Genomic DNA, 57,671 nt, shown 5'->3' with positions numbered 1-57,671 from the left:
AACTACATTGGGCAGCAAAGGGTATTTTCATCAAGTGCTATTAAAAACTTAAGGCGTATAAAGTATTGTGCAATCGTACTCAGCATTTTGATTATTATGGCAGGGCTATATATCAGATTATCCCACAATCTAGATGACGATCCTGCGGGTTTTCTTGCCATTTGTGCTTTAACTGTCTTTGTTGCTATTATTATCGCCACCACTGCGAATGTATTTGAAATGATCGTACAGCATGTCGTCGCTAAGAAAGCTGAAAATGACCTTTCTAACTGAAGACGAAACCCTGAACCGCAACAATCAACTCTTCTACGGTCTCAAAGCCATTTAATTTCACTGTTTTACCAACACCACTACATCATGCGTTGTTTCTACTAAGTAGCATAAATTAGGTAAAGCATGCCCAAATGTACTGGTATCGTTTTTTTGAAACTCATCTGTAATTAAGAATGCTAGATCCTAGCCTTTTACATTTAATATACGTAGTATAATCTCTTTAATTGGTAAATTTTCACTTAACCACAACCAATCTATACATCATTTATAGCATTTTACGGAAACCCGTAAGTATAGTTACACTACAAGTTGTAGGTTTATTCTTTAGTGGTAACTTAGGGGGTACGTTGTACGTGCTACATTGAGAAATAAACGTACCATGGTACGTTTATACGTACGTTAGGCAACATTAAAAAAAAATCTAAACCGAGCATCAAAATGAAAACGATTACTGCAATATTTATGATTTTTACCAGTCTAACATTATTTTCTCAAACCTATAACGCTGAATTTCAAAAAGGTAAATGGAAAATAGGTAAAGAAAAAGTAATCAAACAAAACCGAATAACAAGATTAGAAGGTAAAAACAATGGTTCAGCCATTACCAATATATATTATGAAACCTTAGAACAATCGATTGAAAACCTGAGAAGAACAGCAGGAAAAGAAATGTGGTTACAGGAAAAACTAGATAGACTAATAAATGCGAGTAAAGAAGTTGCGATTGGCGGGAATATCCACATACTTATTAAAAGACCTACTATAGATGCAGCAAACATGGAACATATCTCAATAATAATTAAAGACTCAGAAGATAAAGAAGAGTTATTCAGAAAAGATTTTGAAAGTGTAATACCAAGCATACCAGCAAGCAATAGCAAGTTATGGAGTAATTATGAAATACAGGTAATTAACAAAGATCTGGGAGATAGTTTTAATGTTTACATCATTGACAAGCTTGGATTTTATAGTACTGGCAAATACAAATTTTTAGTTCGAACTGGGATTTAATCATAGACTACTTAAAAAAGGCTTAACAATATTATCAAAATACATGAGAATTAACAAAGTTGACGCTGATGGACTTTACTCCAGCGCATAAGGGACTTGCAACCTCTAAATAAATCCTTATATTGCTATAAGGTAAAGATGCCCAGACTGGGCACACACACTGTATATGCGATAATTGCTTCCTATCGTCAGCAACTACGCATATACTAACCGTTACCTGTAATTCGGGAAATCGTGCAAATCATTAAACTTTGTTCTAAAAACGCCAACGCGCAAACAGCACATTCATTTTTTTTCAACCGCTTCTTCCACAGCTTAAAAAATAAAAGAGCTGTTTTTTTTGCCACCGCTTTATTGGTTTTACCAAAAATATAAATTAAATTTGTCAAAAAATGACAAGTCTTATGAAAACCACATTTGGAGAATACATCCGACTTTTACGAAACGAAAACGAATTGACTTTAACTCAACTTGCGGCCAAACTGAATTTAGACTCTGCAAACTTGAGTAAAATCGAGAACGGAAAACGAGACTTCGATGAAAAACGTTTACCAAAACTTGCCAAAATCTTCAAACTCAATCTTAAAGAATTACGAAATGAATATGTGACCGACCAAATAGGAAAACATATTTACGAAACAAATTGTACTAAACAACTTTTACAAGTTGCGGAAGAGAAAGCAGAGTATCGTAGAACACTTAATAAATCACTTCAAACACAATAAATATATGAATGTAGTATCATTTTTCGCTGGAGCTGGCGGATTGGATTTAGGATTTGAAAAAGCAGGATTCAATGTTGTTTGGGCAAACGAATATGACAAAGACATTTGGGAAACTTACGAGAAGAACCACAAAAACACAACTCTAGATAGAAGAAGTATTGTAGATATAAAATCTAACGAAGTTCCAGAATGTGATGGAATTATTGGGGGTCCACCTTGCCAGAGTTGGAGTGAGGCCGGTTCCTTGCGTGGAATAAATGACAAAAGAGGACAATTGTTTTATGACTTTATTCGCATATTAGAGTCGAAACAACCAAAGTTCTTTCTTGCAGAAAATGTTAGTGGAATGTTATTGGAAAGACATAGCGAGGCTTTAAAAAACATCAAAGAGATGTTTAAAAATGCGGGTTATAAATTATCCTTCAAATTATTAAACGCATCAGATTTTGATGTTCCACAAGACAGAAAAAGAGTCTTTTTTGTCGGTATAAGAGAAGACCTCGATTTTGAATTTGAATTTCCCCAATCATTAAAACAGAAAGTTACACTCGAACAAAAAATAGCAGCATAATGGAAACAATAAGTTTTAATGGAAAAGAATTTCCTTCAGTAATAATAAATATGCCTTTTGGCGAAAGAACAATCAGTACAGTTCAATTAAATGAAAGTTTATTGAATCTTGAAGGAAGTTATGTTTCTGAAGAAGCTAGATTAATTGATGAAAATATATTTTATTTTGTTGAAGAAAATGTATTATGCTTTCAAGAAAATGAAATAGTGAATAAAATTCTTTCTGAAATATGATTCGATACCAATTCTTTCCTCGTTCACACGGAATTACAGAAGACGTCAAAGCTGTAATTAATTGTTTCAAGACAGTTGATACGGATATAAGTTCAGACAATCTTAAATTGAACAGTAATGCAGTTCTTGAAAAATTAAGACCACATCTTGAAGCAATTGATTATTTTTTAGAAACTGGAAAATCTAAAAATGATAAAATTCACGTTCCTGTTCTCTTTGGATATGATAATGAAATAGATAAAAGTTTTAATGCTGATGCTTTAAGTAAGGATGGAAAGATTGTAATTGAAGTTGAAGCTGGAAGAGCTGTTGATAATAATCAGTTCCTTAAAGATATCTTTCAAGCCTGTATGATGTTTGAAGTTGAATATTTAGTGATTGCTGTAAGAAATGATTATCGTGGTTCTGATGATTTCAAAAAGATTTATACTTTTTTAGAAACACTTTATATATCAAGTAGATTACATCTTCCATTAAAAGGAATTTTATTAGTAGGTTACTAATGCGTTAGGGATAGAAGTGGAAAGCCCACAGCGAGGTACGAGCGAGGACTCGTAGCGGATAGCCCGACCCTTGTGGTAACGCCCAAAAAAACTATTAATGGTAAAGCTTTCGAGTATGCTTTAGTCTTTGAATTTCACGAACGTTTAAAAACATTCACTAGCGTTTCTATTACAAAAAACGAACCTTATAATACAGATAAAGGCTTTTTTGATAGTTTCAGCGAATCTGAACAAGAAACTTTTAGAATAACAGCAAGTGCCTCAATTAATTTCCTCATTGACATTGAACCTAGATTGTCAAATGGAATTAGCGAAGATGATATTTTAGTCTTGGAATTAGTAAGCGACCAAGCTGGACAAACTGGAGATGTATGAGACGTTTTAATGATTCGCTCATTACAAAAATGGGAGATTGGAATTTCTGCAAAAAATAATCATAGAGCAGTTAAACATTCAAGATTATCTAACAAAATCAACTTTGGAGAAAAGTGGTTAGGAGTTTCTTGTTCGGATAACTATTTTAAAGAAATCAATCCAATATTTGATATGCTCGCCGATTTGAGAGCTAAAGATAAATCAACGAAATGGACTTCAATCGATAATATGCACCAAGTTGTGTATTTACCAATTTTGGATGCTTTTAGAAAAGAACTACTTCGTTTGGACAAAGAAAATCCAAGTATTGTTGCAGAAAATTTAGTTCAATATTTGATTGGCAATCAAGATTTTTACAAAGTAATTAAAGGCAAAAAGAAAGTTGAGATTCAGGCATATAATTTATACGGAACTTTGAATTTACCTTTCGAGAAGATAAAACCAAAAGCGAAGATTCCTAAACTAAAATTACCGACAAGATTAATCGAAATTGTTTACCAAGAAAATTCGACAACAACATTATTGGTTTCATTAAACGAAGGTTGGCAAATATCTTTTAGAATTCATAACGCAAGTTCGAGGGTTGAGCCTTCTTTGAAGTTTGATATTAATTTAGTGAGTGCACCACATACTTTGTTTACAAATCACATATTTGTGAACGAATAAGCCAACACTAAAAGCCATACACATTTACAATTCACTTCAGCCAAAATACAAGCCAAAAATTGGAAAAGAGAATGTCTTGCCAACGCTAGCAAGTTTGCGTAAAGAAAAGCCAGCATCTAAAAATGTATAAAAAACACAGGGCGTTTGTGTTAAACTTAAAGGGCTGTGTGTATTTGGAAAGTCCGTTAAATGTAAAATTTGGCATTTACGAGAAAAATAAAAGCAAAATATTTACATTTAGCTAAGAGATAAACCGAAACGAAAGTGCTATTTAACTGCCATACGTTTCTTATGCAAACACGCTGTGCTTAATACTGAATAAAAACGAAATGACATTAGAAGACTTAGGATATAACCCAGATTTGGAGAAATTCCGAAAAAGTCAGCAACTCGAAAATTTTCAGGTTGGCAGAGTCATTTCCGAACACAAAGAAAGATATGGTGTTAGAACGACCGATAAAGAATACGACGCTGAAATTATTGGAAATTTAAGATTTTCAGCACACCAACGTGCCGACTTTCCTGCTGTGGGAGACTGGGTAGCGATTTCGGAATACGATCAAGACAAAGCATTAATACATAAGGTATTCCCAAGAAAAACAATCATTGAAAGGCAAGCGGTTGGAAAACTAGGGGAAAAACAAATCATCGCCTCAAATATTGACTATGCGTTCATAGTGCAGGCAGTTGATCGAGATTTTAATATCAATCGAATAGAAAGATACCTAACCATTTGTAACACATCGAATGTTAAACCTATCATCTTACTTAATAAAATTGACTTGATAGATAACGTTAAACTATCTAACTTAATCCGTCAAGTTAAAGAACGAATTCAAAAGATACCTGTCATAGCCATAAGTAACGAAACTAAAAATGGTATTGCAGCACTAAAAAACAAAATGGAAAAAGGAAAAACCTATTGTTTATTGGGTTCTTCTGGTGTTGGAAAATCGACGTTATTGAATACTCTTTCTGGCAAGGAAATAATGCAGACAAATGCCATAAGTACAAGCACAAAAAAAGGCAGACATATTACGAGCCACAGAGAATTGATCATCTTGGACAATGGAGCAATTCTAATTGATAATCCTGGAATGCGGGAAATTGGTATTACCGATGCTACAGCTGGAATTGAAAAGACATTTAAGCGAATTCTTGATCTCTCGAAAAGTTGCAAATTCAAAGATTGTACTCACACAACAGAAACGGGTTGTGCCATTTTGCAAGCTGTAGAACAAGGAGAGATTGACACGGATTCTTATGAAAACTACCAGAAAATGGAACGCGAAAAAGAACATTTCGAATCGACTGTAGCAGAAAAACGAAAAAAGGACAAGGATTTTGGAAAATTAATTAAACATTATAAAAAATCTAAAAAGCACTAAGCACAACATCGACTATAATTCAAAGTGCTATATATCTTATCTTCAAACTTAGAACCAAACATACGAGCATACGAGCCGAACACGTTAACGGTCATTGGGAACATAAAACAACTGAAATGAGCGAAATTGAAACATACTTTCTACAGTTTCCCGATGGTGTTCAGGAAATTATGAAAAACATAAGAAAGTTGATAAAAGATGTAGCACCCAATGCAGATGAACACTTTGCTTATGGTATGCCTGCTTACAAGTTGAACAAAAAACCGTTGGTTTATTTTGCAGCATTCAAAAATCATATTGGTTTTTACGCAACACCTTCTGGACATAGTGAGTTTAAAAACGAACTTTCAACGTATAAACAAGGAAAAGGCTCAGTTCAATTTCCACTAGACCAACCGATACCCTACAAACTTATTGAAAGAATTGTAAGGTTCAGAGTAACTGAAAACAACGAAAAAACTGTAAAAAAATAGAAAATTTAAACTAATGGAAAACAATTCTGTTACACTACATAGGGTTTTGACTGCTTCGCCCGAAAAAGTTTTCAAAGCCTTTTCTGACCCCAATGCGTATGCAAGCTGGATACCACCCTACGGATTTATTTGCACAGTACAACAAATGGAATTTAAAGAAGGTGGCAATTTTAAAATGACTTTCACCAATTTTTCGACCGGCAATGGACACTCTTTTGGCGGAAAATATCTAAAAATCGAACCAAACAAATTCATACAAAACACAGACAAATTTGACGACCCCAATCTTGAAGGTGAGATGATTACAAGTATATGGTTCTCAGAAGTTTCTTGCGGTACTGAAATCAAAATAGTGCAAGAGGGTATTCCGCCGCAAATACCAACAGAAATGTGTTATTTAGGATGGCAAGAGAGTTTGGATAAGTTAAAGCGGTTGGTGGAACCAAATATTCCAGACGCCTAAAACATAAATAGTACAAAATGGCACAAATAAACCCTTACTTACATTTTAACGGAAATGCAGAAGAAGCTTTTAAGTTTTACAAATCTGTTTTTGGCGGAGAATTCGCAATGATTTCACGTTTCAAAGATATGAAATTGGCAAAGCACCCAATCTCTGAAAAGGAAGCAAATAAAATAATGCATATTGCATTACCAATTGGCAAAAACAGTGTTTTAATGGGGAGCGACACACCAGAATTTATGGGTAAACATAACGAAAATGAAAATAGAAGTAAAATCTCTATTAGTGCAGAAAGCAAAGAAGAAGCTGACCATTTGTTTAATGGTCTTTCAGCTGGCGGACAAATAGAAATGCCAATTACGGACAGCCTTTGGGGTTCATATTTTGGAATGTTTAGAGACAAATTCGGATTTGAATGGATGGTGGACTTTGACCCAAAATACAATGGACAACCATAATGAGTACAGCTACTGCCAACATTGGCAACTGTTGCACAAGCCGTTCATTTTTGGAAAACCCAAGTCATTTTAACCGCTTTAAGGCTGTTTTCCTTTTTTTTCACCCAATTGTAATTGGTCTAAAAACCGGTGTCGTTAAAATGCATCTGAAGGTAATATTGAAGATAGTCTACCTTTTAAATCGCGAATTTTAAATAAACCAAGTATGAAGTATAAAATAGTCCCCAACTTTATTTCAGTAATCTTAGTTGTTCTTATTGGGGTGGCATTATTTAAACAAATCGACTTTCAAAATATGACCGTGGAAAAACCCTTTTTAGCCTTAGTATACCTCATCGGCTTTCTAATTTCTATCGGATTCATGATTAAGAAAACAACCATCAAATGAAAACAATAGTTACTTACTTAGCAATCGTATTTCTAGTTCTTACATCATGCAAAGAAAATAGGCCGTCAAAAGTAGAACGCGAGGGTGAACCTAACGTCTACAATGTAGAAAATGACGACGCCAAAATGAACGAAGCCATTGAAAGGGCCAATAATTCGATTCAAGAATTTACAACTGCGCTTGAAAGCGATAATCCCAATTTAAATTTTTTCGCCCTTAAACAAAAATTTGAAACTAACGATGGTGGTAGCGAACATATTTGGGTACAAGACATTCAGTTGATTGACTCCGATTTTATAGGTATTGTCGGTAACGAACCGGTGTATACCAATGCTATAGCATTAGGGGATACCATTACCGTCGACCGCGACAAAATTAGCGATTGGATGTATTATGAAAATAATTTGATTGTAGGCGGATATACGATTCGAGTGCTACGCGATGGCTTAACAGAGGAAGAAAAAGCACAATTTGACGCTGAAAATGGCCTTCTTTTTAAGTAAACCGATAGCTGCTTGCTAGATTACATTTGTAGATAACGGCATTCAAAAATACCTCAAAATAAACCCAGACCTAGTATATTTAAAACACTGGTATTTAGAAATTTACTTTACCTTGTAGGTGACAATCTAACGAAAACAACACTACAATGGAAACCGTAAAAAAAACCTCAAAAGGCGTACTATATACTTCGTATATTCTACAAGGCATCGTTGTATTACTATTCTTAATGGGAGCAGCAAACAATCTTTTACAAACCGAAATGGCCGTTGAAGGTGCCGTGGAATTTGGCTACCCTGAAAATGCCGTGATGTACCTAGGTATCATTTTATTGGTCTCCACTATTTTGTACGCTATTCCTAAAACTACTTTTATTGGCGGACTTCTAATAACCGCTTGGCTTGGTGGTGCAGTTGCAACGCACGTAATTCATAACGACCCTTTTACCAGTTCACTATTCCCCATAATTTTCGGGATACTCGTATGGGGTAGCATTTGGTTGAGAAGTGAGAAATTGCGCCCATTGTGTTAATATAAAGGTAAGATTTAGGTGTTTAGACCCAATGTATTTGAATACTATGAGAAGTATCATAATTTGATCCCGTAGTTCTTCTTACCCTTGTAAAAACATTTGTATGAACACGGCTTCTTTTAGTGAAAACCTAGATTTTAACGACAATAAAGTAACTATAAAAGTGCTTTTAGAAACTTCCTTCTCTAAAGAAATACGCATTCTATTTAAAAAAGGACAAGTGATGAAAGAGCACAAAGCACCCTTTCCTATTATTGTACATATCTTAGCGGGTGAAATCGCATTTGGCGTCGAAGGCAACGTACACGAGTTAAAACAAGGAGCGATACTTACCCTTGCGGGGAATATTCCGCATGATCTAACTGCCACCACAGCTAGTATTGTTCGGTTAACGCTTTCAAAACAAGATACCGCCGACCGTGTAAAAGACGTTGTAGAAATATCATAAAAGAATACTATGAACGATATCACCAATAGAGAAGATGTAGGCGTATTGGTACATACATTTTACGATAAAATACGAGAAAACGAAATGCTAGGCCCTATTTTTAATGGCCACATTACCGATGCACAATGGCCAGCCCACCTAAGTAAACTCACCGATTTTTGGGAATCTAACCTTTTTGGTGTCCGTACGTTTAGAGGGAGCCCTTCTGCGAAACATGTGAATGTCGACAAAAACCTTAACCATACCATATCGCAAAACCATTTTGCACAATGGTTACAATTATGGTTTGAAACGATTGATGAATTATACGAAGGCGAATTAGCCACTAGAGCAAAAGATATGGCCCGCAGAATGTCTACAGGGCAGTATATTCATATTTGGCAAAACCGCCCCGAGGAATATAGAAAGTAATAGTTGGCTGTTTCCAGTTGGCTGTTTCAGTATTCAGTGAATTAATAGTCGTTTTTCGCCAAAGGCAAAAAGAAAGAATGACTTGCAAAAGGCAAATGACGTGCTGTGTATAGGAAAAGCTTTCAACCAAAATTCATTATCTTAGTAATCGGCGCTTACCAAAACTGATATAATAAATCCCCCTATTTTCTTTACTTATGGATTATCTAGCACCTACCTATTTCTTTGATTACGAAACATTAGAAATTCAAAACCTAGTGACCAATATTAAATTAGACTCCATTTCAGAACAAGAAAAAGCCATACAGCTTTATTTAAAAGTCCGCGATTCATGGCGGTATAACCCTTACACCTTAAGTTTTACAAAAGAAAATTACAGGGCAAGTGAAATTGCCAAACGACCTAACGGGCATTGTATTGATAAATCGATTGTATTGATTGCCTGCCTACGCGCAGTTGGCATACCTGCTAGAATTCACTTAGCCAAAGTTAAAAACCATATTGGTGTAGAACGGTTAATAGAAAAATTCGGCTCTAGCGAACTTACCCCTCACGGTATGGTCGATGCATTTATCAATAACAAATGGCTTAAACTTTCTCCCACGTTCAACACCTCTTTATGTATTATGCTCAACGTAGCCCCTTTAGATTTCGATGGCAAAAACGATGCTGTGCTACAGGAATTTAATAAAGAAGGAAATTTATTTATGGAATATCTTGAGGATTATGGCCATTTTGAAGATGTGCCCGTTGAATTTATGGTTAAAAATGCACGTGAACATTACCCGCATATTTTTGATGCAAATCCTACCCAAACGGAATTTGAATTGTAGGTTTTGACACCCCTACATTGCTAAAAAAATTATAATCTATACAACGGAAATCTCAAATTTCGTAACTTGAGAATCGACAACTTAAAAAAACACTTTACATGGAACGCATTACCAATCCAGATTCTGGTAGTCATCGTAGAATAGGCAATAACTATAGTATCAACGAAAAAGAAATTGAGCAGTTTCATGAGCTCGGTTACATTGTATTGAACGATGTATTGACTGAAGAAGAGATGGAGTTTCTAGATCCGTGGTTCGACCATTTTGTTTTAGGCAAAGAAGCAGAACACATGAAGAAAGATTTCTGTGATATGTCGCAACCATACGGCACACCTATGGAAGATTTTCAATTGGTAAATGCCATGTTGCCCAGTACCTACCGCAAAGAATTAGAAAATAACATCTACCATAAAATTACCCAACATATAGCAGACCAATTATATCTAAGTGGAAAATCGACAATGGATTATGAGCAATTTTTAGCGAAAAAACCAAGTAAAAAAGGTGCTGAATTTGCCATGCACCAAGATTTAGGATACTGGCCTAAAACGGAAAACACATGGACAGCCACATTTTCTTTAGCACTTACAGATTCTGACCTAATAAACGGTTGTCTACAAGTTTTACCAGGTACCAACAAAGAGCCAGAATTGCGTAAGCATTTTCCAAAATCATATAGCAGTGATAAAAAGGACGGCGGAGTGTCGCGAGATGAAAGTCACACCTTGGTCATTGAAGAGCGACAAGATGATAAAATTGTATACCTACCCGTAAAGAGAGGAAGTATAACTGTGCATGATGAACGTATTGTACACGGCTCTGCAGGGAATGAATCTAAGGAATGGCGCAAAACGTATATTGCCGCCTATAGAGATGTCGAAACCATTGCAAAAGAACGTGCCATTGGCTTTACGCATTCACATAACGATGTAGTGAATTGGGATAATATTATCATTTAGGAATTTACTTTTTCTGTATTTTCGGCAAAAATTAAAAAGCTACATTCCTTGAAAAAATACACTTTGTTTTTATCTTTCTTTTGCGCTACGTTGTTCCTCTTCGGCCAAGAACCGATGGAATGGAATCCCAATTATGAGCTACAACTTAGCGACTACCAATCTCCAGAATCAGAGATTAATTCTTCACTTACCTCCTTTTCTATCTATTCGGGCTCTAAAATCGATTTCAGCTTTAATATGAACTCGGTGTCTTTTATGTTTACCAAAAATTTCAATAGCAAGGTTAAAGCCATTTTTCAAAAAAATCTAGCGGTTTTAATTGCTCCAGATTCGGTAACAGCAAATCAGCTATTACAATTTGGCAGGTATGATTTTGATTTGGTAGAGCTGTATGCCAGAAAAATACGAAAAAAGATTTATGAGGAGAAAGGTGCTTTTAGCGACTCCAAATTATTTCAGCCTATTTTCAACGAACTACAAGAGGAAATGAATACCGTTAGTGCACAAGTTTTTAAGGCCACCAATTTGGGTAAAGATGCCGAGATGCTGCAGAAAGAACACAATAAGGTAAAACAAGAGATAAATACGTTATCTGATTTTTGTCAGAATTGTAAACCTAAAAAATTAAAAGACTAAGAACTAGTCGTAAACTTCTATTGAATTAAGCCATTTTAGGTTTATTAGCCTTAGTAATGAAATTCAATTCCTTTTTAATTTTAGAATCTTTTGATTTGTACAAACGTGCTACTTCAGTTTTTGCTTCAAGGTTTAACTCGAAAGTTGTTTCAGTAACGATAGTCATTTCAAAAGTTTCAACTTTTACATCGGTATCAGCAGTTTGTGCTTGAGCAGTGATTCCTAAGAAGATGATAAAGATGATTGTTATTATTGTTTTCATGACTTGCGTTTGTTACACTTAAAGAACGCATCAGACCTTCTTTTACTAGGTTGTAAACCGTTCAAAAACGCTTTTTACTCGTTACATTGCACGAACCTAGATTAAGTGCAAAATCTTGTCGATAAACGACATAACACCTAAAAACAACTCAGCGACAAAAGGTGTCGTTAATCGATATAGACAACAAGCATACTTGTCATAACAGACCTTTTTAAAGATTATATGAGTAAAACAATTGGCTATTTGAATGAGTGTACGGCATATCCAAATTCCATTTCAGCTAGCAAAATCAACACTTCGGTTTTTTACATTTCAATGATGTACTATAAACTTACATCTTGAAATAAAAATTAACCAACAGACCATGGAGAACACTATAAAAATATTCATATACATACACGCCTTTTTTGGAGGATTAGGCCTTATTACAGGAATAGGAAGTATCGTAGTACGAAAGGGAAATCTAAACCACAAACGCTTTGGCAAATGGTTTTCCTGGTCTATGATCATCAGTTCGGCCATATCTTTGGTAGTAGCAAGAATGCCCAATCATATTAACAACTTTTTATTTTTAATCGGCATTTTCACCATCTACATGGTACTGGCAGGAAATAGAGCGCTCACTTTTAAATCGGCAAAAAAGACCGAAGCCAATGTACTAGATAAATTAGTGTCGGGCATTATGGCCGCAAGCGCATTATTGATGATGGGTTTTGGCATCAACGGACTCGTTCATGGTCATTCTCATAGCATACTGTTCCTTTTCTTCGGATGGATCGGTATGTTTTTACCTTATGGTGATTATAAGCTATTCAAGCATACTTTAAAACACAGAAAACTGTGGCTAATTAATCACCTTAGTAGAATGCTTGGTGCCTTAATTGCATCTATTACAGCATTCATAGTTGCCGGAATGAAATACGATACCCTTTGGGCATGGATGCTTCCGTCGGTAATCGGAACCGTCTACATTATCTATTGGATTAAAAAAATAAAAGGGAATTTGAAGCCTAAAAAAGCGTAATACGCCTATACTTATTCTTTAAGGTTTAAATTCTCTGCGAAGTAATCACAGAAATCTTTCATGGTGGCCGTCATTTTTTCGTCTTGTGTGGCCTTCAAAAAAGTATCGGATAAAGAAACCAATGTTTGATGGAAAAAAGTTTTCATTTCATCTACAGGCATATCCTTCGTCCACAGGTCAATCTTCAAAGATTCTTGATTCTTACTGTCCCATACAGATAAAAGCATAGCTTTTGCCTCCTGATTTTCTATACCACCGTCTTGAGCAGACCAGTTCAATGATTCAGGAATTCTATTATCATCCAATCCTACACGTAAGGTAATTTCTGAAGTATGTAAATCTGCCATTTAATTTCTCGGTTTGTAATTTGATTTCTTAAATATTTCTTCCTCAGGCATGGTCAATAATTGTTTTAGGTTCACAGAATTGTTTTCCATAAACGCCTTAACAATTTGCCAACCAACATATCGCCCAAGTCTTCCTGGTGATTCATTATCAAGCTCTAATCCGAATTTAGAAAACGGAGCAGGTTCTAAAAATCGTTGGTTCAATTTATTATCGGTACTATACAAGTATTCGTTTTCAATGAAATTTCGCCACATCGGCTCTTCATTTGCAATTGCCCAAGTTAAATCTTCTTCAGAATAGCCTATTCTTTTGCGCTCTTCCACATTAGGCATTAGCATATCTTTTAGGTATAATTCTTTTCCAAAATATATCATTCGGGCAAGAAAAGTTCGGTCTCTTGGTCGTGGCACTACCTGTTTGGCAAAAGCACTGGCAACATCACTTACCATATAACCTCGATCTAAAGATTGGGCTATATAACGCTGAAAACCCCCATAATACTTATGCTCAGGACCTAAGTAATTGTCAAGACTCACAAACAAAATACTATCAATCAATATAATTCTGTTATTGTAATCGACATCATTCGTTACGGTAATAATCTTTGGAACCGTATACTCCGGAAAATAGTATTTGATATGCTTAAATAGTTGCTCCAAACCTTCTTGCTCATCTTCAAAACTCTTAAATGCATTACCTACTTCTTGAAAAAGCTCTACCTGAAGTGAATCTTCCATTTTGGCAATCCAGACACTATCTGGTGCTGGAAATAGGTATGGGTACGTTTTGCGTAATGCCGGTAAACCTTCTTCACCTGCCGATGCAAACTCGCGATCAAATCTTGCTATTTTCAGGTCTATCGGTACAGCCTCTATTTCTTGCGCTACCTTATCACTATCATTACAGCTAAAAAGAATGAAAAAAACTGATAATAATATAAAAATAGGTTTGACCCTAGCAAGTATTTTACAATACATTTTATTATTCACGGTGTTCAACTTATTTTTAAGGCAAAGTTAATTGATTTTAATAAATAATTGGAACCGTATGCAGACTGAAAAGGTAATTGACCACATAGTACAATGGTTAAAGGATTATGCTACGAATGCAAAACAAAAAGGTTTTGTCATAGGTGTATCTGGAGGAATCGACTCTGCAGTCACTTCGACACTTTGTGCTAAAACAGGTTTAGACCTGTTATGTTTGGAAATGCCGATACACCAAGCAGCAAACCAATCTGACAGGGCATCAAGACATATTGAATGGTTGCAGAAAAATTTCAAGAACGTTAGTAGACGTGAAGTAAACCTTACTCCTGTATTCGATAGTCTTGTTGATGCATTTCCAACTGTTGAAAATGAAGAAGAGCGTTTTATGTCTTTAGCCAATACGCGCGCAAGACTTCGCATGACTAGCTTATATTATTTTGCTGCATTAGAGCGCTATTTAGTCGCAGGAACAGGAAATAAAGTAGAGGATTTTGGGGTAGGTTTCTACACAAAATATGGCGATGGTGGTGTTGATTTAAGTCCGATTGCCGATTTAATGAAGACCGAAGTATATAACATTGCCAAAGTTTTAGGCATTAATGAAGAAATTATTAAAGCTGCACCTACTGACGGACTATGGGGTGATGACAGAACTGATGAAGACCAAATCGGCGCCTCTTACCCTGAACTAGAATGGGCTATGAGCATGAAAGATGAAGGTAAGACAATCAATGATTTTGAGGGTAGAAAACAGGAGGTCTTTGCTATTTTCATGAGATTGAATACTTTGAACAAACATAAAATGTTACCAATACCCGTTTGTGAGATTCCAAAACACCTAAAATAACAACTCATCTAAGAATTAAGTAATTAAGTCGAATAAAAAGCGTTAAATTATTAGTTAACACCAAAATAGTGAATATTTGACTTCTAATTTAGAATTTTATGCCTTACATTGCGTGTTGTCTTTTCATACAACCGTAGTTGCATAAAATCTTTAAAAATTATTTAATGATCAAAGTTTTAATAGCGGACAACCACCCTATAATAAGAATGGGAGTTAGGACAGTTCTAGAAGCCGCTGAGGGTTTTGAATTGATTGATGAGGTGGCAACTACCGAAGAGCTTTTCGAAAAACTTAAAGACACAACCCCCGATGTTGTCATGCTAGAAATGGATATTCCTGAAATAAATGGAATCGCAGCATTACGAAAAATTAAAAAAAATTACGCTGACGTTAAAGTACTAATGTATAGTGGTCAGTCTGAAGATGTTTATGCTCTTAGCGCAATTAGAGCGGGTGCATTCGGTTATTTATCAAAATCATCTGGTATAGAATATATTACCGCAGCAGTAACGAAAGTAAGCGAAGGTAGCATGTTCATCACCAATGAATTGGCACAACGTCTCGCTTTTGATGAAGGCACTAAAAAACCTAGAAGGTTCTTTAGAAAACTTTCTACTAGAGAAATAGAAGTATTAAAACTTTTAGCTAGTGGTAAACGAAATAAAGAAGTTGCTTTAGGCTTAAACCTAAACGAAAAAACAGTTAGCACCTATAAAGCACGTTTAATGAAAAAATTAAATGTTGATAATATGGTGGATTTATTGCAGCAGGCAAAAGCACTTGAATTGTACTAAATTCTTACAACGGTCATAAAACAAAAAAAAGATCCACTTATGGTGGGTCTTTTTTTTTTGTTTATTTAGTTTTTATATTACGACAATACTCTATTTAGTTTCTGATTTAGAAGCTTGTTCAATTGAATATAGTTCATAATCTCTTCTAGAGCTTCACGATTATCTTCATTCGACTGTTCAGTTGTTTTCTGCAACGCGCCCATTCGTTTTTTAATAAGATAACAGCGTAACGTCAAAATAGTTTCACTTACCAACTGGGCTACACCAATTTCCTTTTTCTTTGGATAAATCTCTTTGCTCTCCCAATTATCCAATTTATAGCGCTCCTCTTCCATTAGAATAGAAGATATCTGATTTGCCATATCTTGATCAAGGCCATTTACAAAAGTAGTAATCGAAAATTCTTCTTCTTCATTCAATGCCTCGATGAGCTTGGTATACATTTTTCGAAAATCTTCATTTGCCAACTCAATTTCATCTTCTTGAAGGTCTAAATAAATTTTTTCGTACACCTTTATTTCCATTGATTCAGGTTCTAATATTAAATCACCCGACTCATTTTCTTTTAGCACCAAATCTTCAAATTCTTCTTTGAGGGTTCCATAAAGCATAAGCGACTCTATAATCTTTCGCTCTAATACATATTGAACATCTACCTTCTCACGCTTTTCTTCATTACGAACAACATCAAAAACTTTCTGCTCTTCTTTTTGTTGCTTTTGAACATCTGCGGTCTCTTTCTTACCTATTTGTGCCAAAGTATTGAACAGAACAGCTTCAGAGATATTCATGATCTGGGCACACTCTTGTATGTAGATTTCCTTTTGAATACGATCAGGAATTTTAGCAATACTATATACAATATCTCGTACTGTATCTGCACGCTTTATAGGGTCGTTATTTGCTTCCTTTACTAATAGCGATGCCTTAAACTGAATAAAATCTTTTGAATTCCCTTCTAAATACGCAGTAACTTCATCGAGTTCATTGTTCTTGGCAAAACTATCTGGATCTTCTCCTTCAGGAAATGTACAGACACGAACGTTCATACCTTGTTCTAAAATCAAATCGATTCCTCGTAATGAAGCTCTTAATCCTGCTGCATCACCATCGAACAATACCGTTATGTTTTTGGTCAATCTATTGATTAGCCGTATTTGCTCTGATGTTAAAGCCGTACCACTTGATGATACCACATTATGAATTCCTCTTTGTGCAAACTGAATAACATCGGTATACCCTTCTACCAAAAAGCAATTGTCTTCTTTTGCTATAGCCTGCTTTGCATAATAAATACCATATAAAACCTTACTCTTGTGGTAGATATCACTTTCGGGCGAATTGAGGTACTTAGCTGCCTTTTTATCATTCGTTAATATGCGACCACCAAAACCTAACACCCGGCCGCTCATGGAATGAATAGGAAACATTACTCTACCCTTAAAACGGTCGAACTTTTTAGAACTATTCGAATTGTTAGGATCCTCCTTAACAATGGTTAATCCGGTTTTTTCTAAATAATTTAGCCTATATCCTTTGTCCAAAGCAGCAGTAGTAAAACCATCCCACTGATCTAAACAGTATCCTAATTCAAATTTTTTGATGGTTTCATCCGTAAAACCACGCTCCTTAAAATAACTTAGACCTATCGCTTTTCCTAACTCTGACTCCCAAAGCATTTGTTTAAAATGTGTTTGGGCAAACTCTGATACCAAATACATGCTTTCGCGTTCATTGGCCTGTACTTTATCCTCGTTAGACTGCTCTGTCTCCTCTACTTCTATATTGTATTTTTTAGCAAGGTATTTTATAGCCTCAGGATAGGTAAAGTGTTCATGCTCCATTAAAAAGGCTACTACATTACCACCTTTTCCACTACTAAAATCTTTCCAAATCTGCTTTACTGGCGAAACCATAAAACTAGGAGATCGTTCATCTGTAAACGGACTCAGCCCTTTAAAGTTGGAGCCCGATTTCTTTAATTGAACAAAATCACCGATTACCTCCTCTAAGCGGGCAGTTTCATAAACTTGATCTATGGTGCTTTTTGAAATCATAAAGAGCTTTCTAAAATAGCGTTTAGCGAAATCTTTTATGCTTAAATTAGAACATCAAAAGTACTAATTATGATTCTATTCTTCGGTACAAGACCAGGTAAACCGGAAACCATAAAGCTTTTAAATGCTACTTGCCCCTACTGCCAACTAATGGGCACATTAAACGCTGTTACCCAAAAGAACTATTTTCATTTATTTTGGATCAAACTCTTTAAAATTTATAGCAACACCACTGTTGAATGTAGCCATTGTAAACGTGGATATTATGAAAGTGAGTTTACCGATGAGATAAGTCGTGAACTATCCAGAATAAAAAAATAGCTGTAGTAACCGATTTTCAAAACGGCACCACAGCTAAATTGATTGATGAATATATTTAACTTAAAGGTCGAAACGCAATCCTAAAGAGACATTCCGCTGACCCACAGCTGCATTTTTAAAAATAGGGTTCAAATCGTACTTTACATATAATAGAACTCCGTCAACACCAGCATAGGCGCTTAAACCATAAACTAAATCATTAGTATTGTACCCACGTTTTAATTCATCCTTGACGTTATCTCCATTACGATCATATTTTAATTTTTGGCGGGTACCCATATTAAAACCAGCATAGCCACCTAATCCTAATCTAAACTGATTTCGTAACGAATAGCGCATGGTTTCTTCAGTAGTTTTCAACTTTGATGGTCCGAATTCAAAATGTATTGGAAATACTAAATTATCGATACGGAATTTTGATTTGCTTAAATCATATTCAAATTCTTGTAGTTCGGTCTGTCCATTGTCAAGTGCAACAAAATATTGATTATCCTTAGGTTTTAATCCATTAAATTGGAATGAAAATCCATAATTCAATCTCACAAAATTTGAATTTTTAAATAGTCGCGTACGCCATTGCCATCCCATTTCAAAAAATCGACTTCCCCCTATTTTATAGGGTGAATCATTAAGAGATTGCCCCTCTACAATGGCATTATTTAACCCTACTGCCATTACAAAATCTGAATAGGTTCTTCGATCATAGCGTATCTCACTTTTCCAATTTTTAGATTTGAATATAATCGCCGGCTTACCATTAATATCAACGCCTAAACGAATACCTTTTCCAGTAATCGTATCCAACTCCATTAAAACTAACATTTTACCCTGATTACGCTCTAACAAATTAATTTGATTGTCAACAATTGCTATTCTATTCTCAATATTTAATGCTCTTTTTTCCGCAGCCTTTTGCTTAAGTACATTAGCCTCATCTTCTTTTACACTTCCATCTTTAAGTCGCTCATTAATATTTTCAACTTCATACTTCAAAGCTTCCTTTTCTTGTTGGTTTATTTTAGCTTTTTGCTCCTTTAAAATTTCAATTTTCTTCTCATACTCCTCTTGGGCAGTCAAATTCTGCACCATAAAAAGCGTAACCAACCCTACTAAATACATTGTAATTGTTCTCATTTCGATTTTGATTTATGACACCTTGTTTAACCTCAGCATCAGTTGATGAATAAAACTCCAGTCCCTGTCCCCATTGTAATTTATGGTGATGAAGGATAAAACGATTTATACTTGATTAATTATTACGGTCGGCGACAGCTGTTCGCACTTTAATGAAACTAGCCTTTAATGAATTAAATATTTGGTTTCGGAACGATTGATCAAGTTCATCCTCAACCTCTGTCAATAAAGCCATTGCATCGACAGACTTATCTGTTTTAAAAATTTTATCACGTAAGATTTCTTGTTGCGCCCTTTTCAATAATGAATCTACTTCTGCATCAGTAACAGTACTATATTGTTCTAAGACATCAAGTTGAGCAATGATACCCGCCACTTTTGTATTTATAATATCATCAGAAATTTCTAATTCATCACCTTTCTTTTCAAGCACTATGCGCTCTACAGAAGCAACTTCAATCTCATCTTCAACAGTTATGATTTCTTTATTTTTTATTGACTCTTGCTTCTTAGCTACACCACTATTAATTTTCTCAACATCATTTTTTACTACTGCTTCTTGTTCTTTCTCTAAAAATGGTACAGACTCCGTCTTTATCTTCCCTTCTAATGCTTCTTTATTATCGGTGTCAACAACTTCGAACTGAATCTCATTTACATCATCGCTACCGTTGAAGTAGAATAGTGCAATACCTATTAAAACCATAACACTGGCCGCAATACCCATCCATAAATACACAGATTTCTTTTTTGAGGTATCTGAATTTAATTCAGATGAAATTTTTTCCCAAGCATTCTCTGACGGTTGAATTTCTCGATCCTTAAACTGGGACTTTATATGTTTTTCAAATTTATCGGTTTCCATACCCTATACTATTTTGTTGCCTTAATTGATCTTGTAACAATCTTCGGGCCTTTAATAATTGTGTTTTTGAAGTACTTTCTGAGATAGAAAGCATTTCTGCTATTTCTTGATGCTTATACCCTTCTACGGTATACAAAACAAAAACCATTTTATACCCTTGCGGTAACGCATCTATCAGTTGCTGTATATGTTCAGTATCTAAATCGGTACTTTGAGAGATTTCTTCTGATTGGTTTTTTTCGTAAACCTCATCGTCATACACTACAAATTGTTGCTTTCTTAAATAAGAGATACTTTCTCGAATCATAATTCTTCTTAACCAGCCTTCAAAGCTACCCTCGAACTTAAATGTTTCAAGTTTAGTGAACATTTTCAAAAAGCCTTGAACCATTACATCTTCGGCGAAATGAACATCTTTGATGTATTGTCTACAGACACCCAACATTTTTGGAGCATGCTTTTTATACAAACGCTCTTGAGCATCTCGGTTACCTGAGATTACCCTTTTAATGAGTTGCCTTTCGTTTTTATAAAATGGAATTATTTTCAAAATAATGGTTTGGTCTTCTATTATAGTAGACGCAGAAGTAGTTATAATAGTTGCCTGAAGGTGAATAAATTTTAAAATTTATTTTCAAACCCCTGTATTACAGGTGATTAAAAAATGATGCTTTTTAAATTAGAATTACTTTTTACGATCTACTACGTAATTCACCATTAATTCTAAAGCAGCTTTATAGTCAGATTCTGGATATGTACTTAACAGCTCAAGTGCCTTATCTCTGTATTCGAGCATTTTACTAACCGCATAATCTAATCCACCCTTTTCCTTAACAAAGGAAATTACTTCTTTTACCCGTTGTTTATCTTTGTTGTGATTTTTAATGGAATTGATAACCCAACTTTTCTCCTTTTTTGAACAATGGTTAAGGGCATAAATTAAAGGCAATGTCATTTTCTGTTCCTTAATATCTATACCGGTGGGCTTGCCAATCTTCTGTGCACCATAGTCGAAAAGATCATCTTTGATTTGAAAGGCCATTCCGCAAAGCTCTCCGAATTTTCGAAAAGTTTCCACATCAACACTTTCCGGTTTTACCGAACAAGCACCTAGCGAACAACAGGCAGCAATAAGTGTAGCTGTTTTTTGGCGGATGATTTCGTAGTAGACGTCTTCGGTAATATCGAGTCTTCTTGCTTTTTCTATCTGAAGCAACTCACCCTCACTCATTTCACGTACGGCTACCGATATAATTTTTAACAAATCAAAATCTTCATTATCGATCGATAATAATAGACCTTTAGATAGTAGAAAATCGCCCACTAAAACGGCAATCTTATTTTTCCAAAGTGCATTTATAGAGAAGAAACCCCTGCGTTTGTTACTTTCATCAACAACATCGTCATGAACTAAAGTAGCGGTGTGGATTAACTCAATTACTGAAGCTCCTCGATACGTTCGTTCATTAACCTCGCCATTATTCAATAATTTGGCGGTGAGAAATACGAACATGGGGCGCATTTGCTTCCCTTTCCTGTTTACAATATAATGGGTAATTCTATTAAGTAACGCAACCTTAGATGACATTGAATCCCTAAACTTGGACTCAAACAACTCCATTTCCTGATAGACAGGTTCCTTTATTTGTGATACTATTTTCAGGTGTTCTTTCTTAGAATCTCAAAATTAGCGAAAAGCACGCATTTAACAGTACTTAGCAGACAGTTATCGTTTATTGGTCGATTACTTCGGCTACCCTCAAAAAAGGATTTAATTATAATTAAGAAAAATATAATTTTGCAAAAAGCAATTGTAACTGCTTGCTCCTATTTAAGATTTATTCGCCAACTGACCGCATGCAGCATCGATATCCTTACCACGAGAACGGCGGACAGTGACTACGATATTATTTTTTTCTAAGGTACTTACATAACGGTCTATCGCAGCATTTGACGCTTGCTTAAACTCACCATCATCTATTGGGTTATACTCTATCAAATTTACCTTAGAAGGCGCAAATCTGCAGAAAGCAACCAAAGCGTCTACATCTTTTTGATCATCGTTGATTCCTTCCCAAACAACATACTCATAGGTAATTCTACTTTTGGTCTTTTCATACCAGTACTGCAATGATTCTCGTAAATCACTTAAAGTAAACTTGGCATTAAATGGCATAATTGAGGTACGTATTTCATCTATTGCAGAGTGAAGTGAAACAGCCAGCTTAAACTTAACTTCATCATCGGCCATTTTCTTAATCAACTTGGGCACACCTGATGTTGATACCGTAATACGTTTTGGGGACATGCCTAAACCATCTGGAGAAGTTATCTTCTCTATCGCCTTTAAAACATTGTTATAGTTCATTAAAGGTTCTCCCATACCCATAAATACAATGTTGCTTAACGGTCTTTCAAAATAAAGTCGGCTTTCATTGTCAATAGCTACAACCTGATCGTAGATTTCATCAGGATTCAGATTCCGCATTCTTTTTAACCTAGAAGTAGCGCAGAATCTACAATCTAAACTACAACCCACTTGACTAGATACACAAGCAGTTGTTCGCGATTTAGTAGGTATCAATACAGATTCTACAATTAAATCGTCATGCAATCGCACTGCATTCTTTATTGTGCCATCAGAACTACGTTGCATTAAATCTACCTTAATGTGGTTGATAACAAAATTAGCTTCTAGCATCTCCCTAGTTTCTTTAGATAGGTTTGTCATCACATCAAAAGAATAAGCTGCCTTTTGCCAAAGCCACTCATAAACCTGGTTTCCGCGAAATGCCTTATCACCATTGGAAACGAAAAAATCCCTAAGCTGCTCCCGCGTTAGTGCCCGGATATCTTTTTTCTTTATCTGTTCCATAGTTTTAAAGATAGGTATTATAATAAATCCCGCTTTCTAATTAGTTAGATAAAGCGGGATTTGATATTAGTTCCTTAAGTTTAAGGAATGACTCGTACTTATATAATTAACATGGCATCACCATAAGAATAGAACTTATAGTTTTCCAAGATAGCTTCTTTGTACGCTTTGCTCATTAAATCATGACCCATAAATGCAGATACCATCATCAATAAGGTTGATTTAGGCAAATGAAAATTAGTTATCATGGCATTTGCAAGGCTAAAATCATACGGAGGGAAAATGAATTTATTCGTCCAACCTTCAAAGGTATTCAGTGTTTGTTTGGAAGAAACTGCACTTTCTAAACCACGCATTGCAGTGGTACCTACAGCACAAATACGACGTTTTTTCAACTTCGCATTGTTTACGATTTGTGTAGCTTTCTCATCAATAACTAATTCTTCACTGTCCATTTTATGCTTAGAAAGATCTTCAACTTCTACCGGATTAAAAGTACCAAGACCAACATGCAATGTTAATTCCGCAAAGTCTATACCCTTAATTTCTAATCTCTTTAATAAGTGTTTGGAAAAGTGTAACCCCGCAGTTGGGGCGGCAACCGCACCTTCATGCTTAGCATAAATAGTTTGGTAACGTGATTCATCTTCCGCTTCAACTTCTCTTTTGATATATTTAGGTAACGGCGTTTCACCCAATTCCCTAAGTTTTCTTCTAAAATCTACATACGCACCATCATATAAAAAACGTAAAGTTCTTCCCCTAGATGTTGTGTTATCAATAACTTCAGCAACAAGAGTTTCATCATCACCAAAATACAGTTTATTACCAATACGTATTTTACGTGCTGGATCCACAAGAACATCCCATAACCGTTGCTCTTCATTTAATTCACGCAAAAGAAAGACTTCGATTCGTGCACCAGTCTTTTCTTTGTTACCATATAAACGCGCAGGGAATACTTTTGTATTGTTCAAAACCATGACATCGCCTTCATCAAAATAATCGATCATATCTTTGAACATCTTATGCTCAATCTTTCCAGTATCTCTATGGATAACCATTAATTTGGACTCATCCCTATTTTCTGAAGGATGTTCGGCCAATAATTCCTTAGGAAGCTCAAAACTAAAGTTTGATAATTTCATGTAGCTAATATTTTAGTGTAGCAAATTTCGGCTGCAAAGATACAATGTGCAGATAGGCCTTGTCAAGTAAAACACTAATTATAATTCTTTTATGGTAAAATGCAGCTGTTTAAGGTCGTTCCAAAAATCTGGATATGACTTTGAAACCACCTCTGCATCATTTACAAAAAGAGTTGTTCGCATTGCCAACGGAGCGAACGCCATAGCCATTCTATGGTCATTATACGTATCGATCGCTACATCTGCTTTTATTGTCTTGGTCGGCAAAAGTGTTAGCGTTTTATCGGTTACTGAAATAGTTGCTCCCAACTTAGAAAGTTCGGTATCTAACGCCTCTAAACGGTCGGTCTCTTTAATTTTTAAGGTGTGCAATCCTATTAAATGACAACCTACTTCTAAACCAAAACAAGTAACGGCAATTGTTTGGGCTATATCTGGTGCATTTGCTAAATCGAACTCGTTTTCAGTGGCAACTTGTTTAGCTGTCTTCTTTAAAGTGATTTTATTTTCCCCGTAAGTGGTTTCAACCCCAAAAGAATTATAAATTTCGGCTAGCACACTATCACCTTGTAAGCTTTCTTTTTTATATGCGGACAACGTTATTTCGGTACCCGGGTCTGAAAGTGCACATATACTATAAAAATAAGAAGCAGAACTCCAATCAGATTCTACAACAAGTTTTGTAGGCGCTACATTTGTTTTTCGAGACACCTTGATCAGATTACCTTCAAAAGAAGTTGTTACACCAATTTCCTCGAGTAACCCTAATGTCATTTTAATATAAGGTACAGAAGTAATTTTACCGACCAATTCTAATTCCAAACCATTTTCTAAACTTGGGGCAATCAATAATAATGATGAAATATATTGACTACTAACATTTGCAGGAAGACTTACTTTATCCTTTACAATTCGTTGTCCTTTAATTTTTATAGGCGGATACCCTTCATCTTGTACATAAGAGATATCTGCACCTAACGATTTTAAAGCATCGACTAAAATCTTTATGGGTCTTTCGGTCATTCTTTTTGACCCTGTAAGAATTACTTCTTTCCCTTTTTGTGAAGCAAAATATCCAGTTAAAAAACGCATAGCAGTTCCTGCATGATGAATATCTACGGTTCCCTCTGTAATTTTCAACCCTTGCTCCATTACCTGGGCATCATCTGAATTGGATAAATTTTCTATACTAATAGTTGGATACAAAGCAGCCAATAGCAGACTACGGTTAGATTCACTTTTAGAACCCGTTATCGTAATAGTTTCGTTTAAATGTTTATCTGATGGACCTGTAAGGTGAAGTTTCAAAGCGTATAAAATTTAAAATAGAACGCCAAATATACAGCTATTTCAACTTTTTATTACTGTGGTGACGGTCATGATCACGCTTTGTTTTTAAATCTAACTTTTTATCGAAAGCTTGTTGTAAATCGATACCTGTTTGGTTCGCAAGACATAGCACTACGAACATAACATCGGCCAATTCTTCTCCTAAATCTTTACCCTTATCAGATTCTTTTTCACTTTGTTCCCCATAACGTCTAGCGATAATACGGGCAACCTCGCCTACCTCTTCAGTTAATTGGGCCATATTCGTTAATTCGTTGAAATAACGAACACCATGTTCCTTTATCCACTTATCTACGGCTTCTTGTGCGTTTTCAATGTTCATTACTCTTTGTTTTTTGTATCCATCAATATAGTCACCGGACCATCATTCAACAACTCAACGTTCATATCTGCGCCGAATATTCCGGTACTGACCTTTTTACCAAGTTTTAATTCTAAAGCTTTTACAAAAGCTTCATAGATTGGCACAGCTATTTCTGGCCTAGCAGCATAAATATATGAAGGCCTATTTCCTTTCTTTGTAGCAGCGTGCAATGTAAATTGACTCACAACAATTGCATCGCCTTTATTGTCAAGAAGCGAATTATTCATCACACCTTGATCATCATTAAAAATACGCAGGTTTACTATTTTGTTTGATAACCAATCAACATCCTCTTGTGTATCAGAATTTTCAATACCTACAAAAATGAGCAACCCCGACTCTATAGCACTAATTTGCTTGTCATCTACCGTAACAATGGCTCTGGAAACTCTTTGTACAACCACCCTCATTTTTTCTCATCGTGTATATCGACCCTATAATTCTCATCTTCGCCTTTTACCATTTGTAAATAACTTTGATATCTACTCCATGCTATATCACCAGCTTCTAAGGCATTTTTTACCGCACATTTAGGTTCATCTATATGTATGCAGTTATTGAACTTACAGTGTTGCTTTAATTTAAAGAACTCTGGAAAATAATTCCCTATTTCCTCCTTCTCCATATCTACAATACCAAAACCTTTTATACCTGGGGTATCTATAATGCGCGCATCAAAACTTAAATCGAACATTTCGGCAAAAGTGGTGGTATGCTGACCTTGTAAATGTTGTTCAGATATCTTTTTTGTTTTAATATCTAAATTGGGTTCAATCGCATTTACCAAAGTAGATTTACCAACACCAGAATGACCGGAAAACATGGAAGTTTTGCCAACCATCATTTCCTTTACCGTATCTACATTCTTTCCTGTTACAGCAGATATTCCGATACAGGTATACCCGATATTACGGTATAGTGCAGCTAAGAACTTTATTTCATCAGTTTCTTCGAGAGTATATGTATCTATTTTATTAAAGAGAAGTACCACGGGAATTTCATATGCTTCTGCCGTAATTAAAAATCGGTCGATAAAAACAGGATAAGTCGGTGGGTTGTTTAATGTAACCAGCAAAAATACCTGATCAAGATTAGCCGCGATTATATGTGTCTGTTTTGATAGATTTACAGACTTACGTATAATATAATTTTTACGTTTTTTAATTTCATGAATTATCCCAATGGTATCATCTCCAATAGTTTCCACATCAAAATGAACGTAATCACCAACCGCAACCGGATTGGTGCTTTTTATGCCTTTTATTCTAAACTTTCCTTTTATTCTACAGTCATAGAAAACACCGTCTTTAGACTTTACCGTGTACCAACTCCCTGTAGATTTGTAAACAATTCCTACCATTTATATAAAATACCTTCCATTAGTACAAAGTAACTGCTTTCATTACAAAAAATACCATAAATATGAATTACAACTTAGAACATTAAATAATAACCAGAACATTGAAAATGAATTTCATTAAAAAAAATTTTTTTTGTTGCACTTGCAGCATCTACATAATACAGTAGTGTACAAGAAAAAATTACGAACGAATCTGTAGAATAGATGGTAGAATTAGGTTTCGTCGATTACATGAAAATGGTAAAAATAAACATATAAGATGTAAAATTTTTCACTTCTATCTCTGCTCTTGGTGAAATGAAAAATGCAGGTGTTTTTTCTGGCGCAAACTCAAATCCCGTAGCACCAAAAACAGTTTCTGGTTTAATCAATTCAAAAGAAAAGGCTCAACTTCCAAAAATTCAATCTAACAACGTTATTCGTCAAAGCCAGGTGAATTTTGCTTTATCTACCAAGGACAAGTGTCTTCAATCAAGAGATAATAAATCTGTTTTTGATTTCTCCATCCAATAAAAATACACACTTCTTACGTAAAACTATGTTTTTCCTAGTGCAACAATAACTTATCTATTTCAAAATTTCAGCATATTTTATACAATTAAACAAGCATTAACCTGTTAATACTTAATAATCATCAAAAAGATGGCCAATTATAAAAAACCAAAATCATGAAGAAAAGTATTTTTAGTGTTTTATTAATTATCTGTGGCGCAATCAGCTTAAGCGCACAAGAGTTTAAAGTTATTACTAGTGTAGAATCTATTGTTTCTAGTGGATTAGGACGTTCTAGAATTATTGATGGTAATGAGGAAAAGGACTATGCAGAATTTACCTCAACACAAACCGAAGATGACAACACCCGTAACAAATCGAAAAGAGACGAGATTAGGGTAAAAGACTTTGACGAAACTAAGTTGTTGAACTTCTTCAATATTGCCGGTATCCGTTTTCAAAATATTGCGGCCAATGATGCCTTGATTAGTTCTAAAATTAACGCCATGGTAGCAGATGGTTGGGAGCTTGCCTTTGTAACCAGTGCTGTAGAAAGTGATAGTGGTAAAGGCGATTCCTCAGGTATATTTATTACCCGATATATTTTCAAAAGATAAAAATTTAAATAAAAAAAGCCCGGTCAAATATACCGGGCTTTTTTTATACTTAAGAATTTACAATTTTCTCTTGGTGACGAATAGATTCTTGGTGGATCGCTTTGAACATACGAAGAACGAATTCCTCACTTAGTCCCTTACTTTCTCCTTCAAGAATCATTGCTCCTAATATTTCGTTCCAACGTGTGCTTTGCAATACTGCTACGTTCTTCTCTTTTTTAAGTTCACCGATAGCATCTGAAGTTTTCATACGCTTACCTAAAGTTTCGATCAATTGATTATCGAAAATATCAATGTTCGCTCTTAGGTTATTCAATTTCGCATTGTATTCAGCCTCAGTGTTATCTTCTTTACGAATTTTCAAATCTCTCATAATCTGAACTAACTTGGCTGGCGTTACTTGTTGAGCAGCATCACTCCAAGCATTATCTGGATCGTGATGTGTTTCAATCATCAATCCGTCAAAATTAAGATCTAGAGCTGTTTGCGATACATCAAAAATCATTTCTCTATTTCCTGTAATATGAGATGGATCATTGATTATAGGTAAATCTGGAAATTTAGTCTGTAAATCAATCGCCATTTGCCATTCTGGAATATTTCTATATTTAGTTTTCTCGTATGTCGAGAAACCTCTATGAATTACTCCTAAATTTTTAATATCTGCAGTAGCCAAACGCTCAACAGCTCCTAACCATAAGGCCAAATCTGGATTAACCGGATTCTTCACCAATACGATTTTATCGGTCCCTTTTAATGCATCGGCAATTTCTTGAACGATAAACGGACTAACTGTTGATCTTGCACCGATCCATAATAAATCGACATCATGTTCTAAAGCCAATTCTACGTGCGCACGATTTGCTACCTCGGTAGCAGTTTTCATACCTGTTTCGGCCTTAACTTTTTGAAGCCATTTAAGGCCCAATGCGCCTACACCTTCAAAATTTCCTGGGCGAGTACGTGGTTTCCAAATACCTGCTCTGTAATAATTTACATCGGTATCTTTTAGGGAGTGTGCTATACCTAACACTTGTTCCTCTGTTTCCGCACTACATGGCCCTGCTATTACTAGTGGATGGTCTAGTTTTAAATCATCCAACCATGTTCTCATTTGTTTTGAATTTTCCATTTTAATTATTCTATTTCTTGTTTAACGGTATTCCTTTTAATATTCCTTTTATCTTATTGGTATTATTCATTTCATTGTAAATGCCTTCATAATCATCTTGTAACAACAACTCTTTAAATGCTGTAAGATTTTGAATATACTCGTCTAAAGTCTCGACCACATTCACTTTATTTTGTTTGAAAATTGGTGTCCACATGGCAGGCGAACTTTTTGCCAAACGCACCGTACTTTCAAATCCACTGCCCGCCATATCAAAAATATCACGCTCATTTTTCTCTTTCTCAATTACTGTCTTACCCAACATAAAAGCACTAATATGAGATAAATGAGATACATAGGCAATATGCTTATCATGCGCTTCTGGGTTCATATAACGAATACGCATCCCTATAGCTTGAAAAACCTGTAATGCTTTTTCTTGAAGCTTAAAAGCTGTCATCTCAACTTCACATATTATATTCGTCTTATCTCTGAACAAATTATTAATTGCTGCCGACGGACCAGAAAACTCTGTTCCTGATATTGGGTGGCATGCTAAAAAATTTCTTCTCTTCGGATGGTTCTCTAAGGTTTTACAGATTAACGATTTGGTAGAACCTACATCAAATACAACACAATCTTCACGCACGCCATCCAATATTTTCGGAATCTCCGTAACCATAACATCTACAGGGATACTTACAATCACCATATCTGCCAATTGCAAATCTTGATAGCTCGCTTTCTTATCGATAATTCCTAAGTCTTTGGCCTCTGCCAAATGTGTGGCATTAGAATCTATACCATACACGGTAACATCTTCTTGCGTAGACTTAATGTCTTTTGCTAAAGAACCTCCAATTAAACCTATACCGATTACAAATACATTCATTTTTAAAGCTGCGCTTTAGTTGTTCGTTGATTGTTATTAGTTACTCGTCTCAACTATTCAAATCTTTTAATTGCTTCCTTTATTTTATCCTCTGTTATACAAAGTGAGAATCTTATATATCCTTCACCATTACTGCCAAAAATGGTTCCTGGCGTAATGAACAAATCCTTTTTATATAATATGTCATCTATAAATTCTTCTGATGCCACACTACCTTCAGGTAATTTTGCCCATACGAACAAGCCAACTGCATCTCTATCATAAGAACAACCAAGTGTATCTGCCAATTGAAAAACTAATTCTCTACGCGCACTGTACACCTTGTTCAATTCAACGTACCAATCATCACTACTTTCCAATGCTGCTATGGCTCCTTTCTGAATGCCGTAAAACATACCCGAATCCATATTACTCTTTACCTTTATAATAGCATTGATATACTCTTCTCTACCTAGCACGAAACCTACACGCCACCCTGCCATGTTAAAGGTCTTACTTAAAGAATTCAATTCTAAGCAAACCTCTTTTGCATTAGGTATACTTAAAATACTTGCTGGCTCAGCATTCAAAACAAAACTATATGGATTGTCATTTACCAAAAGGATATTTTGCTTTTTTGCAAAGGAAACGATTTTTACAAATTGTTCTCTTGTTGCGGTGGCACCTGTTGGCATATGCGGATAACTCAACCACATAATTTTGACTTTCGACAAGTCTTGCTTTTCTAATATCTCTAAATCTGGAAACCAGCCATTCTCTTCCGTAAGGTCATAATATGTTGGTACAGCCCCTACCAAATTGGTTACCGATGTATATGTCGGATACCCTGGATTCGGAATCAACACTTCATCACCAACATTTAAAAAGGCAAGACTGATATGCATAATGCCTTCTTTAGACCCCATTAACGGAAGTATTTCACTCGTTGGATCTGTTGTTACAGTAAACCTATTTTTATAAAAATCAGCTATTGCCTCTCTTAACTGAGGCAAGCCTTGATAACTTTGATACTGATGCGCGCCATTTTCCAACACAGCCTCCTGTATTGCATTTAACACGTTTTCCGACGGAGCTAAATCTGGACTCCCGATGCCCATATTAATGATAGGCTTGCCTTGTGCAATTAAGCCACGTACTTCTCTCAACTTTTTTGAGAAGTAGTATTCCTGTACGGTATTCAACCTGTCCGCAGTTGGTATCATTGTCTCACATTTTTATATTCACCCAAAACTTTAAAGTCTTCCGCCATGATGTTCAATAGACTTTTTGCCTTAGTAAAATCTATAAAATCGTTAAAAGTTACATCCACAAAAAAGGCATATTTCCAAGGTGTCTCTATCACTGGTAAAGACTGTATTTTTGTCAAATTCAATCTACAATCACTCATAACATTAAGCACTGCGGCTAAACTTCCCCTTTTATGGTCAGTAATGAAACGAATCGAAGCCTTCGTAATTTCGGTCTCTGGCAACGAGTCCTTTTTTGTTTGTACAATGATAAAACGGGTAGCATTATTTTTAATGGTCTGTATCTCTTTTGCTACGATGTCCAAACCATATAATTCTGCCGCAACGTTAGGTGCAATTGCCGCTACATGTTTTAATTTTTGTTCTTGAATTCGTTTTGCCGTTTCAGCAGTATCAACATCTTCTACCAATTTAATATGTGGATACTGTCTAAAATACTCCTTGCATTGCAATAATGCCATTGGGTGTGAACTCACCTCAGTAATATCTGAAATTTCTTGACCTTTTAGCACCATTAAATTATGATGAATGTTCAAGTAATATTCCCCTATAATATGCAAATTGTTATGGTTGACAAGGGCATAATTTGGGATAATTGATCCGGCAATTGAATTCTCTATAGCCATCACCCCTTGATCCGCTTCTTTCGATAATAATTTATCAACCAACTCATCGAACGAAAGACATTCAACAAGCTCTATATCATCGCCAAAGCAATCTTTTGCTACTTGGTGATGATTGGAACCCTTAATTCCTTGTATGGCTATTTTTAAACTCACTTTTACTCAATTATATTCAAAAAAAAAGTTCCGATATATATCGGAACTTAATTCTATTTTATTTTTAAAATATACTAGAACAGTCCCGTACCTCTCTTAAAAAAGAAGTAAAAATAAAAACCGTTCCAGAAATATTGTTTTGTCATTGCTCTTGTAAACTTTGGCTAATGTAGTAATTATATTTAAAAATGGTTGTTTTAGGTATTATTTTTTTTTAAAATTCAATTTCTGTTTCAAATACCGAAGCTTTTGTGTTAAATATCTAAAATTATCACCATTTGATTGCTAAACCAAGTCCTGATTCATTAGCAACCGGTTCAAAGCTAAATGTTGCTTTTTTATCGAATTGTTTATTATAGGATAATATTGCTCGTTTTCTAGATTTATTGGCACTATTCATATAAATAATCCCCACTATAGCCCCAGCTATTCCTCCTGCCATGGGACCAACAGCATTTTTTGCCTTATCGCGATTGGTTAATGATGGGTCATCATTCAATAATTCTGACGTTGCCCAAAATACACCTACAAACTCACCTACCAATGCTACACCTGCAACTATTTCTTTGGTGTCCGCTTTTTTCCAGAGTTGATAAACTTCATCGTTTTTAGAAAAAAGGTCTTTAACATCCTTTCTGGTTATTTTTTGGTCATCTTGATAATACTCCATACTCCACATACTTGAGAAAGATGTAATTTCTTGGGCTAAAATATTCGTAATTGTAATCACAAACAGAGCTAAAAAGAGTTTCGTTTTTAAAGAATTCATTGGCTAAATTTTTACCTAAAATAACTATAAATAAGACCGTATTTTTAATTATAGATTCACTAAAGGACTTCTGAGTTTGGTTGAAGGTAAAATGATAGACCTATCATACTTTCAAAAAAACACTTTTGGTTTTGGTTACTTCATATAAATTCATCTTTTTCTAAAAATCCTATAGTCGTAGGTGTTGGCTTAAATATATGCCTGAATAAATCACAAAATAGGACACCTAATTAACAACACTTCACCTATGCCAAAAACAACGCTATACTTATGTGATTGGCATATTAAAAAAACAATCGATAACAGCATCTAATTCCTCCTGTATTTTAGGGTCGGTACAATTAATCAGAATTGAAAAAACTAGTTGTTCTTCTGGATATACAAAAAAATTAGCATACCCGCCTACCCCGTTACCTACATGACCATAAAACTTTCTTCCTTTAGCATCTTCGCTTACCTGCCAACCTAAACCATAGCATGTTGGCTTTTCGTTAACTTCTTGAGAAGTTAAAAAATGATCAAGGAATTCTGCTTCAACCTTAATTCTATTATCTAAATAGGCTTGTCCGAATTTGGCAATGTCTTCTGATGTGGAAAGATATCCACCTCCTGCTAGTTTGTAAAAGTTATCTACAGGAATTGCTTTTCTAAATCCTGCTAAGCATTTTGAATAAAAGGTTGCAACATTCCCAGATCCTTCAATTTCAGTAATCTCTTTCACCTTAACACCATCAACTTTTCGACTGCGCTCAGGATGACATTTTGGACAAAAAGTATGTTGCATCCCTAAGGGATTCAACACCCTTTCTTGAACATATTCCTCAAAGGGGATTCCGCTTACTTCTTGCATTACAGCAGAAATCATAACCCAATCAAAACTATTATACAAATATTCAGTGTCAGGTTCAAAAACCAATGGTTCATTCTTAAATACCCCTAAACCTTCTTTAATTGAAAAAGGTTCGTTCAGTCCATATTCCTTTCCTTTATATACTCGTATACCTGCTGTGTGACTTGCCAGTTGTCTTATGGTGAAATCCCATTCTTTCTTGGGATAATCCGGGAGATAGGCATAGAACGATTCATCTAAATCTAGTATCCCTTCTTGCACCATGTATGCTAATGCCGTTGCAGCAATGGGTTTGGAAACACTAGCTATTCTAAAAATAGATTTTCGTGGGTCTCTGAACTGCTTTTGCGCTATATCGGCATAACCAAACCCTTTTTGAAAAATGGTCTCTCCTTCTTTTAGCACAGTAATTGCTAAACCAGGAAACTTATTTTTTTCATACATATCTTGCAAAAGGGCATCCGCTTTTACCAATCTGGTTAAAGTCGAATTATCACCGAACACCCGTTTAGCAGTGAACACATTTTTTAGATATTTCAAAATGGGATTCATTCCACAAAAATAAGCCTACCGTTATACAACTCTTCAACGTTGACCTCAGCAGGTCTGGTATAACTTAAAACATCGCCTGTACCTCGTAGCACTCCCGAAATTTTTAATTGCGGATTAATAAGTACATCGTTCGAACCTCGGTGATTAATATTGACATATTGAGCTACCAACCCTTCTGCCTCAATTCTAGAATCTCCAGCTGCAATGTTGATATTTAAATTTTCTACATATCCTGTTAAGTTAAAATACGCAATTCCATTAACCGTAATACTTAAAGATGAAACATCTAAATCTAAATTAAACTCCCCATCTGTAGTCTCTGCTTCGGGATTTGAAAAACTTTCGGACAATAAACTTAAACGCTCAAAACGTAACACGCCATCGCTACGTATAGGATAACCAGTACTACTACGTATTTCAGTTAAATTTGAGGTGGTAATATATACAACGGTAACTCCATACTTACGAACATAATTACAGTCGTTCGTATCTGTCAAAATCAATCTTCCATCCTCTACAACGGCTACCACTTCATTACGTAAATTTTCACCAGTTTCAATTTCTACCTTTTGTGTATCTCCTTGCTTTATTACTAAGGTTACATTTTCAAAAACAGTAATCTTTTCAAACTCCTGTAACTCAACTTCATTCCTTTTAATTTCTCCGGTATCTTGAAAACAATCCGATGCATTTTCAGAGTCGCAGGAATTTAAGGATATACTTAAGAATATAATGGCAGACAAAACAAAAAATTTTTTACCGCGCCTGCTTACTATATAAGCTAACTCGATTTGATTAGATAAAATAGTATGATTTCTTTTTTTTGACATTTTATAATCGTATTCCAATACCAAATTCAACGGCTTCTGCCTTTGCTCCGTGCGATTTCAAGGTTATTGCCCCATAAACCTTATCACCAAAATAACGCTTTAGTCCCATACGATTATACATACGCCCTTCAAAATCAAAAGGATAATATACGTAATACCCCAATTGGGATATTATGGACATTTTATTAATGAATAGTTCATGACCTACAAAAACACCTACCCTCTTATAATCGTCATCTGCAGCAACATTATTTTCAGGAAAAGCGATACTTTGATACCGAATCAATTCCTTTAAAAAATTTGAGAAATAGACATCTGTTCCCATTTGAATAGCACTTTTTCGCCCTAGGCGCTTATCGGCATAAGCGGAAAGTACAACAAAACCATATTGACCAGAATCTATAACATCACTTTCATTCAATCCGGTTCTAAGTGCCAAATTGTATCGCAAAGGTTCCGTGACTTTTTCTTTTTCTCGATGTATGTATTCAATTTCACTTCCGCCATCAAGATCATAAACCAGACCCGCATTTAACGCGATCGTATTTGTCGAAGTATTAGGCGCCCTAAAATTGGCATTAGAATAGTGAATTATTGAAATACCCGCTTTAAAACCTAAGCCCTTAAAAATATTTTCCTTATGGTAATTGAACATTAAATAGGTAGAGCTCAAAAAATCGGACCCGTAGGCGTTGTTCCTGAAATTGGTTGTTTTATCATATGGGTTACTAGTATAAGCAATTCCTTGACCTACCCTTAGCTGTATATTTCGTTTAAAAAAATAGAAATTATAATGGGCATATAAGCTATAGTTCTTTCCTAGGGTCCCATAATTCATATCCTGATAAATGAAAGAATAGCCCAAATCAGGATAATTATATAATTCCTCCCATGCTTTAGAACCATAGGTTTTACGATTATAACTTAAAATTACACCCCCAGGATGTGCGTTTATTAAATGTGAAATATCTGGATTATGAAGAATAATAGACCCATAAAATTGATTTGCATCTAGGGTATATTTTTTAAGCTTTGGACTTTCTTGTGAAAAGCAAAAAGCAATAGAAAAAAATAAAATGAAAAGAAACTTAAAATTCATTACGGGCAAAAATAGTTATAAGTAGTACCGGATATACCTTTAATACTATATGTTTTATAAAGTCAACAATGTCACTTCGAGTGAATTTTTGAGGCACAAAGAAATTTTCATCGAGAAGCTCTCGTGTTCGAAAGGTTCTCTATACATTTTCATATCTCCGTTACTCTACAATATAAAAACACTCGAAATGACAAGTTAGCTGATTAAAAAAGCTCTTTTGCAATAGCTTTTATATTATCAGATTTCCCCATAGAATAGTAATGTAATACAGGTACACCAGCTTCTTTCAATTCTTTCGATTGTTGAATGGCCCATTCTATACCAACGGCACGCACATCTTTATTTGAAGCGCAACCATCTACCGCATCAATTAAATCTTGTGGAATATCAATTCGAAAAACTTGTGGTAACAACTGCAAATGGCGTTTAACGGCAATAGGCTTTATTCCTGGAATAATAGGAACCGTAATCCCTATATTTTTTGCAGCTTCTACAAACTCAAAATATTTTTTATTATCGAAAAACATTTGCGTTACCACATAGTCGGCACCTGCATCTACTTTTTCTTTCAACCGTTTTAAATCTGATTGCAACGAAGGTGATTCCAAATGCTTTTCGGGGTAGCCCGCAACACCTATGCAGAACTCACTTGAATGTTCACTTTCTATAGTTTCATGCAAATACCTCCCACAATTTAAATCATGAATCTGCTTTACCAAATCTATAGCAAACGGGTGACCGCCATCGGTAGGTTCAAAATATTTTTGTTCGCTACGTGCATCTCCCCGTAAGGCCATTACATTTTGTATCCCCAAATAATGACAATCTACCAGCATATATTCGGTCTCTTCTCGGGTAAAACCTCCACAGATTACATGAGGCACTGTATCAACATTATACTTATGCTGTATAGACGCACAAATACCAACCGTACCTGGCCTCATACGTGTGGTCTTTTTATCCAAAAGTCCTTCTTTCTGTACGTAAATGGTCTCCTCACGAGATGTGGTCACGTCAATAAACGGAGGCTTAAACTCCATCAATGGGTCTATATTATTATACAATTCTTGTATATTCCTCCCTTTTACAGGTGGTACAATTTCAAAAGAAAATAAGGTCTTTCCTTGTGCGTTGGTAATATGGTCTGTAACTTTCATTGTAAATTAAGTTGGTCGTTTTGTACGTAATCGACTTTACTTCTAAACTTTTATTTTATTCCTTTTTTTGGCGTTACCAAATGGTCGGGCTTTACGCTATATTTTTTCTATTTATAAATCTTATTTTCATTTTGGTAAACATGAGTAAAAATAGAAAAGGATGCCGCTGCAATCCCTAACGCAAATTAGGCATCTACAATATTCGGAGACAACCATATTTCAGCTTTTTCGAAAGCTATTCCCTTTCTATCCGCAAAGTCTTTCACTTGGTCTTCCTTTATTTTACCTAATCCAAAATATCGTGCTTCCGGGTTTCCAAAATAATAGCCACTAACTGATGCCGCAGGCCACATAGCCAAACTATCGGTTAGTTCTACCCCTATCGTTTCCTTAACTCTTAAAATATCCCAAATGGTCAATTTTTCCAGGTGATCCGGACAAGCAGGATACCCTGGCGCAGGACGAATACCTTTGTACGATTCATGAATCAATTCTTCATTGCTCAATTCTTCGCTTGCAGCATAGCCCCAATGTTTCATACGCACTTCTTTATGTAAGTATTCAGCGAAAGCCTCTGCCAAACGATCTGCCAATGCTTTTACTAAAATAGAATTGTAATCATCTAAGTTCTTTTCATATTCCCCGGCTAACTCGGCAGTACCGAAACCTGTGGACACACAAAAACAACCCATATAATCTTTTCTACCAGATTCTTTAGGCGCTATAAAATCTGCCAATGCATAATCAGCGATACCTTCTCTTTTCTGTAATTGTTGACGCAAGGTTCTAAATATGTAGTTCTCTTCCTCTCGCCCATCAACTGCGCTCAGGTTAACATCGATATCATCTTCATTTATGGTATTGACAGGGAACAGTCCAAAAATTCCTTTCGCTTTCAATTGCTTCTCCCTAATAATCTGCTTCAACATTTCTTGTGCGTCAGCAAATAATTCTGTGGCTTGGATCCCTACTACATCATCAGTTAAAATTGCGGGATATTTACCATGCAATTCCCAGCTTCTAAAAAATGGAGTCCAATCTATATATGGAACCAATAAATTTAAATCTAAATCTTCAATAACCTGAATTCCTAATTTATTAGGCTTAAAGATTTCACTTTTGTTCCAATCTATCTTAAACTTATTTCTACGTGCCGCTGCAATTGTTTTATATGTTTTACTGGAAGAACGGTTTAAAAACTTTTCTCTAAAAACATTATAATCATCTTTAATGCTCTTTTTATATTCGATAGAAGTTTCTTTCTGAAGCAAATCTCCAACTACGGTCACCGCTCTAGATGCATCATTTACGTGAACTACAGCTTCTTTGTATTGTGTATCAATCTTTACCGCTGTATGCGCTTTACTTGTAGTCGCACCACCAATCAATAACGGAATTTTAAAATTCTTTCGCTCCATCTCCTTGGCCAAATGCACCATTTCATCTAAAGAAGGTGTTATTAATCCGCTAAGTCCTATTATATCTACATTATGCTCAATTGCGGCTGCGATTATTTTTTCTGGAGGTACCATTACCCCTAAATCTACAATCTCATAATTGTTACAAGCCAAAACAACACCCACAATATTCTTACCGATATCATGAACATCACCCTTTACGGTTGCCATTAGAATTTTACCGGCATTATCAGAATCCCCTTCTTGCGGGTTCAATAATTTCTCTTCTTCGATATATGGCAACAAATACGCCACCGCTTTTTTCATTACACGAGCCGACTTCACTACCTGTGGTAAAAACATCTTTCCACTTCCAAACAAATCACCTACCACATTCATACCGGTCATTAAATTTCCTTCAATAACTTCAATCGGCTTATCGGCTTCTTGTCTCGCTTGCTCTACATCTTCAACTATATATTGGTCAATACCTTTCACCAAGGCACGTGTAATTCTATCCTGTAAAGGTTCCTGCCGCCATGACAGATCAATCTTACTTTCTTTTGTTTTACCAACGACCGATTCTGCAAAATCAAGTAATCTCTCGGTTGCATCATCCCTCCTATTTAAAATAACATCTTCTACACGTTCTAGTAAATCTTTAGGAATATCGTCATACACCTCTAACATACTTGGGTTTACGATACCCATATTCATACCCGCTTTTATTGCATGATATAGAAAAACCGAATGCATCGCCTCACGAACAGGATTATTTCCCCTAAATGAGAACGAAACATTACTTACACCTCCACTTACACTTGCATACGGTAAATTTTCGCGTACCCATTTTGTAGCTTTTATAAAATCTAGGGCATTGAGCTTATGCTCATCCATACCCGTAGCAACAGGGAAAATATTAAGGTCAAAAATGATATCCTCTGGTGCGAAACCAACTTTATCAACTAGTACATCATACGAACGCTTCGCAATTTCGATTCGACGTTCATAATTGTCAGCTTGGCCTACTTCATCAAAAGCCATAACTATTACCGCGGCACCATAGCGTTTAATCAATTTAGCCTGATGCATGAATTGTTCTTCACCCTCCTTTAAACTAATGGAGTTCACAACACATTTTCCTTGAACCACTTGTAAACCAGCCTCTATGATTTCCCATTTAGAACTATCAATCATTATAGGAACTCGAGAAATATCGGGCTCGGCAATGACCAGGTTCAAAAACTTTACCATAGCTTCCTTGCCATCAATCAGACCATCGTCCATGTTAATGTCGATTACCTGTGCTCCATTCTCTACCTGCTCCCTCGCTACGACTAAAGCTTCTTCAAATTTCTCTTCTTTAATTAATCGAAGAAACATTTTAGAACCAGCCACATTGGTGCGTTCACCAACGTTAATAAAGTTGGTTTCGGGTGTAACGATTAGGGGTTCTAGACCACTTAGTTTTAAAAAACGTTGTTCGTTGTTCGTTGTTCGTTGTTCGTGTTTTATACTCATAACTGCTTATGATATTTGATGAATCCGTTCAACAATTTTTTAACTCTTTCTATTTCTTCCAAAACATTATCTATATCTGAAATATAATTTAAATCACCTGCCAAAATTAACTGGGTCTCCAACTCAAACAAAGAACCTCTAGCTATATGTAAAAAATGAATTGTCTCTTTATTGGATTGTCTCCCACAACCTTCTGCAATATTTGATGGTACAGAAATAACACATCTTCTAACCTGCGAGGTTAATGAAAACTGTTCATCTCGAGGAAAGGACCTAGTCAAAACATAAACTGTTTTCACAAGCATCCTAGCTTGTACCCAAATATCTAATTCTTTATAATCCATTTAATAATTTGAAAACTTCGAGAAACCATTAACGAAAAACGATTTATCAATAGCAACTAAAATTGTCTAGGTTTGAAATCTTTTACCACATTGGCAATCGCAGTAATATGCTCAGGCGTGGTGCCACAACAGCCTCCCACTATATTGACCAGTTCTTTTTCGACATATTCCCTAATTTGTTCTGCCATTTGATCCGGAGTTTCATCATACTCACCAAAAGCATTAGGTAAACCGGCATTTGGATGTGCAGAAACTGCATGTTCGCTTTTCGTTGCCAACACTTCTAAATGTGGCTCTAATTGACTGGCTCCTAAGGCACAGTTAAAGCCTACCGATAATATTGGAATATGGGAAATAGATATCAAAAATGCTTCTGCTGTTTGCCCAGATAATGTTCTACCCGATGCATCGGTAATCGTTCCGCTAACCATGATAGGAACATCGATATTTCGTTCTTCTTTTACTTCTTCAATAGCGAACAAAGCTGCTTTTGCATTCAAGGTGTCGAATATGGTTTCAACGAGCAGTAAATCTGACCCACCATCTAACAATGCTTCAACCTGTAGTTTATAAGCTATCCTTAATTCATCAAAAGAAATTGCTCTATAGCCAGGATCGTTTACATCTGGCGACATACTTGCTGTCTTATTCGTCGGACCAATACTACCAGCTACAAAACGTGGCTTATTCGGTTCTCTTTCGGTGAATTCATCGGCAACCATTTTAGCAATACGGGCAGACTCATAGTTAAGCTCATATACCAAATCTTCCATATGATAATCTGCCATGGCAATGGTGGTACCTGAGAAGGTATTAGTTTCTACAATATCGGCACCCGCAGCAAAGTACTTACGATGAACATCTGCAATTGCTTCAGGTTGTGTTAAAGACAACAAGTCATTGTTGCCTTGTAAAGGGTGTTTCCAATCTTTAAAGCGTTCTCCCCTAAAATCTTCTTCTGTAAACTTATAACGTTGTAGCATAGTGCCCATTGCACCATCTAACACTAAAATTCGTTCTTTTAAAATTTCCTTTATATCCTTCATTTTACGCTGTAAAAAGTTCTAAGTTCATTAAAAATTAATACGATACCAAGGAAGGAAAGGATAGGATAGTGTTCTTTCTTGAGTTATCTGTCCCAAAAAAAAGGATAGAATGTAGCACCTTCTTATCCGTTCAGGAAAGGGTTGCCAAGGTTTCATAGGGTCTAGTCCCTCCGCCTTTCTTGATAACGTTTCAATCTATTTATGAACGAATTGCAAAGTAACGGTACTACCTGTTCTAATCCAAAACTTCGCTGAACTTTTTAGCCAACGAAATTTTAAAAAAATGTCATAAAAAAACCTCTGAAACAGTAAAGAATCAGAGGTTTATTTTATAGTACTAAAGCCTTATGCTATGCTTTGTACCACTTCTTTTTTAGCTTCTTTTTTAGAACCGTCAAATCCTTCAACACCACCTACGGTAGTATATTTCATGACATAACGTTTTCCTGGATTGATTTGCTGATATGCAAACTGACACATTACTGCAGCTTCATGAAAACCTGAAAGAATTAATTTTAATTTACCTTCATACGTATTCACATCACCAATCGCATATACCCCAGGTATATTAGTCTGGTAATCTCTTGCATTGTTTACCTTAATGGCATTCTTCTCTATATCCAATCCCCAGCCACCAATTGGTCCTAATTTAGGAGAAAGTCCGAATAAGGGAATAAAGTTATCAACCTCTAAATACGTATCTTCTTTTTCCTTATCTGCATGTTTAAGTACTACCGCTTTAAGATGGTCATTACCATGCAATTCCTTCACCTCTGCTTTGGTAACCAATTTTATCTTACCCAATTTGGCAAGTTCAGCTGCTTTTTCAACAGAATCCAATGCTCCTCTAAACTCATCCCTTCTATGCACCAAAGTAACTTCTGAAGCAACATCGGTTAAGAAAATGGCCCAGTCCAAGGCAGAATCACCACCACCAGCAATCACTACTTTTTTATCTCTATATACTTCAGGGTCCTTAATCATATAAGCAACACCCTTATCCTCAAAATCTACTATGTTAGAAATGGGCGGTTTTCTTGGCTCAAAAGAACCCAATCCTCCTGCAATTACCACTACAGGTGCATTATGCTGTGTTCCTTTATTGGTAGTTACTACAAAAGAACCATCTTCTAATTTATCTAAAGTTTCAGCTCTTTCACCCAATGTAAAACCAGGCTCAAATGGTTTGATCTGCTCCATAAGATTATCTACCAAGGTACCCGCCAAAATTTCTGGAAATGCCGGTATATCATAAATGGGTTTTTTAGGATATATCTCTGAACATTGCCCACCTGGTTGTGGCAACGCATCGATTAAATGTGTTTTTAATTTTAATAATCCCGCTTCAAACACCGTAAATAATCCGGTTGGCCCCGCTCCTATAATGAGCATATCTGTTTTAATCATAATTTTCTTTTAGTAATGGGTAGTTAGTATTAAGTATTTAGATTCTTTAAATACCTCCCTTAACACTACCCTATATTTTACTTACAATTTATTACTCTATATTCTAACTCTTAATTATTAATTGTTTCGACTACGCCCAACCTAATAGTCTCTTGTGAATACTGGTTTTTCGCTTCTACTAATGCTTCGCGATGTTTTACTACCTCACCTATGATTATAATAGCGGGATTAGTTAATTTTTCATTTTCAACTACCTCAACAATGGTTTCTATAGTTCCTATGCCTAATTTTTCATTTTCCCTAGTACCATTTTGAATTATGGCGATTGGTGTATTGAACTTGCCCTCCCCTTTAAATAATTCTACTATTTTTGAGAGTTTAGACATCCCCATTAGTATTACTACCGTTGCGCTACTTTTAGCTGCCAAGGCCACATCGGCAGATAATTTATGGTCTTTTGTCGTCCCTGTAATTACCCAAAAACTTTCTGACGCCCCTCTTTTTGTTACTGGTATATTTTGATGAGCAGGCACACTCAAACTTGATGAAATACCTGGAACCATTGCAACTTCTAAACCGTAAGTTGCTGCATATTCCATTTCTTCCGATCCACGACCAAAAACAAAAGGATCACCTCCTTTTAATCGCACCACATGTCCGTGAGATTTTGCCCTGCTCACAATAAGTTCATTGATTTGCTCTTGCCGATAGGCATAACACCCTTTACGTTTACCTACGAATATTAATTCTGCGTTTTTAGCGTAAGTTAAAAGCTCTTCATTAACCAAAGCATCATAAAGAACCACATCTGCAGTCTCCAATACCTTAATGGCTTTCAAGGTTATGAGCTCTACATCGCCTGGCCCTGCACCTACAACAGTCAACCTCCCCGATTTTTGAAAGGAAGGGTCAACTAATGAATTGATTGTTTTTTGATTGGATAAATTATTGATATGCATATTATACTTCTGCCAATTCTTGTTGTCTAAATTTTGCAACAGTTTCTAAAAATATTTTTGCATCTTTTAAGTAAGCTTCTGCAAAGGCTTTTGTTGGTTCGTTCTTATTCATTTGAAGCACCATATTTTCAAATCCTCCAGCTACGGCAATTCTACCATCGGCAACGAATTTTTCATCAAAATCTTTTATAATACTTACATGAGTATTCACTTTAGTATTTTCTGAAGTCAACATTGCTTTTGCTGAATTCACCATAGAGGAATATGCGTGGTAGATACTTGCCGACCATTTTTCAGCATCGAACATATCTTTTGCATTCTGAATTTTCTCTTCACTTTCAAAAAGCAAGGTTGCTATCAAATCAATGACAACACCGGCACATTCACCAACGCCAATTGCCTTTTCGTATCGTTCTGAATTTCCCCAGTCAATAAAATCTTCTGCGGTTAAATCATCAACTGATGATAATGGCGTTAGAAAATCATAGAAATACATTTGACCTTTTTCTGCGTAATAGTCAGGGAATGATAAATCGCCACCATTCACATCAAAATCATTCAAAATTAAACGTAACGCCTCAGGTCCTCTTTTACTAGGAACCTTTACCACTTTGTCCGCAAATCTTCCTTGTCCGTTTCCATCAGTACTACCACCTAGCAAAACTTGAAGAGCTGGTGCCACTAATTTATCTTTTGTACGCACGGACATTCCTTGAAAACCTATATTGGCCATATTATGTTGACCACAAGCATTCATACATCCGCTGATTTTTATAACGACATCTTCGTTATTTATATAGTCTGGATATTCTGTTTTAATAACACGTTCCAATTCTTCTGCGATACCAGTACTACTTGCAATTCCTAGATTACATGTATCGGTACCAGGACAAGCTGTAATATCCAATGCTTTATTATAGCCAACATCTGAAAAGCCCAATTTCTTCAATTCAGTATAGAAAAACTCAATATTTTCTTCCTTCACAAAAGGAATTAATATGTTTTGACGGAGTGATAATCGAATCTCACCGGCTGCATATTTTTGAACCAAATCTGCCAATAATCTAGCTTTATCCGTATAAAAATCTCCTAATAAAACCTTTATACCTATAGCTACAAAGCCTAGTTGTTTTTGTTTTACAACATTCGTAGATTTCCATTGTTCAAATTCTTTGGCATCTGCAATCTCTACATTTGGAACTACCAAAGTAGAAACCTTAATTTTCGGATACGCATCTGCATCAATAGGAAAAGAATCAAAAGGAACCGCTGTTTTCTCTGCAGCCAATAGTTCTTTGAATCCATCCAAACCTAAATCCTTAAGCAAAAACTTCATTCTTGCCTTTGCACGACTCTTACGCTCACCATAACGGTCAAAAACACGCACAACCGTTTCCATTAGCGGAATAATCTGGTCGGCAGGCAAAAAGCTGTATAATTCATCTGCATGTCTTGGCTGAGAACCAAGTCCGCCACCTAACATTACCTTAAATCCTATTTCATCATTTTGAATTTTTGCTATAAAACCTAAATCGTGCATATAAGAGAGTCCGGTATCGGCATCACTTGCAGAAAACGAAACTTTGAACTTACGCCCCATTTCTTGACTCACAGGATTTCTAAGAAAATACTGAAATAACGCATGTGCATATGGTGATACATCAAATGGCTCATCTACATCAACACCCGCTGTTTCACTAGCTGTTATATTACGAACGGTATTACCACAGGCTTCCCTAAGTGTAATATCATCCTTTTCTAATTGTGACCAAAGCTCAGGAGTTCTGTTCAAATCCACATAATGAATCTGAATATCTTGACGTGTTGTTATATGAAGTCTCCCGGTAGAATACTCATCGGAAACATCACAAATACGCAACAACTGCGTAGAAGTAACCTTACCATATGGTAATTTTATACGGATCATTTGAACTCCTTCTTGCCGTTGGCCATAAACACCACGTGCCAAACGAAGACTTCTAAACTTTTCCTCATCTAATTTACCACCATGAAACTCATGAATCTTTCGCTCTAATTCAAGAATATCTTTTGCAACTACCTGATTTTCTATTTCTGTTCTAAAACTCTGCATTCTTTTCTGATATTTAATACTGAATAATCTGTACTAAGTTTATTATCTATTTTACCTATAGATTAAATAGGTTAATTGAAAAAATATTGTTTGCTATAAATCGTTCAATACTTTTATTAACTAATAAAACCTGCTCCTACCGTACTATTTGATTGTGTGTCTATCAAGATAAATGAACCATTTGTTCTATGATTTTTGAATTGGTCATAAAAAATTGGCTTATTTAAACGAAAACTTACTTGGGCAATATCATTCATACCCAAAGAATCGGTTTCTGTATCGATACCCGAATAATCGGGAGCAATCTTATGATGAACCTGCTCAACTTTAGCCAATACTTTATTGACACCATGCTGTACAATATATTTATTTCCAGCCTCCAATGGCAATGAATCCATCCAAGAGATGGTAGCCGTAAATTGCTTGTCAACGGTAGGTAAGTCATCAACTTTCACTAACATATCACCACGACTTAGATTAATTTCATCCTCTAAAGTTATGGTTACCGACGACCTTCTTGAGGCAGTGTTATACTTCTTATCATAGAAGTATATTTCCCTTATTTTAGAACGAGTTTGCGACGGAAGCGCCACTACCTCATCACCTACACTTAACTCGCCACCATACACCTTTCCTGCAAATCCTCTAAAATCATGGTGTTCATCCGTTTTGGGTCTGATAACATATTGCACCGGAAAACGTGGTGTACCTACATTAAAAATGTCTTTTCTATCTAACACTTCAAAATGCTCTAAAAGCGATTGACCTTTATACCAAGCCATCTTTTCAGATTTATTTACCACATTATCACCCTTTAAAGCACTCACCGGGATAAATGTTATTTTCTGATCTTGGTAATCACGTTTCGCCATCAATTCTTCAAAATCAGCCTTAATCGCGTTATAGGTTTCTTCAGAATAATCTACCAAATCCATCTTATTAATCGCTACGACAACATCTTTAATTCTTAATAAATTATTAATGAAAAAATGTCTGTTGGTCTGCTCAATAACTCCTTTACGGGCATCGATTAAAATTATTGCCGCTTGAGACGTAGATGCTCCCGTTACCATGTTACGTGTATATTCTACATGCCCTGGGGTATCTGCAATGATGTAACTTTTCTTTGCCGTAGAGAAATAGATATGCGCTACATCAATAGTAATTCCTTGCTCACGTTCTGCCACTAAACCATCTGTTGCCAAAGAGAAATCTAAATAATCGTAACCCTTTTGCTTACTGGTCTTTTCTATTGCCTCTAATTTATCGCTTGTTAGTGATTTTGTATCGTACAGTATTCTGCCGATCAAGGTACTTTTACCATCATCTACACTACCTGCTGTTGCTATTTTTAGTACTTCCATTTTTATGCTGTTAGCCTTTAGCTGTTAGCTTCGGGCTATTAAATTTTTAATTTTGGCTAATGGCCCATAGCTATTCGCTAAAGGCAGAATTTTCAAAAGAAAATTCTAAAAATATCCTTGTTGTTTTCTTTTTTCCATAGCTGCTTCAGAGCGTTTATCATCGATACGTGCACCACGTTCTGAAATTGAAGAATCTCTAATTTCTTCCACTACTTTGTCAATACTTACGGCATCAGACAAAACTGCCGCCGTACATGACATATCACCTACAGTACGAAAACGAACCAAACGTTCTTCCACTACCTCATCTTCTTCTCTAAAAACAATACCATCTTCTGCAGACCAAATCATACCATCTCTTAAGAAAGTCTTACGTTTGTGCGCAAAGTATATCGACGGAATTTCAAATGCCTCATCCTTGATATAGGACCAAACATCTAATTCTGTCCAGTTAGATATTGGAAATACACGTACATTCTGACCTAATTCTATTTGTCCGTTCAACATATCGAATAATTCTGGACGCTGATTACGCTCATCCCATTGACCAAAATCATCACGAACCGAAAATATACGTTCCTTAGCTCTCGCTTTTTCCTCATCTCTACGTGCACCACCTATACATGCATCAAACTTAAATTCTTCAATAGCATCTAACAAAGTGGTCGTCTGAAGGCTATTTCTACTTGAATATCTACCTGACTCTTCCTTTACTTTTCCCTGATTGATTGAATCTTGTACATTACGTACAATTAATTCTAGCCCTAACTCTTTCACCAGTCGATCTCTAAACTCTATAGTCTCTGGAAAATTATGACCTGTATCTATATGCATTAAAGGGAAAGGAATTTTCGATGGCCAAAATGCCTTTTGTGCCAAACGTACCAATGTGATAGAATCTTTACCACCAGAAAACAATAGAACAGGCTTCTCAAACTGAGCAGCCACTTCCCTGATAATATAAATTGCCTCATTCTCAAGTGCATTTATATGGGAGGTATCTTTTAAAAGTTTTTGGGTTGGTGTTACTTCCAATTCCGTGCTTGTATTACTCATTATTCTTTTTTAGATAAATTATCTTTATTCTTCTCTTCCCTCCTATTAACTATGTAATCCGCATTCTCTATTCTCTAACACCTTTGTTGGATCAAAATAGTTATGCTCATTTGGGAGTTTATATTTTTTTAAATAGGCATCTAACTGCGTATCGTTCCAATGGTAAAAAGGACTCACTTTTAAAACACCGTCTTTACTCAAGCTTAAAATATCTAAACTATCACGCAAGGCGGTCTGCCCTTTTCTAAGATTCGTAAACCAAACATCTGGTTTAAAATCTGCCATTGCTCTTTTAAAAGGTTCTAACTTCACTTGCTCAGTAAATTCTGCATGTCTAGGATCATCAATTTGAGGAATTCCCATAACAGCATCTCTGTGTGCCGTTGTTTGCTTAGGAACATACAATTGAATATTCAAGCTCAACCTTTTTATCAATTCCTCCGCATGTTTATAGGTCTTAGGGGTATTGTAACCTGTATCGCACCAAACTACAGGAATATCACCTCTAACCTGAGATACCGCATGTAAAATAGCCACTTCATAAGGTCTAAAATTAGTAGTCACTACCGAAGTATGACCATGCTTCACTGCCCAAGAAATGATTTCTTCTGGTGGTATACCTTTAAATTGAACGTTCAATTGTTGAACTTGCGCCTCTGTTAGTGCCATAGTACTATCTTTTTTTATTTACCCCACTTAATTAAGTTCCAAAAACGCTCATGAAAAAAGTACAGTATCATTTTTGTTACAAAATCTATTGAAGCTATTGAAGCAGCTAAAGAAATTTTACCAGTTAATATATAAGATATAATCAACGTATCTATGGTACCTATTACCCTCCAGCTAAACGCCTTGGCAATACTACGTATAGGTTTTTCAGATGTTTTATCATCTTCAAACGTTGTTTTGTTCTCTTTTTTATTTAATATAAGTTGATCTGCAATCATCTCTAAAACTATTTTTATTACCCTACTAATTTAATAGAGTTTTCAAAAATAGAATTTATTTTCAAAGTAAAAAGAAATAATTCCTGAAATTCTACTATTACCCTATAGATTTAATAGATTATTAATAAAATGACCTGAAAATTAAATAATCCGTAAAATTACATTTATACAGTTCTATGAAAGTCTATAAAACGAAGATAACTATGAGATAATATCTCTTAACGTATTGTTTCGATATACCTCTAAAGCACTATCACGTACTTGTAACATTAGCATGTGAACAGAACAAGTTTGTTCATCAGGACAATCTTCACAACGCTCATAAAAATTAAGACTTACGCAAGGCACCATAGAAATAGGGCCTTCCAAGACACGCATAACATCGATCATCGAAATTTCTTCTGGAGTTTTCAACAGATAATAACCTCCACCTTTACCTTTTTTCGAGCCTAGAAATCCTGTTTTTCGGAGACTTAAAAGAATGCTTTCTAAGAATTTTTGAGATATGTTTTCCTTCTCAGCAATCTCTGAAATCTGTACAGGCTTTTTATCTTTCTGTGAAGCTAAATAAGCAAGGGCCTTTAATCCGTATTTTGTCTTTTTGGAGAGCATAACGCTAAGATAGCCAAATAAAAAAATATTGCTGAAATACTTTAAGGTACTATTTCATCGTTTATAAGATTCAAACCCAAAACAATTCATGAAAAAATTTTTCTTATTATCTGTTTTCACAGCATTCACACTCATATTCTCATCATGTTCTAAAGATGAAGATGGTGTTTCTAACGCTAGCGAAGCCTCAATTATTGGCACATGGAATTTAACTGCATTGGAAGCAACGGATGGAAGATCTGATACGAGTTTTGATGGAACTTCTATCCCTACAACTTTTACTGCAGTAGGAAAAGATTTCAATTCAATTGTCACGTTTTCAGAAGAACCACAAATTGTAACAAGTGAAGGTTCGTACACATCAGTACTTACAACTACAATAATGGGCGAAACATCAACAGAGGAGGAAGAAGGCGAAGACTTTTTTCAATCTGATGAATGGAGATTGGATGGTAACATCCTATATTTTGGAACAGGAGATGAAGAAATAGGCTTAACCATTACAGAACTCACCGATTCCAAAATGTCATTGAGATATAAATTAGATGAGACTTTAGAGGTATTTGGAGTATCTACAAGTGTTAGCGCTACTTACAATATGACATTGACAAAGTAAACCGCTACTACCTTAGAATAAATAAAAAGCCCGGGATATTCCGGGCTTTTTTTAGGATTAAAATGTAGTTTAACCCAATGCCTGTTGTATGTCCGCTATAATATCATCTATGTGCTCTAATCCCACCGATATACGTACCATTCCGTCAGAAATACCAACTGCAGAACGCTCTTCAACACTCAATTTACTGTGGGTAGTTGATGCTGGGTGCGTAACAATTGTTCTTGAATCTCCTAAATTGGCCGAAAGAGACAATAGTTTAATGGAATCGAAAAAATCCCTACCAGCTTCTAATCCGCCTTTTACCTCAAAAGCCACTACACAACCACCAGCCTTCATTTGCTTTTTGGCAATTTCATACTTAGGATGCGATTTTAAAAATGGATATTTAACCCAATTAATATTCTCGTTCCCTTCTAAATATTCTGCTAATTTTAATGCATTTTCACAATGTCTGTCTACCCGTACGGCCAAAGTTTCTAAACTTTTTGAAAGTACCCACGCGTTAAACGGCGATAAAGCCGGACCAGTAATTCGAGAAAAACGATAGACTTTATCCATCAACTCAGCACTACCTACAGTAATACCTGCAAGCACTCTACCTTGGCCATCCATTAACTTAGTGCCTGAATGTATTACCAAATCGGCGCCGAATTTTATTGGTTGCTGTAAATAAGGTGTTGCGAAACAATTGTCAATAATTAAAATAAGTTTGTTTCTTTTAGCAATCTTACCTAATTCTTCCAAATCCAATACATCTACTCCAGGGTTCGTAGGTGTTTCTGCATAAAGTATTTTAGTTTTTGGGGTTATTAAACTTTCTATTGTATCCAACTCGTCAATTTTAAAATACGAATGGTCAATATTCCATTTTGGAAAGAAATTATTAAACAATGAATGCGTTGACCCAAATATACTTCTAGCAGATAAGATATGATCTCCACTACTCAACAATGCCGCCAACGTTGAAAAAACTGCTGCCATACCCGATGCGAAAGCAAAACCGTTTTCAGCTCCTTCCATTTGACAAACTTTTTCTATAAACTCAGATGAATTCGGATTCGAGTATCTAGAATAGATATTACGTTCTTTTTCCTCTGCAAACGATGCCCGCATATCTTCCGCATCCTCAAATACAAAACTAGAGGTCAAATACAAAGGAACAGAATGCTCCAGATTCTCACTTCGTTTTAATTGTGTACGTATTGCGTTTGTTTCAAACTTATTATTGTTCTCTTTCATCTTTTAACCTTATTCTCAATTTACTATTACATTATATAGCACCTCGCAATACTACGCTCTTACCTAAAATTACCCTTTCTCCGCAATCCTCAATATATCACCAAATACTCCTCGTGCAGTAACAGCTGCACCGGCACCGGCACCTTGAATAACAAGCGGATTCTCGCCATAAGATTCCGTATAAATTTCAATAATAGAATCTGAACCTTTTACTTGCCCCAATGCACTTTCTTTTGGTACGGAAATCAGCTTTACATCTAGCACTCCTTTTTCCTTTTGTAGATTTCCATGCAAATCACCAACATAACGAAGAACATGATTAAGTTTTTGATTCTTTTTAATTTCAGCGAACTTGGCATCTAACACCTCTAAATGTTCCATGAAGAAATCCACATCCCCTTCCTGCAACTTTTTCGGGATAAGATTATCTATATGAATATCCGAAAACTCATTATGCAAATCGAGTTCACGAGCTAAAATTAATAATTTACGCCCTACATCGTTACCAGATAAATCCTCCCTTGGATCTGGTTCTGTAAAACCTTGTTGCATTGCATCCTTTAATATCGACGAAAATGGCATGTCAACCTCAGAAAACGTATTGAATATATAACTTAACGAACCAGAAAATACCCCTTTGATCCTGGTGATATTTTCTCCTGACAAATGCAATAATTTTATCGTATCTATTAATGGAAGCCCTGCACCTACATTTGTTTCATACAAATATTGTTTCTGGTTCTTCTGTAATTCTTCACGTAACAATTGATAAAAATCGTAACGTAATGTATTCGCTATTTTATTGGATGACACGATATCAAAACCATGCTCTACAAAGTCAAAATAATTAGCAACAAAATCTTGACTTGCCGTATTATCTATAACAATTAAATTCTCTAAATGATGACGCTTTGCAAAATCGAAAACATCTTGAATTTTATACGATTCCCCCTTTTGTTTTAGAATAGTCTTCCAATTTTTAGCAACCCCCTTTTCATTCAACAAAATCTTTTTCGAATTGGCGATACCAAAAACACGAAGATCTAACTTCTTACGTTCCTTAATTGATTTGGCCGATTTTAATATTTGATCTATCAATGTACCACCTACATTACCATGACCAAAAATGACCACATTGATTTTCTTACTGATACCGAAAACCTGACCGTGCATAACATTTACAGCCTTATATAAATCAGATTTCTTAACGACCAAACTTACATTCTTACCTGACACTGTATTATTGAACAATAAGGGAACAATTTGATTTTTTATCAGTGCATTAAACGGATTATGGAATGTACTTAAATCTTGCCCTACAATTGATATGATAGAAACATCATCCATCACCGTAATCATATTGACATCTTGCGACTCAAAATCGTTACTAAACTCATTTTCTAAAGCCAATTTGGCTCTTTTGGCTTTATCCTTTTTTACCACCAATCCTATTCCTCTTTCCGAAGAACCTTGAGAAATAATACTTACACTAATATTGCTAGACTCCAAAGCCTTAAATATTCTTGCATCGACTCCTACCTTACCTAATAATCCACGACCTTCAATATTAATCATCGCCACATCTTCAATAACCGAAAGTGATTTTATACCTTCCTTACTTGACTTGGCACTGATCAAAGTCCCTTCATTATCATCATTATACGTATTCAAAATACGCAACGGAATGTTCTTTTCTATAAGTGGAATAATGGTTTTAGCGTGTAAAATTGTGGCTCCAAAATTTGCAAGCTCATTTGCTTCTGCATAAGAAAGGTTAGCAAGCCTTTTCGCTTCTGGCACATAATCAGGATTTGCCGTATAAATTCCATCTACATGGGTATAGTTCTGTAATTCTTCGGCATCTAAAAAATTTGCCAATAACGCCGCAGAATAATTACTTCCGTTCCTACCCAATGTGGTCGTCTCACCATCCAATGTTGAAGAGATAAAACCTGTAACCACTGCTACAGTATCTTTTGGAATGTCGGCAAATTTCAATAAGACCTTTTCTTTCGATTCAGCCTCTAAAACTTTAGCATCGCCGAAGGTATTATCAGTTTTGATAATATCTCGGGTATCTACCATTTTGGCTTTTATACCTTTACCTATCAATAATTTGGTCACCAATTTCGCAGAAATAAGTTCCCCATAAGCCAAAACCTCATCCTTAATTTTGGCACTATAATCGCCCAACAACGAAACACCTTCATACAACTTCGCCAAACCTTTAAACTCTGCCGATAAGCTGATATTAGAGTAGGTATGTTTTTGGTATTTCTCAAGCGCTTCAAATTCGGTTTTGTAATCCTTTCCTTTAGCGGCTTTCTCTAGAATACTCTCTAACTGATCCGTAGCTTTTTCCCTTGCCGATAGTACTATAGCAATATTCTCCTCATTATTCACCTTATTCTGAACAATATCTAACACGCGCTCAAGTCCCTCGCCATTGCTCAATGATTTACCACCAAACTTCAAAATCTTAATTTTCTTGATGTTGCCATTGGTATTGAAAATACCCGTTAGCAATTTTTCCATCTGGTCGAATTCAATTAAAAAAGCATCATGCCCGTGTAAGGATTGTACCTCGCCATACGTAACATTGCTTTTCGCCTGTGCCAATTGCTTGAAGGTATCCTTATTTTCTTGAGCGGTAAAGAACATATCTGAATCCACACCTATAATATGAATATTGGTATTACTATTCTGAAGATTGATAAAATTTTGTTCACCACTTCTTGTTACATCTATTGTCTTTAACAACTGGTTCATCAGCTTATAGGCCGATAGTTGAAAACGCTCTTGAAGCTTATCGCCATGATGCATCAACCAACTCTCTACATTAAAAACCTTCAGCTCCTCATTGGTGCTTCTTTTGAAACGCTCTTTAAAGGATGCCGGAGTTCTATAACATAACATCGCATGCATACGAGCATCATGAACGGGTTGTTTTGAATTTACCAAAAACTGCTCTTGTATCTGACAGTTGGCGATTAACCAATCTGTAGATTTCCAGTCTGATGCTACAGGTATTAAATGCTCAGTTAAGTTTGGCTTAATTGCTGCCATTTCCCAAGCAATACCACCACCTAACGAACCGCCAATAATGGCAAACAAACGGTTTACCTTCAATTGTTCAAGACCTAATAAAAATAATCGGGCGACATCTCCTGCTACAAAATCCTTATAATTTTCAATCACGAACTTATCGTGGCCATTCCCCGGAATATTGAACGCTAAAATGGTGTATTTCTGGGTGTCAATACATTTCCCTTCTCCAATAAGTGCAGACCACCAACCGTCTTTTCCGGTTACATTTGAATTCCCTGTCAAGGCATGATTTACCAAAATAATGGGTGCCGAATGTAATTCCTTCCCGAAAAGTTGATAGGACAATTGTATATCCTGAGTAGCACCACTTAGGGTCTTATATTTTTTAATCTGTAATTGATGTAGCATCTATTTCGAAATCAATTTGTGGCAGTAGCTTTAGCTTCGACTTCGCTCAGCCACCGCCACCAGTGTAATATTTCTTTTTAAATAATCAGTCAATTAGTTGAGCTGAAAAGACCGATTAATATCTAATTATGTTTTTATTAAAGACTTGCAAATGCCTGCTCTAAATCGGCTTTTAAATCTTCGATATCCTCTAAACCAACAGACAATCGAATTAAATCTTGACCTACTCCGGCGCTTTCTTGTTGTTCTGCAGTCAACTGTTGGTGCGTTGTACTTGCCGGATGAATAATCAATGACTTGGTATCTCCAATATTTGCTAACAATGAAAATATCTTGGTTGCATCGGTTACTTTCTTCGCTGCTTCAAAGCCTCCCTTTACCCCAAAAGTAACCAATCCGCTTTGTCCTTTTGGCAAGTATTCTTTAGCTAAAGCATAATACGCATTACTTTTAAGCCCCGGATAATTTACCCATGCCACTTCTTCTCTACTCTCTAACCAAGTAGCCAATTCTAATGCATTTGTACTGTGTTGTTTAATACGAACTGGCAGAGTCTCTAAACCTTGTATGATTTGAAAAGCGTTAAACGGACTTAATGCACCACCGAAATCACGTAACCCTTCTAAAATCAATTTAAAGGTAAAGGCCGCCGCACCTAATGCTTCGCTATATACTAACCCGTGGTATCCGGCAGACGGCTCCGTAAATTCCGGGAATTTTCCGTTGGTCCAATCGAATGTACCGGCATCGATAATGGCACCACCTAATGAAGTTCCTTGTCCGCCTATATATTTTGTAAGAGAATGAATCACTAAATTGGCACCGTGCTCAATCGGATTCAACAGTGCTGGTGTAGCTACCGTGTTATCTACTATAAATGGTACACCTGCTGCTTTCGATTCTTTTGAAATTGCTTTCAAATCCAATACATCTAATTTTGGATTCCCTAAAGATTCTACAAAAAACGCCCTTGTATTAACTTGTACTGCTTCTTTAAAGTTTTTAGCATCAGAAGCATCTACAAACGTAGTTGTGATACCAAATCTAGGTAGGGTTACATTCAGTAAATTGAACGTACCCCCATATAAACTACTCGATGCCACAATGTGGTCACCTGCTTTCAATAAGGTTAATAATCCTGTTGAGATTGCTGCCGTACCTGAAGCGAATACCACTGCACCTATACCACCTTCTACAGCTGCCAATCTATCTTGTAGAATTTGATTTGTAGGGTTGTTTAAACGTGTATAAATAAAACCAAGTTCTTTCAATGAAAAAAGATTGGCGGCATGATCCGTATCCTTAAATACATAGGATGATGTTTGGTAAATTGGCACAGCTCTAGTACCACCATTAGTAGTTGTGTCGTGCCCTGCGTGTAATGCGTTTGTTGCTAATTTGTGATCACTCATGATTTTGTTTTTTTAATACGGTTTAAATTGATTAAAAAAGCCAAACCCTAACCAGCCGACGTTGCGGGTAGGTAAAATCAAAAAAGTTATAAGAAAGTAATATCGAAAAAAATCGATTACTGTTATCCTTCCCCTAAGGGTAGAATGTAGCACCTTCTTTGTATAGAACAAAGGGTTGCTAAGGTTTCAAAGGGTCTAATCCCTCCACCTTTCTTGATAA

The 57,671-nt window shown here is 35.7% G+C and carries 62 protein-coding genes, 1 pseudogene and 2 riboswitches (1 of these 65 running past the window's edge); of the genes and pseudogenes, 26 read left to right on the top strand and 37 right to left on the bottom strand.

What is annotated here, in order from left to right; genetic code table 11:
• From AACZ49_RS07850 to AACZ49_RS07760, 19 genes and pseudogenes are all read left to right on the top strand, one after another.
• Nucleotides 1-273 carry the 3' portion of a DUF2975 domain-containing protein gene (locus AACZ49_RS07850; protein WP_339653203.1) on the top strand. The gene continues 210 nt to the left of window position 1, outside the view, so 273 of the gene's 483 nt are visible here — the last part of the coding sequence; its start codon lies beyond the left edge, outside the window; it ends in the stop codon at nt 271-273.
• A gap of 438 nt (nt 274-711) precedes the next feature.
• Nucleotides 712-1,284, top strand: coding sequence for a hypothetical protein (locus AACZ49_RS07845; RefSeq protein ID WP_339653201.1), 573 nt, complete (start codon nt 712-714; stop codon nt 1,282-1,284).
• Between the two features lie 404 nt (nt 1,285-1,688).
• A complete protein-coding gene (locus tag AACZ49_RS07840) occupies nt 1,689-2,009 on the top strand; it encodes a helix-turn-helix transcriptional regulator (protein WP_339653199.1) in 321 nt (106 codons plus the stop codon).
• Nucleotides 2,010-2,013: 4 nt separating this feature from the next.
• Nucleotides 2,014-2,580, top strand: coding sequence for a DNA cytosine methyltransferase (locus tag AACZ49_RS07835; RefSeq protein ID WP_339653198.1), 567 nt, complete (start codon nt 2,014-2,016; stop codon nt 2,578-2,580).
• Nucleotides 2,580-2,813, top strand: coding sequence for a hypothetical protein (locus AACZ49_RS07830; RefSeq protein ID WP_339653197.1), 234 nt, complete (start codon nt 2,580-2,582; stop codon nt 2,811-2,813). Before AACZ49_RS07835 ends, AACZ49_RS07830 begins: the two co-directional genes overlap by 1 nt.
• A complete protein-coding gene (locus AACZ49_RS07825; protein ID WP_339653195.1) occupies nt 2,810-3,316 on the top strand; it encodes a Hachiman antiphage defense system protein HamA in 507 nt (168 codons plus the stop codon). The genes AACZ49_RS07830 and AACZ49_RS07825 overlap by 4 nt, the downstream gene beginning before the upstream one ends.
• 72 nt (nt 3,317-3,388) lie before the next feature.
• A pseudogene (locus AACZ49_RS07820) lies at nt 3,389-4,357 on the top strand (HaeIII family restriction endonuclease).
• Nucleotides 4,358-4,686: 329 nt separating this feature from the next.
• Complete coding sequence (gene rsgA / locus AACZ49_RS07815) at nt 4,687-5,745, top strand: ribosome small subunit-dependent GTPase A (protein WP_339653194.1); 1,059 nt, start codon at nt 4,687-4,689, stop codon at nt 5,743-5,745.
• A 116-nt stretch (nt 5,746-5,861) separates the two neighbouring features.
• Nucleotides 5,862-6,218 carry a DUF1801 domain-containing protein gene (locus tag AACZ49_RS07810; RefSeq protein WP_339653192.1) on the top strand — a complete coding sequence of 119 codons (357 nt, stop codon included), beginning with the start codon at nt 5,862-5,864 and terminating at the stop codon, nt 6,216-6,218.
• A gap of 13 nt (nt 6,219-6,231) precedes the next feature.
• Entirely contained in the window at nt 6,232-6,681 is a 450-nt protein-coding gene (locus tag AACZ49_RS07805; protein ID WP_339653190.1) for an SRPBCC family protein, read from the top strand.
• 17 nt (nt 6,682-6,698) lie between these two features.
• The gene (locus tag AACZ49_RS07800) at nt 6,699-7,139 is read left to right on the top strand and encodes a VOC family protein (RefSeq protein ID WP_339653189.1); all 441 of its coding nucleotides are present in this window, start codon (nt 6,699-6,701) and stop codon (nt 7,137-7,139) included.
• Between the two features lie 205 nt (nt 7,140-7,344).
• Nucleotides 7,345-7,527: a hypothetical protein gene (locus tag AACZ49_RS07795; RefSeq protein ID WP_339653187.1), complete on the top strand. Its 183-nt coding sequence runs from the start codon at nt 7,345-7,347 to the stop codon at nt 7,525-7,527.
• A complete protein-coding gene (locus AACZ49_RS07790; protein WP_339653186.1) occupies nt 7,524-8,030 on the top strand; it encodes a DUF2314 domain-containing protein in 507 nt (168 codons plus the stop codon). The genes AACZ49_RS07795 and AACZ49_RS07790 overlap by 4 nt, the downstream gene beginning before the upstream one ends.
• A 146-nt stretch (nt 8,031-8,176) precedes the next feature.
• Entirely contained in the window at nt 8,177-8,560 is a 384-nt protein-coding gene (locus tag AACZ49_RS07785; RefSeq protein WP_339653185.1) for a DoxX family protein, read from the top strand.
• Nucleotides 8,561-8,663: 103 nt separating this feature from the next.
• Nucleotides 8,664-9,008 carry a cupin domain-containing protein gene (locus AACZ49_RS07780; RefSeq protein ID WP_339653183.1) on the top strand — a complete coding sequence of 115 codons (345 nt, stop codon included), beginning with the start codon at nt 8,664-8,666 and terminating at the stop codon, nt 9,006-9,008.
• Nucleotides 9,009-9,017: 9 nt separating this feature from the next.
• Nucleotides 9,018-9,419 (top strand): group III truncated hemoglobin, encoded by a 402-nt coding sequence (locus AACZ49_RS07775; protein ID WP_339653181.1) that lies wholly within the window; start codon nt 9,018-9,020, stop codon nt 9,417-9,419.
• Between the two features lie 197 nt (nt 9,420-9,616).
• Complete coding sequence (locus AACZ49_RS07770) at nt 9,617-10,252, top strand: transglutaminase family protein (protein ID WP_339653179.1); 636 nt, start codon at nt 9,617-9,619, stop codon at nt 10,250-10,252.
• A gap of 98 nt (nt 10,253-10,350) precedes the next feature.
• Nucleotides 10,351-11,211 (top strand): phytanoyl-CoA dioxygenase family protein, encoded by an 861-nt coding sequence (locus AACZ49_RS07765; RefSeq protein WP_339653177.1) that lies wholly within the window; start codon nt 10,351-10,353, stop codon nt 11,209-11,211.
• A 48-nt stretch (nt 11,212-11,259) separates the two neighbouring features.
• Entirely contained in the window at nt 11,260-11,847 is a 588-nt protein-coding gene (locus AACZ49_RS07760; RefSeq protein WP_339653176.1) for a hypothetical protein, read from the top strand.
• A gap of 25 nt (nt 11,848-11,872) precedes the next feature.
• Here AACZ49_RS07760 and AACZ49_RS07755 read toward each other — a convergent pair whose 3' ends face one another.
• Nucleotides 11,873-12,109 carry a hypothetical protein gene (locus AACZ49_RS07755; protein ID WP_339653175.1) on the bottom strand — a complete coding sequence of 79 codons (237 nt, stop codon included), beginning with the start codon at nt 12,107-12,109 and terminating at the stop codon, nt 11,873-11,875.
• A gap of 364 nt (nt 12,110-12,473) precedes the next feature.
• Between AACZ49_RS07755 and AACZ49_RS07750 the strand changes: the two genes are divergently transcribed.
• Nucleotides 12,474-13,133, top strand: a complete 660-nt coding sequence (locus AACZ49_RS07750) for a hypothetical protein (protein ID WP_339653174.1) — start codon at nt 12,474-12,476, stop codon at nt 13,131-13,133.
• An 11-nt stretch (nt 13,134-13,144) separates the two neighbouring features.
• Here AACZ49_RS07750 and gldC read toward each other — a convergent pair whose 3' ends face one another.
• On the bottom strand, nt 13,145-13,480 hold the full coding sequence (gene gldC, locus AACZ49_RS07745; RefSeq protein WP_339653172.1) for a gliding motility protein GldC: 336 nt from the start codon (nt 13,478-13,480) through the stop codon (nt 13,145-13,147).
• The gene (gene gldB, locus AACZ49_RS07740; protein WP_339653170.1) at nt 13,481-14,458 is read right to left on the bottom strand and encodes a gliding motility lipoprotein GldB; all 978 of its coding nucleotides are present in this window, start codon (nt 14,456-14,458) and stop codon (nt 13,481-13,483) included. It lies immediately after the preceding gene.
• A gap of 70 nt (nt 14,459-14,528) precedes the next feature.
• On the opposite strand from gldB, the gene nadE reads away from it, so the two are divergent.
• Nucleotides 14,529-15,317 carry an NAD(+) synthase gene (gene nadE / locus AACZ49_RS07735; RefSeq protein WP_339653168.1) on the top strand — a complete coding sequence of 263 codons (789 nt, stop codon included), beginning with the start codon at nt 14,529-14,531 and terminating at the stop codon, nt 15,315-15,317.
• A gap of 164 nt (nt 15,318-15,481) precedes the next feature.
• On the top strand, nt 15,482-16,111 hold the full coding sequence (locus AACZ49_RS07730) for a response regulator transcription factor (RefSeq protein WP_339653166.1): 630 nt from the start codon (nt 15,482-15,484) through the stop codon (nt 16,109-16,111).
• Between the two features lie 77 nt (nt 16,112-16,188).
• On the opposite strand, the gene dnaG is transcribed toward AACZ49_RS07730, so the two are convergent.
• Entirely contained in the window at nt 16,189-18,168 is a 1,980-nt protein-coding gene (gene dnaG, locus AACZ49_RS07725; RefSeq protein ID WP_339653164.1) for a DNA primase, read from the bottom strand.
• A gap of 69 nt (nt 18,169-18,237) precedes the next feature.
• Between dnaG and AACZ49_RS07720 the strand changes: the two genes are divergently transcribed.
• Nucleotides 18,238-18,489 (top strand): zinc-ribbon domain-containing protein, encoded by a 252-nt coding sequence (locus AACZ49_RS07720; RefSeq protein ID WP_339653162.1) that lies wholly within the window; start codon nt 18,238-18,240, stop codon nt 18,487-18,489.
• A gap of 60 nt (nt 18,490-18,549) precedes the next feature.
• Here the strand turns inward: AACZ49_RS07720 and AACZ49_RS07715 are convergent, their stop codons facing one another.
• From AACZ49_RS07715 to rsgA (AACZ49_RS07670), 10 genes are all read right to left on the bottom strand, one after another.
• Nucleotides 18,550-19,623, bottom strand: a complete 1,074-nt coding sequence (locus AACZ49_RS07715) for a hypothetical protein (RefSeq protein WP_339653160.1) — start codon at nt 19,621-19,623, stop codon at nt 18,550-18,552.
• A 115-nt stretch (nt 19,624-19,738) separates the two neighbouring features.
• Entirely contained in the window at nt 19,739-20,488 is a 750-nt protein-coding gene (locus AACZ49_RS07710; protein WP_339653158.1) for a hypothetical protein, read from the bottom strand.
• Nucleotides 20,475-21,038, bottom strand: a complete 564-nt coding sequence (locus AACZ49_RS07705) for an RNA polymerase sigma factor (protein WP_339653156.1) — start codon at nt 21,036-21,038, stop codon at nt 20,475-20,477. Before AACZ49_RS07705 ends, AACZ49_RS07710 begins: the two co-directional genes overlap by 14 nt.
• Before the next feature lie 135 nt (nt 21,039-21,173).
• Complete coding sequence (locus AACZ49_RS07700; protein WP_339653481.1) at nt 21,174-22,151, bottom strand: polyprenyl synthetase family protein; 978 nt, start codon at nt 22,149-22,151, stop codon at nt 21,174-21,176.
• A 168-nt stretch (nt 22,152-22,319) separates the two neighbouring features.
• The gene (gene rlmN, locus AACZ49_RS07695) at nt 22,320-23,363 is read right to left on the bottom strand and encodes a 23S rRNA (adenine(2503)-C(2))-methyltransferase RlmN (protein WP_339653154.1); all 1,044 of its coding nucleotides are present in this window, start codon (nt 23,361-23,363) and stop codon (nt 22,320-22,322) included.
• Nucleotides 23,364-23,461: 98 nt separating this feature from the next.
• On the bottom strand, nt 23,462-24,511 hold the full coding sequence (gene queA, locus AACZ49_RS07690; protein WP_339653152.1) for a tRNA preQ1(34) S-adenosylmethionine ribosyltransferase-isomerase QueA: 1,050 nt from the start codon (nt 24,509-24,511) through the stop codon (nt 23,462-23,464).
• A gap of 78 nt (nt 24,512-24,589) precedes the next feature.
• Nucleotides 24,590-25,819, bottom strand: coding sequence for a 3-phosphoshikimate 1-carboxyvinyltransferase (locus tag AACZ49_RS07685; RefSeq protein ID WP_339653150.1), 1,230 nt, complete (start codon nt 25,817-25,819; stop codon nt 24,590-24,592).
• Nucleotides 25,820-25,856: 37 nt separating this feature from the next.
• A complete protein-coding gene (locus tag AACZ49_RS07680) occupies nt 25,857-26,183 on the bottom strand; it encodes a nucleotide pyrophosphohydrolase (RefSeq protein WP_339653148.1) in 327 nt (108 codons plus the stop codon).
• Nucleotides 26,183-26,635, bottom strand: a complete 453-nt coding sequence (gene dtd / locus AACZ49_RS07675) for a D-aminoacyl-tRNA deacylase (protein ID WP_339653146.1) — start codon at nt 26,633-26,635, stop codon at nt 26,183-26,185. The genes AACZ49_RS07680 and dtd overlap by 1 nt, the downstream gene beginning before the upstream one ends.
• Nucleotides 26,632-27,585: a ribosome small subunit-dependent GTPase A gene (rsgA, locus tag AACZ49_RS07670; RefSeq protein ID WP_339653144.1), complete on the bottom strand. Its 954-nt coding sequence runs from the start codon at nt 27,583-27,585 to the stop codon at nt 26,632-26,634. The genes dtd and rsgA (AACZ49_RS07670) overlap by 4 nt, the downstream gene beginning before the upstream one ends.
• A gap of 297 nt (nt 27,586-27,882) precedes the next feature.
• Here rsgA (AACZ49_RS07670) and AACZ49_RS07665 point away from each other — a divergent pair, with 297 nt between their 5' ends.
• A complete protein-coding gene (locus AACZ49_RS07665; protein WP_339653142.1) occupies nt 27,883-28,098 on the top strand; it encodes a hypothetical protein in 216 nt (71 codons plus the stop codon).
• A gap of 155 nt (nt 28,099-28,253) precedes the next feature.
• Nucleotides 28,254-28,694, top strand: a complete 441-nt coding sequence (locus AACZ49_RS07660; RefSeq protein ID WP_339653140.1) for a hypothetical protein — start codon at nt 28,254-28,256, stop codon at nt 28,692-28,694.
• Nucleotides 28,695-28,743: 49 nt separating this feature from the next.
• Here AACZ49_RS07660 and AACZ49_RS07655 read toward each other — a convergent pair whose 3' ends face one another.
• From AACZ49_RS07655 to AACZ49_RS07560, 20 genes are all read right to left on the bottom strand, one after another.
• Nucleotides 28,744-29,826, bottom strand: a complete 1,083-nt coding sequence (locus tag AACZ49_RS07655; protein WP_091626675.1) for a bifunctional 3-deoxy-7-phosphoheptulonate synthase/chorismate mutase type II — start codon at nt 29,824-29,826, stop codon at nt 28,744-28,746.
• 10 nt (nt 29,827-29,836) lie between these two features.
• Nucleotides 29,837-30,697, bottom strand: coding sequence for a prephenate dehydrogenase (locus AACZ49_RS07650; protein WP_339653138.1), 861 nt, complete (start codon nt 30,695-30,697; stop codon nt 29,837-29,839).
• Nucleotides 30,698-30,750: 53 nt separating this feature from the next.
• Nucleotides 30,751-31,899, bottom strand: a complete 1,149-nt coding sequence (locus AACZ49_RS07645) for an aminotransferase class I/II-fold pyridoxal phosphate-dependent enzyme (protein ID WP_339653137.1) — start codon at nt 31,897-31,899, stop codon at nt 30,751-30,753.
• A complete protein-coding gene (locus tag AACZ49_RS07640) occupies nt 31,896-32,723 on the bottom strand; it encodes a prephenate dehydratase (RefSeq protein ID WP_339653135.1) in 828 nt (275 codons plus the stop codon). Before AACZ49_RS07640 ends, AACZ49_RS07645 begins: the two co-directional genes overlap by 4 nt.
• Nucleotides 32,724-32,994: 271 nt before the next feature.
• Nucleotides 32,995-33,492: a hypothetical protein gene (locus tag AACZ49_RS07635; protein ID WP_339653133.1), complete on the bottom strand. Its 498-nt coding sequence runs from the start codon at nt 33,490-33,492 to the stop codon at nt 32,995-32,997.
• A gap of 268 nt (nt 33,493-33,760) precedes the next feature.
• Complete coding sequence (locus AACZ49_RS07630) at nt 33,761-34,894, bottom strand: serine hydrolase domain-containing protein (RefSeq protein WP_339653131.1); 1,134 nt, start codon at nt 34,892-34,894, stop codon at nt 33,761-33,763.
• A complete protein-coding gene (locus AACZ49_RS07625) occupies nt 34,891-35,637 on the bottom strand; it encodes a head GIN domain-containing protein (protein WP_339653130.1) in 747 nt (248 codons plus the stop codon). Before AACZ49_RS07625 ends, AACZ49_RS07630 begins: the two co-directional genes overlap by 4 nt.
• Before the next feature lie 88 nt (nt 35,638-35,725).
• The gene (locus AACZ49_RS07620; RefSeq protein WP_339653128.1) at nt 35,726-36,823 is read right to left on the bottom strand and encodes an acyloxyacyl hydrolase; all 1,098 of its coding nucleotides are present in this window, start codon (nt 36,821-36,823) and stop codon (nt 35,726-35,728) included.
• A gap of 203 nt (nt 36,824-37,026) precedes the next feature.
• On the bottom strand, nt 37,027-37,980 hold the full coding sequence (metF, locus tag AACZ49_RS07615) for a methylenetetrahydrofolate reductase [NAD(P)H] (protein WP_339653126.1): 954 nt from the start codon (nt 37,978-37,980) through the stop codon (nt 37,027-37,029).
• Between the two features lie 185 nt (nt 37,981-38,165).
• Nucleotides 38,166-40,898, bottom strand: coding sequence for a methionine synthase (gene metH / locus AACZ49_RS07610; RefSeq protein WP_339653124.1), 2,733 nt, complete (start codon nt 40,896-40,898; stop codon nt 38,166-38,168).
• A complete protein-coding gene (locus AACZ49_RS07605; RefSeq protein WP_339653123.1) occupies nt 40,895-41,242 on the bottom strand; it encodes a four helix bundle protein in 348 nt (115 codons plus the stop codon). Before AACZ49_RS07605 ends, metH begins: the two co-directional genes overlap by 4 nt.
• Nucleotides 41,243-41,298: 56 nt before the next feature.
• Nucleotides 41,299-42,288: a homocysteine S-methyltransferase family protein gene (locus AACZ49_RS07600; protein ID WP_339653122.1), complete on the bottom strand. Its 990-nt coding sequence runs from the start codon at nt 42,286-42,288 to the stop codon at nt 41,299-41,301.
• A gap of 80 nt (nt 42,289-42,368) precedes the next feature.
• Nucleotides 42,369-42,477, bottom strand: a riboswitch (SAM riboswitch).
• Nucleotides 42,478-42,633: 156 nt separating this feature from the next.
• Nucleotides 42,634-43,695 carry an NAD(P)/FAD-dependent oxidoreductase gene (locus tag AACZ49_RS07595; RefSeq protein ID WP_339653120.1) on the bottom strand — a complete coding sequence of 354 codons (1,062 nt, stop codon included), beginning with the start codon at nt 43,693-43,695 and terminating at the stop codon, nt 42,634-42,636.
• Nucleotides 43,696-43,805: 110 nt separating this feature from the next.
• A complete protein-coding gene (cobA, locus tag AACZ49_RS07590; RefSeq protein ID WP_339653118.1) occupies nt 43,806-44,654 on the bottom strand; it encodes a uroporphyrinogen-III C-methyltransferase in 849 nt (282 codons plus the stop codon).
• Between the two features lies 1 nt (nt 44,655).
• Entirely contained in the window at nt 44,656-46,746 is a 2,091-nt protein-coding gene (locus tag AACZ49_RS07585) for a nitrite reductase (protein WP_339653116.1), read from the bottom strand.
• Nucleotides 46,747-46,862: 116 nt separating this feature from the next.
• A complete protein-coding gene (locus AACZ49_RS07580) occupies nt 46,863-48,110 on the bottom strand; it encodes a GTP-binding protein (protein WP_339653114.1) in 1,248 nt (415 codons plus the stop codon).
• A 105-nt stretch (nt 48,111-48,215) separates the two neighbouring features.
• A complete protein-coding gene (gene cysD, locus AACZ49_RS07575) occupies nt 48,216-49,166 on the bottom strand; it encodes a sulfate adenylyltransferase subunit CysD (protein ID WP_339653112.1) in 951 nt (316 codons plus the stop codon).
• Between the two features lie 45 nt (nt 49,167-49,211).
• Nucleotides 49,212-49,835: a phosphoadenosine phosphosulfate reductase family protein gene (locus tag AACZ49_RS07570; protein WP_339653110.1), complete on the bottom strand. Its 624-nt coding sequence runs from the start codon at nt 49,833-49,835 to the stop codon at nt 49,212-49,214.
• 14 nt (nt 49,836-49,849) lie between these two features.
• Entirely contained in the window at nt 49,850-50,113 is a 264-nt protein-coding gene (locus AACZ49_RS07565) for a DUF2061 domain-containing protein (RefSeq protein WP_339653108.1), read from the bottom strand.
• A 201-nt stretch (nt 50,114-50,314) separates the two neighbouring features.
• A complete protein-coding gene (locus AACZ49_RS07560) occupies nt 50,315-50,725 on the bottom strand; it encodes an Rrf2 family transcriptional regulator (RefSeq protein WP_339653106.1) in 411 nt (136 codons plus the stop codon).
• 88 nt (nt 50,726-50,813) lie between these two features.
• Between AACZ49_RS07560 and AACZ49_RS07555 the strand changes: the two genes are divergently transcribed.
• Complete coding sequence (locus tag AACZ49_RS07555; protein ID WP_339653104.1) at nt 50,814-51,341, top strand: hypothetical protein; 528 nt, start codon at nt 50,814-50,816, stop codon at nt 51,339-51,341.
• Nucleotides 51,342-51,410: 69 nt separating this feature from the next.
• On the opposite strand, the gene AACZ49_RS07550 is transcribed toward AACZ49_RS07555, so the two are convergent.
• From AACZ49_RS07550 to AACZ49_RS07540, 3 genes are all read right to left on the bottom strand, one after another.
• Nucleotides 51,411-52,583 (bottom strand): aminotransferase class I/II-fold pyridoxal phosphate-dependent enzyme, encoded by a 1,173-nt coding sequence (locus tag AACZ49_RS07550; RefSeq protein ID WP_339653102.1) that lies wholly within the window; start codon nt 52,581-52,583, stop codon nt 51,411-51,413.
• A gap of 69 nt (nt 52,584-52,652) precedes the next feature.
• Entirely contained in the window at nt 52,653-56,039 is a 3,387-nt protein-coding gene (gene thrA, locus AACZ49_RS07545; protein ID WP_339653101.1) for a bifunctional aspartate kinase/homoserine dehydrogenase I, read from the bottom strand.
• Nucleotides 56,040-56,176: 137 nt separating this feature from the next.
• Nucleotides 56,177-57,451 carry an O-acetylhomoserine aminocarboxypropyltransferase/cysteine synthase family protein gene (locus AACZ49_RS07540; protein WP_339653099.1) on the bottom strand — a complete coding sequence of 425 codons (1,275 nt, stop codon included), beginning with the start codon at nt 57,449-57,451 and terminating at the stop codon, nt 56,177-56,179.
• A gap of 119 nt (nt 57,452-57,570) precedes the next feature.
• A riboswitch (SAM riboswitch) is annotated at nt 57,571-57,671 on the bottom strand. This riboswitch is flagged as partial in the annotation.

This window comes from uncultured Maribacter sp., from assembly GCF_963975365.1.
Taxonomy (GTDB): Bacteria; Bacteroidota; Bacteroidia; order Flavobacteriales; family Flavobacteriaceae; genus Maribacter.
The sequence above is the reverse complement of the archived record's forward strand: the minus strand, read 5'-3'. Positions and strand labels throughout refer to the sequence as shown.

Bases quoted from the DNA above. Each gene is read 5' to 3' on its own strand.
- AACZ49_RS07845 (WP_339653201.1), top strand. From the start codon at position 712: ATGAAAACGATTACTGCAATATTTATGATTTTTACCAGTCTAACATTA.
- AACZ49_RS07840 (WP_339653199.1), top strand. From the start codon at position 1,689: ATGAAAACCACATTTGGAGAATACATCCGACTTTTACGAAACGAAAAC.
- AACZ49_RS07835 (WP_339653198.1), top strand. From the start codon at position 2,014: ATGAATGTAGTATCATTTTTCGCTGGAGCTGGCGGATTGGATTTAGGA.
- AACZ49_RS07830 (WP_339653197.1), top strand. From the start codon at position 2,580: ATGGAAACAATAAGTTTTAATGGAAAAGAATTTCCTTCAGTAATAATA.
- AACZ49_RS07825 (WP_339653195.1), top strand. From the start codon at position 2,810: ATGATTCGATACCAATTCTTTCCTCGTTCACACGGAATTACAGAAGAC.
- rsgA (WP_339653194.1), top strand. From the start codon at position 4,687: ATGACATTAGAAGACTTAGGATATAACCCAGATTTGGAGAAATTCCGA.
- AACZ49_RS07810 (WP_339653192.1), top strand. From the start codon at position 5,862: ATGAGCGAAATTGAAACATACTTTCTACAGTTTCCCGATGGTGTTCAG.
- AACZ49_RS07805 (WP_339653190.1), top strand. From the start codon at position 6,232: ATGGAAAACAATTCTGTTACACTACATAGGGTTTTGACTGCTTCGCCC.
- AACZ49_RS07800 (WP_339653189.1), top strand. From the start codon at position 6,699: ATGGCACAAATAAACCCTTACTTACATTTTAACGGAAATGCAGAAGAA.
- AACZ49_RS07795 (WP_339653187.1), top strand. From the start codon at position 7,345: ATGAAGTATAAAATAGTCCCCAACTTTATTTCAGTAATCTTAGTTGTT.
- AACZ49_RS07790 (WP_339653186.1), top strand. From the start codon at position 7,524: ATGAAAACAATAGTTACTTACTTAGCAATCGTATTTCTAGTTCTTACA.
- AACZ49_RS07785 (WP_339653185.1), top strand. From the start codon at position 8,177: ATGGAAACCGTAAAAAAAACCTCAAAAGGCGTACTATATACTTCGTAT.
- AACZ49_RS07780 (WP_339653183.1), top strand. From the start codon at position 8,664: ATGAACACGGCTTCTTTTAGTGAAAACCTAGATTTTAACGACAATAAA.
- AACZ49_RS07775 (WP_339653181.1), top strand. From the start codon at position 9,018: ATGAACGATATCACCAATAGAGAAGATGTAGGCGTATTGGTACATACA.
- AACZ49_RS07770 (WP_339653179.1), top strand. From the start codon at position 9,617: ATGGATTATCTAGCACCTACCTATTTCTTTGATTACGAAACATTAGAA.
- AACZ49_RS07765 (WP_339653177.1), top strand. From the start codon at position 10,351: ATGGAACGCATTACCAATCCAGATTCTGGTAGTCATCGTAGAATAGGC.
- AACZ49_RS07755 (WP_339653175.1), bottom strand. From the start codon at position 12,109: ATGAAAACAATAATAACAATCATCTTTATCATCTTCTTAGGAATCACT.
- AACZ49_RS07750 (WP_339653174.1), top strand. From the start codon at position 12,474: ATGGAGAACACTATAAAAATATTCATATACATACACGCCTTTTTTGGA.
- gldC (WP_339653172.1), bottom strand. From the start codon at position 13,480: ATGGCAGATTTACATACTTCAGAAATTACCTTACGTGTAGGATTGGAT.
- gldB (WP_339653170.1), bottom strand. From the start codon at position 14,458: ATGTATTGTAAAATACTTGCTAGGGTCAAACCTATTTTTATATTATTA.
- nadE (WP_339653168.1), top strand. From the start codon at position 14,529: ATGCAGACTGAAAAGGTAATTGACCACATAGTACAATGGTTAAAGGAT.
- AACZ49_RS07730 (WP_339653166.1), top strand. From the start codon at position 15,482: ATGATCAAAGTTTTAATAGCGGACAACCACCCTATAATAAGAATGGGA.
- dnaG (WP_339653164.1), bottom strand. From the start codon at position 18,168: ATGATTTCAAAAAGCACCATAGATCAAGTTTATGAAACTGCCCGCTTA.
- AACZ49_RS07720 (WP_339653162.1), top strand. From the start codon at position 18,238: ATGATTCTATTCTTCGGTACAAGACCAGGTAAACCGGAAACCATAAAG.
- AACZ49_RS07715 (WP_339653160.1), bottom strand. From the start codon at position 19,623: ATGAGAACAATTACAATGTATTTAGTAGGGTTGGTTACGCTTTTTATG.
- AACZ49_RS07710 (WP_339653158.1), bottom strand. From the start codon at position 20,488: ATGGAAACCGATAAATTTGAAAAACATATAAAGTCCCAGTTTAAGGAT.
- rlmN (WP_339653154.1), bottom strand. From the start codon at position 23,363: ATGGAACAGATAAAGAAAAAAGATATCCGGGCACTAACGCGGGAGCAG.
- queA (WP_339653152.1), bottom strand. From the start codon at position 24,511: ATGAAATTATCAAACTTTAGTTTTGAGCTTCCTAAGGAATTATTGGCC.
- AACZ49_RS07680 (WP_339653148.1), bottom strand. From the start codon at position 26,183: ATGAACATTGAAAACGCACAAGAAGCCGTAGATAAGTGGATAAAGGAA.
- dtd (WP_339653146.1), bottom strand. From the start codon at position 26,635: ATGAGGGTGGTTGTACAAAGAGTTTCCAGAGCCATTGTTACGGTAGAT.
- rsgA (WP_339653144.1), bottom strand. From the start codon at position 27,585: ATGGTAGGAATTGTTTACAAATCTACAGGGAGTTGGTACACGGTAAAG.
- AACZ49_RS07665 (WP_339653142.1), top strand. From the start codon at position 27,883: ATGAAAAATGCAGGTGTTTTTTCTGGCGCAAACTCAAATCCCGTAGCA.
- AACZ49_RS07660 (WP_339653140.1), top strand. From the start codon at position 28,254: ATGAAGAAAAGTATTTTTAGTGTTTTATTAATTATCTGTGGCGCAATC.
- AACZ49_RS07655 (WP_091626675.1), bottom strand. From the start codon at position 29,826: ATGGAAAATTCAAAACAAATGAGAACATGGTTGGATGATTTAAAACTA.
- AACZ49_RS07650 (WP_339653138.1), bottom strand. From the start codon at position 30,697: ATGAATGTATTTGTAATCGGTATAGGTTTAATTGGAGGTTCTTTAGCA.
- AACZ49_RS07645 (WP_339653137.1), bottom strand. From the start codon at position 31,899: ATGATACCAACTGCGGACAGGTTGAATACCGTACAGGAATACTACTTC.
- AACZ49_RS07635 (WP_339653133.1), bottom strand. From the start codon at position 33,492: ATGAATTCTTTAAAAACGAAACTCTTTTTAGCTCTGTTTGTGATTACA.
- AACZ49_RS07630 (WP_339653131.1), bottom strand. From the start codon at position 34,894: ATGAATCCCATTTTGAAATATCTAAAAAATGTGTTCACTGCTAAACGG.
- AACZ49_RS07620 (WP_339653128.1), bottom strand. From the start codon at position 36,823: ATGAATTTTAAGTTTCTTTTCATTTTATTTTTTTCTATTGCTTTTTGC.
- metF (WP_339653126.1), bottom strand. From the start codon at position 37,980: ATGAAAGTTACAGACCATATTACCAACGCACAAGGAAAGACCTTATTT.
- metH (WP_339653124.1), bottom strand. From the start codon at position 40,898: ATGAGTATAAAACACGAACAACGAACAACGAACAACGAACAACGTTTT.
- AACZ49_RS07605 (WP_339653123.1), bottom strand. From the start codon at position 41,242: ATGGATTATAAAGAATTAGATATTTGGGTACAAGCTAGGATGCTTGTG.
- AACZ49_RS07600 (WP_339653122.1), bottom strand. From the start codon at position 42,288: ATGAAGGATATAAAGGAAATTTTAAAAGAACGAATTTTAGTGTTAGAT.
- AACZ49_RS07595 (WP_339653120.1), bottom strand. From the start codon at position 43,695: ATGATTAAAACAGATATGCTCATTATAGGAGCGGGGCCAACCGGATTA.
- cobA (WP_339653118.1), bottom strand. From the start codon at position 44,654: ATGCATATCAATAATTTATCCAATCAAAAAACAATCAATTCATTAGTT.
- AACZ49_RS07585 (WP_339653116.1), bottom strand. From the start codon at position 46,746: ATGCAGAGTTTTAGAACAGAAATAGAAAATCAGGTAGTTGCAAAAGAT.
- AACZ49_RS07580 (WP_339653114.1), bottom strand. From the start codon at position 48,110: ATGGAAGTACTAAAAATAGCAACAGCAGGTAGTGTAGATGATGGTAAA.
- cysD (WP_339653112.1), bottom strand. From the start codon at position 49,166: ATGAGTAATACAAGCACGGAATTGGAAGTAACACCAACCCAAAAACTT.
- AACZ49_RS07570 (WP_339653110.1), bottom strand. From the start codon at position 49,835: ATGGCACTAACAGAGGCGCAAGTTCAACAATTGAACGTTCAATTTAAA.
- AACZ49_RS07565 (WP_339653108.1), bottom strand. From the start codon at position 50,113: ATGATTGCAGATCAACTTATATTAAATAAAAAAGAGAACAAAACAACG.
- AACZ49_RS07560 (WP_339653106.1), bottom strand. From the start codon at position 50,725: ATGCTCTCCAAAAAGACAAAATACGGATTAAAGGCCCTTGCTTATTTA.
- AACZ49_RS07555 (WP_339653104.1), top strand. From the start codon at position 50,814: ATGAAAAAATTTTTCTTATTATCTGTTTTCACAGCATTCACACTCATA.
- AACZ49_RS07550 (WP_339653102.1), bottom strand. From the start codon at position 52,583: ATGAAAGAGAACAATAATAAGTTTGAAACAAACGCAATACGTACACAA.
- thrA (WP_339653101.1), bottom strand. From the start codon at position 56,039: ATGCTACATCAATTACAGATTAAAAAATATAAGACCCTAAGTGGTGCT.
- AACZ49_RS07540 (WP_339653099.1), bottom strand. From the start codon at position 57,451: ATGAGTGATCACAAATTAGCAACAAACGCATTACACGCAGGGCACGAC.